Below are 57,671 nucleotides of genomic sequence, written 5' to 3'. Positions count from 1 at the left end.
CTCCGCGCTCGGCCCGTCACCCGGCTGCAGCCGCCCGGACAACCAGCGCCGCGCGGGCGGCAGTTGGGCCGCCGCGAACACCGCACCGGCGGCGGCGACCCCGCCCATCGCGAAGGGCAGCCGCCGTACCGCCGCGTAATGGCGGTATCGGAAATCCGGCCCGTACCGTTCCAGCGCACGCGCCGAACGCACCACGACCTGCGGGTCGATGGTGGGCAGCGGCAGCGCCCAGGCGTCGACCTCCCGGGCGTACCGGGGCGGGCCCGCAGGGGCGGTCGCCCGGCGGCCCAGCAGTCGCGGCTCGTGGCGCCGGCGGTCGCGGGCGGCGGCCAGCATCTGCGGTCCCCGGGAGAACTGGTTGAGCGCGGAGGCGAAGGTGCCGCCTGAGAACGTCGCGTCGGTGCGCACGAACCCGTCCACGGTCAGCGGCACCCCTTCGGGCAGTTGGGCGACGGTGAAGTACGCGCCGAGGTCGTGCGGAATCGAGTCGAAACCGCAGGCGTGCACCAGCCGGGCGCCGGTCTCCCGCGCGCGTGTGTCGTGCCGGACGTAGGTCAGGTCGACGAACTCGGGCTCACCGCTGAGATCGAGATAGTCGGTGCCGGCGTCCGCGCAGGCGGCGACGAGTTCCTCGCCGTACGTCAGATAGGGGCCCACCGTCGTGGCCAGCACGCGCGTGTGCCCGGCGAGCGCGCGCAGCGAGGCCGGATCGGCCACGTCCGCCTCCAGCACCCCGACCTCGGCGGCCTTGCCGACGCCCGCGAGGCGCTCCCGCAGCCGCTCCAGCTTGTCCGTACTGCGGCCGGCGACCGCCCAGCGCAGACCGTCGGGCGCGTGCGCGGCGAGGTACTCGGCGGTGAGCGTGCCGACGAAGCCTGTGGCTCCGAACAGCACGATGTCGTACGGGCGTTCCATCCTGCTCGGCCTGCTCATGACACCCCTCGTTGTGCGTCCCGCGCCGTTGTCGGTGGTCGAGGCTAGCGTGAGGGGGAGTGGAGTCGTGCGGCCGGTCGTTGTCCGGAACGGGTCGGCTTGGCCAAGCGCTTGCTTAATTTGTGCCCGGTGAAACCTTGTGCGGAGTGGAAGGCATTCCTAGCATCGCTGGTGTCACGTCGATTGTCGGTTGTGTCACGGGAGTGGGGGCTGGGCTCGATGTCAGTGGCGGAGACGGCAGGAAGCGGCCCGCTCACCGGAGTGCGGGTGGTCGAGCTTGCGGGCATCGGACCCGGACCGTTCGCCGCCATGCTCCTCGCCGACCTGGGCGCCGACGTGGTCCGGGTGGACCGGCCCGGAGGCACAGGCCTCGCCATCGACCCCGAGTACGACGTGACGAACCGCAACAAACGGTCGGTGATCGTCGACCTCAAGGCACCCGACGGCCCCGCCCGCGTCCTCGACCTGGCCGCCCGCGCCGACATCCTGGTCGAGGGCTACCGCCCCGGCGTCGCCGAGCGCCTCGGTGTCGGACCCGAGACGTGCCACGCCCGCAACCCGAGGCTCGTCTACGGCCGGATGACGGGCTGGGGCCAGGATGGTCCGCTCGCCCGCCGCGCCGGGCACGACATCGCCTACCTCGCCCCGACCGGCACCCTCGGCCTGATCGGCAGCCCGCAGGCACCGCCGCCCGCCCCGGCCAACCTCCTCGGCGACTACGCGGGCGGTTCCCTCTACCTCGTCGTCGGCGTTCTCGCCGCCCTCCACCACGCGCGCGCGACAGGCGTGGGCCAGGTCGTGGACGCCGCGATCGTCGACGGCGCCGCCCACCTCGCCACGATGATCCACGGCATGCTCGCGGCGGGCGGCTGGCAGGACCGGCGCGGCGCCAACCTCCTCGACGGGGGCTGCCCGTACTACGGGACGTACGAGACCGCAGACGGCCGGTACATGGCGGTCGGCGCGCTGGAACCGCAGTTCTACCAGGAGTTCCTGGATCTGCTGGGCATCCCGGAACACTCCGCCGCCCGCAAGGACATCGCTCGCTGGAACGATCTGCGCGAGGCCGTCACCGCCCGCTTCAAAGCCCGTACCAGGGACGAGTGGACGGCCGTCTTCGAGGGCTCCGACGCCTGCGTGGCGCCCGTCCTCTCGCTGCGCGAGGCCCCGCACCACCCGCACCTGGCCGCCCGCGGCACCTTCACCGACCACGGCGGCATCACCCAGCCGGCCCCCGCGCCCCGCTTCTCCGTCACCCACACGTCGATCCACAGCGGCCCCGCCCAGCCCGGCGCCGACACGGCGGACGTGGCGCGCGACTGGGATGTGCCCCGACTCCTGCAGGATGGCGGCTGACCTCGGTCGACGCCCGCTCGCCCAACCCTCCCCGAAAGGCCCACCAGTGAGCACCGAAGCGTATGTGTACGACGCGATCCGCACCCCGCGCGGGCGCGGCAAGGCGAGCGGAGCCCTGCACGGCACCAAGCCCGTCGACCTCGTCGTCGGCCTCATCCACGAGATCAGGAACCGCTTCCCGGACCTTGACCCGGCCGCGATCGACGACATCGTGCTGGGCGTCGTCGGACCGGTCGGCGACCAGGGTTCCGACATCGCACGGGTCGCCGCGGTCGTCGCCGGGCTGCCCGACACCGTGGCCGGCGTCCAGGAGAACCGCTTCTGTGCGTCGGGCCTCGAGGCCGTCAACATGGCCGCCGCCAAGGTGCGTTCGGGCTGGGAGGACCTTGTCCTCGCGGGCGGCGTCGAGTCGATGTCCCGGGTGCCGATGGCCTCGGACGGCGGCGCCTGGTTCAACGACCCGATGACCAACCTCGCCGTCAACTTCGTGCCGCAGGGCATCGGCGCCGACCTCATCGCCACCATCGAGGGCTTCTCACGGCGCGACGTCGACGAGTACGCGGCCCTGTCCCAGGAGCGGGCGGCGACGGCGTGGAAGGCGGGTCGCTTCGAGCGGTCCCTCGTCCCGGTGAAGGACAGGAACGGCCTTGTCGTCCTCGACCACGACGAACACCTGCGTCCCGGCACCACGGCCGACTCCCTCGCCGGGCTGAAGCCGTCGTTCGCCGACATCGGCGACCTGGGCGGCTTCGACGCCGTGGCGCTCCAGACGTACCACTGGGTGGAGAAGATCGACCACGTCCACCACGCGGGCAACTCCTCCGGCATCGTGGACGGTGCCTCGCTGGTCGCCATCGGCTCCAGGGAGGTCGGCGAGCGCTACGGGCTGCGTCCGCGCGCGCGGATCGTCTCCGCGGCCGTGTCCGGCTCCGAGCCCACCATCATGCTCACGGGCCCGGCGCCCGCCACCCGCAAGGCACTCGCCAAGGCGGGGCTGACCATCGACGACATCGACCTCGTCGAGATCAACGAGGCGTTCGCGGCCGTCGTCCTGCGCTTCGCCCAGGACATGGGCCTGTCCCTCGACAAGATCAACGTCAACGGCGGCGCCATCGCGCTCGGCCACCCGCTGGGCGCCACCGGCGCGATGATCCTCGGCACACTGATCGACGAACTGGAGCGTCAGGACAAGCGCTACGGCCTCGCCACGCTGTGCGTGGGCGGCGGCATGGGCATCGCGACGATCGTCGAACGGGTCTGAACTCCCGGCGGAACCGACCCGGCATCCAGAGACTTCTGAGCTTCTCAGCTTCTGCGCTTCTACGGAGATCCCTGTCATGACACAGAGCACCACCATCCGCTGGGAACAGGACCGCACCGGTCTCGTCACCCTTGTCCTCGACGACCCCGACCAGTCCGCGAACACCATGAACCAGGCGTTCCGCGACTCCCTCGCGGTGGTCACCGACCGCCTGGAGGCCGAGAAGGACACGATCCGCGGCGTCATCATCACCTCCGCCAAGAAGACGTTCTTCGCGGGCGGCGACCTGCGCGACCTGATCCGGGTCACCCCCGACACGGCCCAGGAACTGTTCGAGGGCGGCCTCGCCATCAAGCGCGACCTGCGGCGCATCGAGACCCTGGGCAAGCCGGTGGTCGCGGCGATGAACGGCGCGGCCCTGGGCGGCGGTTACGAGCTCGCGCTGGCCTGCCACCACCGGGTCGCGCTCGACACGCCCGGTACGAAGATCGGCTGCCCCGAGGTCACCCTCGGACTGCTGCCCGGAGGCGGCGGGGTCGTCCGTACGGTACGCCTGCTGGGCATCGCCGACGCGCTGCTGAAGGTGCTGCTCCAGGGGACCCAGTACAGCCCGCAGCGGGCCTTGCAAAACGGACTGATCGACGAAGTGGCCGCCACACAGGACGAGTTGATGGCGAAGGCCCGTGCCTTCATCGACGCCAACCCCGAGTCGAGGCAGCCCTGGGACAAGCCCGGCTACCGCATCCCGGGCGGCACCCCGGCCAACCCCAGGTTCGCGGCGAACCTGCCCGCCTTCCCTGCCAACCTGCGCAAGCAGACGAACGGCGCGCCCTATCCGGCCCCGCGCAGCATCCTCGCGGCGGCCGTCGAGGGTGCCCAGGTCGACTTCGAGACCGCACAGGTCATCGAGGCCCGCTACTTCGTGGAACTGGCCGCAGGACAGACCTCGAAGAACATGATCCAGGCGTTCTTCTTCGACCTCCAGGCCGTCAACTCGGGCGCCAACCGCCCCAAGGGCGTCGAGCCGCGCCCGGTGCGCAAGGTGGCGGTCCTCGGCGCCGGGATGATGGGCGCGGGCATCGCGTACTCGTGCGCCCGCGCGGGCATCGACGTCGTCCTCAAGGACGTGTCGGCCGAAGCGGCGGCGCGGGGGAAGAACTACTCCGAGAAGCTGTGCGCGAAGGCCGTCTCCCGGGGGCGCTCCAGCCAGGAGAAGGCGGACGCGCTGCTCGCCCGCATCACGCCGACCGCGGATCCGCAGGACGTGGCGGGCTGCGACGCGGTCATCGAGGCGGTCTTCGAGGACCCGGCCCTCAAGCACAAGGTGTTCCAGGAGATCCAGCACCTCGTCGAACCGGACGCCCTGCTGTGCTCCAACACCTCCACGCTGCCCATCACGGCCCTCGCCGAAGGCGTAGAACGCCAGGCCGACTTTGTCGGACTGCACTTCTTCTCTCCGGTCGACAAGATGCCTCTCGTCGAGATCATCAAGGGCGAGCGGACGGGGCAGGAGGCGCTGGCGCGGGCCTTCGACCTGGTGCGCCAGATCAGGAAGACCCCGATCGTCGTCAACGACTCGCGTGGCTTCTTCACCTCACGGGTCATCGGGCACTTCATCAACGAGGGTGTGGCGATGGTCGGCGAGGGCATCGAGCCCGCGTCGGTCGAACAGGCGGCGGCGCAAGCCGGATACCCGGCGAAGGTGCTGTCCCTCATGGACGAACTGACGCTGACCCTGCCGCGCAAGATCCGCGCGGAGTCCAAGCGGGCGGTGGAGGAGGCGGGCGGTACGTGGCCGACGCATCCCGCGGAGGCGGTGATCGACCGCATGGTGGACGAGTTCGGCCGCACCGGGCGGAGCGGGGGCGGAGGGTTCTACGAGTACGGGCAGGACGGCAAGCGGGCCGGGCTGTGGCCGGGACTGCGGGAGCACTTCACGACTGAGGGCGCGAAGGGCGCGGAGGGTGCGCAGATCCCCTTCAAGGACATGCAGGAACGCATGCTGTTCTCGGAGGCGCTGGACACGGTGAGGCTGTTGGAGGAGGGCGTGCTGACGTCGGTCGCCGACGCCAACATCGGCTCGATCTTCGGGATCGGATTCCCGGGGTGGACGGGGGGTGTCCTGCAGTACATCAACGGTTACGAGGGCGGCCTATCGGGGTTTGTCGCCCGGGCGCGTGAGTTGGCGGAGCGCTACGGGGAGCGGTTCGCTCCGCCGGCGCTGCTGGTGGAGAAGGCGGCGAAGGGGGAGGGGTTCGGGGACGGGTAGGTATCCCCGCCGCCCGCGTCCTGGGGGGCGTCCCCCTCAGACCCCCCACGGCCCTGAACGGGCCTCGTCCTCAAACGCCGGACGGGCTGGAAATGCCGCCCGGCGTTCGGACTGGAAACGGGTGGGTGGGTGGGAAAGAAGGCCCCCGGTTCAGTGCCCCTCGTGCACGGAGTTGGTCGCCGCGATCTCCTTCCAGGACTCCGGCGTCACCGGAACGACCGACGCCCGTGCCGCCGGAGGCGCCGGCTTCGACGCCTGGAACAGCCAGGCGTCGAACAGCGCCCCCAACGACTCGCCGGACACCTGTTCGGCGTACGCCCGGAAGTCGGCGACGGTCGCGTTGCCGTACGCGAACTTCGTGGGCCATCCCTTCAGGATCGCGAAGAAGTCCGCGTCGCCGATCTCGTTGCGCAGCGACTGGAGGGCCAGTGCGCCCCGGTCGTAGACGGCCAGGTCGAACTGGTTCTCGGGTCCCGGGTCGCCCGGCTTCACCGTCCAGAACGGGTCGTCAGCCGGGTGGACGGCGTACACGTAGTCGGCGAGTTCCTGTGCCGTGCCCTCGCCCTCGTGCTCGGACCACAGCCACTGCGCGTACCGGGCGAAACCCTCGTTGATCCAGATGTCCTTCCAACCGGCGACGGACACCTCGTCGCCGTACCACTGGTGGGCCAGCTCATGGACGACGACGGAGACGTTCGTGCCGTTCGCGAACTGCCGGGGGCTGTAGAAGGGGCGCGTCTGTGTCTCCAGCGCGTACCCCGTGTTCGTGTTCGGGACGTACCCGCCGAGCGCGTTGAACGGGTACGGGCCGAAATAGCCGGCCAGCCAGTCGGCGACCTCCCCCGTCCGCTCGATGCTCGCCCGCGCGGCCCCGTAGTTGTCGCCGAGGTCCTTGCTGTAGGCGTTGATCACCGGGATGCCGCTCTCGGTCGTCCCGGTCGTTACGTCGAACCGCCCGACCGCGAGCGTGGCGAGATACGTGGCCTGCGGCTTGTTGGAGCGCCAGTTGAAGCGGGTCCAGCCCAGGCGTGAACTCGTCGACTGGAGCGTGCCGTTGGAGATCGCCTGCGAGCCGTCCGGGACGAGCACCGAGACGTCGTACGTGGCCTTGTCGAGCGGGTGGTCGTTGCTCGGGAACCACCACCAGGCCGCCTCGGGCTCGTTGGCGCCGACGCCGCCGTCCGGGGTGCGATGCCAACTGGTGAAACCGTACGCCTGCTTCGACGAGGGCACTCCGCTGTACCGCACGACGACGGTGACCGCTGAACCCTTGGGCAGCGGAGTGCGCGGAGTGATCTCCAGTTCGTGCTCGCCGGAGGTGGCGAAGGCGGCCCGGACGCCGTTGACGCGGACCTCGCCGACATCCAGCAGAAAGTCCAGATCGAACCGCGACAGATCCTGGGTGGTGGTCGCGAGGAGTGTCGCCGTCCCCTCCAACTCGTCTGTCGCGGGCTGGTACTTGAGCCGCAGGTCGTAGTGCGAGACGTCGTATCCGCCGTTGCCGTACGCCGGGTAGTAAGGGTCGCCGATGCCCGGCGCCCCAGGGACGTAGCTCGCGGCCGATGCAGGGATCGCCAGCAGCAGGGAGGCCGTGAGCGCGCCGGGGGTGATGAATCTGCGGTGCACGAGAGCTCCAAGCGGTAGAGGCAGTCGTAGCCGTGGGGGGGAAGGTGAAGTCTGTCCGGAGCCTATTCATTCGCTGTGCCCCCACGCGTGTCCACAGTCACTCGTGTCACACGATCGCCATTTGGCCGCCACACACCGCCCACCCCACAGGCAGTTCTCGGCCACCGCATAGCCACTTCACCCCCTCCAACCCCTCAGCTGCCCTCTTCTGTACGGGAGTTGACCGATGTACCGTCCGCGCATGCCGATACGCACGCGCCTCACGGCCTGGAGAACGCTCGCCATGGCGGCCACCGCCGCCCTCACGGCCGCCCTGCTCACCCCGGCCGTCGCCCACAGCGCCCCACGGGAGAGCAGACCCGTCTACTCCTACGACAACGCGATCCGCGAGGCCGTCTGGGTGGACACCGGACTCGACGGCGACAGCGACGGGAGGACCGACCGCGTTGCCGTCGACATCGTCCGGCCGCGTGAACCCGCCGCGCAGGGCCGCAAAATACCCGTGATCATGGACGCCAGTCCCTACTACTCCTGCTGCGGACGCGGCAACGAGAGCCAGCGCAAGACGTACGACGCGAGCGGCAACGTTGTCCAGATGCCGTTGTTCTACGACAACTACTTCGTGCCGCGCGGCTACGCCTTCGTCGGCGTCGACCTGGCCGGTACCAACCGCTCCGACGGCTGCGTCGATGTCGGCGGACGCTCCGACATCCAGTCCGCGAAGGCCGTCGTCGACTGGCTCAACGGCCGTGCCAAGGGCTACACGAGCCGCACCGGTACCGACCGGGCCAGGGCGACCTGGACCAACGGCAGGACCGGCATGATCGGCAAGAGCTACGACGGCACGATCGCCAACGGGGTCGCCGCCACCGGCGTCAAGGGCCTGAAGACGATCGTCCCGATCAGCGCCATCTCCTCCTGGTACGACTACTACTTCGCCAAGGGCGCCCCCCTCTACGACTCCGGTCCCGACTGGCTGTCGGACTACGTCGAGAGCCCGGCCGCCCGCGCCAAGTGCGCCGCCGTACAGCAGAAGATCGTCGCCGGAGCCCCGCGCACCGGCGACTGGACGTCCTTCTGGACCGAGCGCGACTACGCGAAGGACGCCCGGAAGGTCAAGGCCAGCGTCTTCGTCATCCACGGACAGCAGGACCTCAACGTCCGCCCCAAGCACTTCGGCCAGTGGTGGGACGCCCTCGCCAAGCGTGGCGTCGAGCGCAAGATCTGGCTCTCCCAGACCGGCCACGTCGACCCCTTCGACTTCCGCCGCGCCACCTGGGTCGACACCCTGCACCGCTGGTTCGACCACGAACTGCTCGGCTATGACAACGGCATCGACGACGAGCCCATGGCTGACGTCGAGCGGCACCCCGACCAGTGGGTCACCTCGACCGTCTGGCCGCCCCGCGCCACGCACACGGTGAGCCTGCGCCCCGGCACCGGCGACCGGCCCGGCGTCGGCACCCTGGGCCTGCGGGGGCAGTCCGGCACGGCGAAGTTCACCGACGACCCGAGCCTGAGCGAGACCGACTGGTCGGCACAGATCGACAGCCCGACGCCCGGCAAGGCCGGCTTCATCACCAAGCCGCTGACCAAGGACCTGCGCGTGTCCGGCTCGTCCACGGTGACCGTGACGGCCACCCCGAGCACCTCGACGGCCCATCTGACCGCCGTCCTGGTCGACCTCGGCCCCGACACCATCCGGGACTACGCCGACGCCGCCGAGGGCATCACGACGCTCACCGACCGCACCTGCTGGGGCCCGAGCACCACCGGCGACAGTTCCTGCTTCCGCTCGACCCAGGCGAAGACGACGCCTGTCGACTACACGATCTTCAGCCGGGGCTGGGCCGATCTGGGCAACCACGCCTCGGCCACGAAGGGCGTCCCGCTCACCCCGGGCAAGCGCTACACGATCACCCTCGACCTGCACGCGAGCGACCACGTGATCCCGGCGGGCCACCGCCTGGCCCTGATCGTCGCGGGCACGGACAGGGACCTCATCGACCCCCCGTCGACCACCCCGACCCTGACGCTCGACCTGTCCCGTACGACGGCCAGGGTGCCGCTCGTCGGCGGTGCGGGCGCGTTCGCGCGGGCCACGGCAGGCACCGTCGCGGCCACCCCGAGCCCGTCCCTCCTCGACGGCGTCCGTGACCCGCGTGCCGCCCGCCGCATCCCGGGAGCCGTATGAAACCGCGCCTGGCCGCGGTGATCGCCGCCGCCCTCGCCGCACCCCTGCTGTCGGCCCCCGCCCACGCGGCCGAGGCCGCACCGGCGCCCCCGCGCACCGGATTCGAGCAGACGAACGGTGCCCGCTGGACCAGCCAGCCCGAGGAACAGGACTTCCTCGCCGCCGTCGACAGGGCGAGCGCCCGCGTGACGCTCACCCGCATCGGCACCACCGAACAGAGCCGCCCCCTGCAACTCGTACGCATCGGCGAGCGCCGTCCCACCACCCGCACTGTGCTGCTCATCTGCAGCCAGCACGGCGACGAGCCGTCCGGCCGCGAGGCCTGTCTCACGACGGTCCGCGACCTGGCGTACGCGAAGGACGCGCGGACGAAGGCGTTCCTGTCGCGCACCACCCTGCTCGTCGTCCCCACGGCCAACCCCGACGGCCGGGCCGCAGACACCCGGGGCAACAGCGACGGCGTGGACATCAACCGCGACCATCTGGCCCTGCGGACGGCGGAAGCGCGGGCGATGGCGGCGGTCCTCCGCGACCGCAAGCCCGACGTGGTCTACGACCTGCACGAGTACGGAGCCACGCCCCTGTACTACGAAAAGGACCTGTTCGACCTCTGGCCGCGCAATCTCAACACCGACGCGGCCGTGCACACCGAGGCACAGACCCTGTCGCAGACGTACGTACGACCGGCCGCCCGGAGCGCCGGGTTCACGACCGGCACGTACGGCATCTGGACCGACCCCGTCACCGGTGACCCGATCCGGCAGGTCGCGGGGGACGGTCAGGAGCGCATCCTGCGGAACATGTCCGGCGTGAAGCACGCGGTCGGGCTCCTGATCGAGAGCCGGGTCGAGCCGCTGACGGAGGGGACCCCGGAGCCGGACAACAACCGACGTCGGGTGAACTCCCAACTCGCCGCCCTGAAGGGCCTGTTCAGCTTCGCAGGCGAGCGTGGCAGGCAGCTCGACGCGGCCACCGGCGCCGCCCGGCTGGCGGGCTACCGGGACACCGGCCCGGTCTACCTCGGCGGCGCGGACAACGACCCCGCCGAACCCTCCGAGGTGATCGAGGACCCGGCGTGCGGCTATCGGCTCACCGGGGACCAGTACACGGACGTGGCCGACGAACTGGCGTTGCACGGAGTGCGAGTACGGCCGGACGACAACGGCAACGGCAACGGCGCCGGGGCCTACGTCCCCCTGCGCCAGTCACTGCGCGCCCTCATACCCCTGCTCCTCGACGAGCGGGCGCCGTACCACCTGACGACGGGGGAGGCGGACACGGACTGCTAGGTGCAGCCCCGCGCCCCAAAGGGGCGCGGGGCTGTGTCGATATGCGGCTCCGCCGCGCGGGCGCGACCAGCCCCCGCCGGGCCCGCAGCAAAAGAACCGCACATCCAGCGGAGCGCTCACCCCTCGGCAAGCCGCGCAGCGTCATGCGCGCACCCCCACGCGACTGTGATCCCCGCGCCCCCGTGTCCGTAGTTGTGCACCAACACCCGCCCGTCGGCGCGGAGTTCACGGTCCAGCCGCACCGCGTCGCGGGTGGGCCGCAGCCCGATCCGGTGGCCGAGCACCCGGGCCCCGGCGATCTCCGGCCGCACCTCCGCACACCGCCGGACGATCTCCTCGGCCACCGCCGGATCGGGCACCAGCGACCACTCGTCCGCCTCCGCTGTGCCGCCCAGGATCAGGCCGCCCGGCTGGGGGAAGAAGTACGTGGTCTTCACGTCGGAGTGCCCGGCCGCCGTGAACCACGTCGTGATCCCCGGATTCTCCACGACGACCAACTGACCCCGCACGGGACGTACCGCCGGATCGGGCACGAGCTCGCGCGCACCGAGCCCCGTGCAGTTGACGACGACGTCCACCGCCTCGGACTCGAACGCTTCGGCGAGATCCTTGACGGACCGTTCCTCCACGACTCCACCCGCCGCGAGGAACCGCTCCCGCAGCCATCCCAGATGCACGGGCATGTCGATCAACGGCAGCCGCGCCTGAAGCCCTGCACCCGTCTCCCGCAGCTCCGGTACGCGCGTCGCCCACGGCCCCAGCTCGTCCAACCGCAGCCCGGCGTGTACACCCTCGACCATGCGTACGCCCGTCTCCCCGGGCCGCTCCGCCAATTCCTGGTAGACGGTCAGCGATGTGAGCGCCCACTCCCCGGCGAAGGCCTCCGGCTCGATCCGGTAGGGCCACCACAGCGCGCCCGCAACCGCCGAGGTGGTCCGCTCGGCGGGCTCCCGCGTCCACACCCGGACCCGCCGGCCGTGCTCGGCCAGCACCAACGCCGTCGTGAGGCCGATGACCCCGCCGCCGACCACGATCACTTCACCACTCTGACGCGTCTCCACCCGGGGACCGTAGCGGAATATGTCATGCCGTGCTCAGATCGGTCCCAGTCTGGGGATACTCACAACATGTCTGCCGAGTACGCCACCTTCGGCCTGGCACCGGCGATGCGTGCCGGTGGAGTCCTCGCCAACGGTGCCTACCAGGTCCACCGGGACTTCCTCGACTTCATCGTTGACGGACGCCCCCTCCTCTACCAGCTGTCCGACCTCGACGCGGTCTCCCCGCTCGCCTCCGACGTACCCCCCGCGATCTTCACCGCCCAGGTCCGCGGCCTGCTCCTGGAGGCCGACGCACCCTTGGAGGGCGGCCGGCACATCATCTACGGCTGTCCCGAGTGCGCCGACCTGGCGTGCGGCGCCGTGACGGCGGCCATCGAGAAGGACGGCGACGACTATGTGTGGCGCGACTTCGCCTGGCAGACGGACACCCACGCCGACCTGGAGCTCAACGGCTACCACGGCATCGGGCCCTTCCGTTTCCCCGGCGCCGAGTACCGGGACGCGCTCGGCTCCCTCCTCGACACCACGGAGGCCGCCGAGGCGGTGGGCTCCGCCGAGTCCGGTGCGGCCCGCCGCCGGGTCCTGCTGATCGGTGCCCGGGTCGCCGTCCTCGCCAAGCTCGCCGCCGCGCTGCGCACCATCGGCATCGGCGCGGACATCACCCGGGACGCCACGGACGTGCCCGCCGACGAACTGCGGGGCTACGGCGCGGTCGCCTTCGGCCGGGCGATCGAGGAGGCGGAGCGTGCCGCCGTGCGCCGCTCCTTCGAGCACGCGGGTGTCGAGGTGGCGTACGTCGACGGTCTCGCCCCGATCGTCCCGCTCCTCGTCGCCCAGATCGAACACGCCCTGGACCGCAGCCCGTTGGAACGGCGCCGCCTCACCCGCCTGGTCGCCGCCGACGGCGAGGCGGGCATAGAGGTCACCTCCACCTGTCGCGTCCACGTCACCGCGTACCGCCTGGACCGCCTGTACCGCACCCACACGCTCGAGGTCTTCGACGGCATCCTCGAACCCGGCCGGCACCGCATCTCCCTGGAAGCGAAGGCGGTGAAGGGAGAGTCGTTCATCGTGGCGCGTACGTCGGGAACCGTGCTGGTGGAGCCGATGGCCCGGTGAAATCCCGGACGCGGGGCACTGTGGGCGGGAGCTAGGATCGGCCTCCTGATGACTGCCACCCTCGTCGCCAAGAACCTCGCCGCCGGCCACGGCGACCGCTCCCTCTTCTCCGGGCTCGACCTCGTCGTCGCGCCCGGAGACGTGATCGGGCTCGTCGGTGCCAACGGCGCGGGCAAGTCCACGCTGCTCAAGATGCTGGCCGGGCTGCTCCCGCCCGAGCAGGGCGAACTGCGCCTGTCCCCGCCGACCGCGAGCGTCGGCCATCTCCCGCAGGAGCCGGAACGTCGCGACGGCGAGACCGTCCGCGAGTTCCTGGCGCGCCGCACCGGCGTGGCCGAGGCCCAGCGGGTGATGGACGAGGCGACGCAGGCGCTGGTGGACGGGGCCCCGGGCGCGGACGACGCGTACTCGGTGAGCCTGGAGCGCTGGCTCGACCTCGGCGGCGCCGACCTGGACGAACGGGCGGAGGAGGTCGCCGGTTCCCTGGCCCTGACCGTGGACCTGGACCAGCCGATGACGTCCCTGTCGGGCGGCCAGGCGGCAAGGGCGGGCCTCGCCTCCCTGCTCCTCTCCCGCTACGACGTCTTCCTCCTCGACGAGCCGACGAACGACCTGGACCTCGACGGCCTGGAGCGCCTGGAGCGCTTCGTCAAGGGCCTGCGCGCCGGCACGCTCGTCGTCAGCCACGACCGCGAGTTCCTCACCCGCACGGTCACGAAGGTCCTCGAGCTCGACCTCGTCCAGCAGCAGATCAAGCTGTACGGCGGAGGCTACGAGGCCTATCTGGAGGAGCGGGACGTCGCCCGCAGGCACGCCCGCGACGACTTCGAGGAGTACGCCGACAAACGGTCCGCGCTCCAGGACCGGGCCCAGATGCAGCGCGGCTGGATGGACAAGGGCGTCAAGAACGCCCGGCGCAAGGCGAACAACGACAACGACAAGATCGGCCGCAAGTTCCGCAGCGAGGCGAGCGAGAAGCAGGCCGCGAAGGCCCGCCAGACCCAGCGCATGATCGAACGCCTGGACGTGGTCGAGGAGCCGCGCAAGGAGTGGGAACTGCGCATGGAGATCGCGGCGGCCCCGCGCTCCGGCTCGGTGGTCGCGACCCTGCGGGACGCGGAGGTACGCCGCGCGGGCTTCACGCTGGGCCCGGTGACCGTACAGATCGACTGGGCGGACCGCATCGCCGTCACGGGTGCGAACGGCGCCGGCAAGTCGACCCTGCTGGGGGCCCTACTGGGCCGTGTCCCTCTGGACGCGGGTCACGCCACGCTCGGCTCGGGTGTGGTGGTCGGGGAGGTGGACCAGGCCCGCAAGCTCTTCCACGGCCCGGAGGCGTTGCTGGACGCGTTCTGCGAGGCGGTCCCCGACATGGAACCGGCGGAGGTCCGCACGCTCCTGGCCAAGTTCGGCCTGAAGGCGGAGCACGTCCTGCGTCCGGCGGCGACCCTGTCCCCGGGTGAACGCACCCGGTCGGCCCTGGCGCTCCTCCAGGGACGGGGCGTGAACCTCCTCGTCCTGGACGAACCGACCAACCACCTCGACCTCCCGGCCATCGAACAGTTGGAACAGGCCCTCGACTCCTACGAGGGCACCCTGCTCCTGGTGACCCACGACCGCAGAATGCTGGACGCGGTTCAGGTAACCCGCCGCTTCGAGGTGGCGGCCGGCAAGGTGACGGAACTCGCGTAGTCGGCATGGCTGCGGCCCGGTGGGGGCTGGTCGCGCAGTTCCTCGCGCCCCTAGGAGGGCGCTCCGCGCCCGTCCAACCCGCCCAGACTGCGGGCATGCGTGCCGCCAGGGGCGGCACGGGTGGGCGCAGGCGGCACCCCGTAAGCGCCGGGCTGCGCGACCCACCCGCCGGTCAGCACCAGCACCGGGTGCCTCGCAGCCAACCGCAAGGCACCCGGCACCGGACAGCTCACCGCCGCTTGGGATCCACCAACCCAGCCTTCCGCAAGGCATCCGCCATCGCACTGTTCCCCGGCGCGGGCGCCCCCTGCCGAGGCGCTCCGCCGGACCGCCCGCCCCCTTGCCCTTGCCCCTGCTGCTGCCGAGGCTGAGGCGGCCGCCCCCCACGCTGCGGGCGCCCCCCACCCCCCTGCTGCCCATCGCCGGAGGCCACCGCCTCGTCGTCCAACCGCAGCGTCAGCGAAATCCGCTTCCGGGGAATGTCGACGTCAAGCACCTTCACCTTGACGATGTCACCGGACTTCACCACGTCATGCGGGTCCTTGATGAACGTCTTGGACATCGCGGACACATGCACCAGCCCGTCCTGGTGTACGCCGACATCCACGAACGCCCCGAACGCCGCCACGTTGGTGACCACACCCTCCAGCACCATCCCGGAGGACAGGTCGCCGATCTTCTCGACCCCGTCCTTGAACGTGGCCGTCTTGAAAGCGGGCCGCGGGTCGCGCCCGGGCTTCTCCAGCTCGCGCAGAATGTCCGTCACCGTCGGCAGACCGAACTTCTCGTCGACGAAGTCATCGGGCCGCAGCGACCGCAGCACCGCCGTGTTCCCGACCAGCGACGCCACCCCGCTGCCTGCCGACTTCACCATCCGCCGCACCACCGGATACGCCTCCGGGTGCACACTGGACGCGTCCAGCGGATCGTCCCCGCCCCGGATCCGCAGGAACCCCGCGCACTGCTCGTACGCCTTCGGCCCGAGTCGCGCGACACCCTTCAGCTGGGACCGGGACGTGAACGGACCGTTCGCGTCACGGTGCGCCACGATGTTCTCCGCGAGCCCGGAGGAGATGCCGGAAACCCGCGAGAGCAGCGGCGTGGACGCCGTGTTGACGTCGACACCGACACCGTTCACACAGTCTTCGACGACCGCGTCCAGCGATCGCGACAGTTTCACCTCGGACAGGTCGTGCTGGTACTGCCCGACCCCGATCGACTTCGGGTCGATCTTCACCAGCTCGGCGAGCGGGTCCTGCAGCCGCCGTGCGATCGACACCGCCCCGCGCAGCGACACATCCATGCCCGGCAGCTCCTGCGAGGCGAACGCCGACGCCGAGTACACGGACGCGCCCGCCTCGGACACCATCACCTTGGTGAGGTTCAACTCCGGGTGTTTGGCGATGAGTTCACCGGCGAGCTTGTCCGTCTCGCGGGACGCCGTACCATTGCCGATCGCGATCAGGTCGACCGAGTGCTCCTTGGCGAGCCGGGCCAGTTTGGCCAGTGCCTCGTCCCACTTGTTCGCGGGTACGTGCGGATAGATCACGTCCGTGGCGACGGCCTTGCCCGTCGAGTCCACGACGGCCACTTTCACGCCCGTACGGAACCCGGGGTCGAGCCCCAGCGTCGATCGCGTGCCGGCCGGGGCGGCGAGCAGCAGGTCGCGCAGGTTCGCCGCGAACACGTTCACCGCCTCGTCCTCCGCGACCGTCCGCAGCCGAAGGCGGACGTCGATGCCGAGGTGGACCAGGATCCGGGTTCGCCAGGCCCAACGCACGGTGTCCTTCAGCCACTTGTCGCCGGGACGGCCGCGCTCGGCGATCCCGAAACGGTGGGCGATGATCCCCTCGTACGACGAAGGGCCCTCCGTCGGCTCCTCCGGCTCCAGGACCAGGTCGAGGACGTCCTCCTTCTCGCCGCGCAGCATCGCGAGGATGCGGTGCGAGGGCAGGGCGGTGAAGGGCTCGGCGAAGTCGAAGTAGTCGGCGAACTTCGCGCCCGCCTCCTCCTTGCCGTCCTTCACCTTGGCGGCCAGCCGGCCGCGCACCCACATGCGCTCGCGCGCCTCGCCGATCAGGTCGGCGTCCTCCGAGAAGCGCTCGGTGAGGATCGAGCGGGCGCCGTCCAGCGCGGCCTGCGGATCGGCGACGCCCTTGTCGGCGTCGACGAAGGCCGCCGCCGCGGCGAGCGGGTCGACGGACGGGTCGCCGAGCAGCCCCTCGGCCAGCGGTTCCAGGCCCGCCTCGCGCGCGATCTGGGCCTTCGTCCGCCGCTTCGGCTTGAACGGCAGGTAGATGTCCTCCAGGCGTGCCTTCGTCTCGGCCCCGCGGATCTGCGCCTCGACCTCGGGCGTCAGCTTGCCCTGTTCGCGCACCGATTCGAGGATCGCGGCCCGCCGCTCCTCCAGCTCCCGCAGATAGCGCAGCCGCTCCTCCAACGTGCGCAGTTGCGCATCGTCGAGCATCTCGGTCGCTTCCTTGCGGTAGCGGGCGATGAAGGGCACTGTCGAGCCCCCGTCGAGCAACTCGACGGCGGCCCTCACCTGCCGCTCCCGTACGCCGAGCTCCTCGGCGATCCTGCCTTCGATGGACCCTACTTCGATGGACCCGGGTGTCGTCACGATCCCGTACCGCCTTCTCCACTGAGGTTGCGCGGCAATTGTGGCAGGTGGCACCGACAATCGGGGATCAGGGCGCCGCGCGGCACACAAGGGACCGCGAGGGACCGCGAGGGACCGCGACAGATCGGTCACCGGGCCGCTGCACACCGGGTGTGGCAGGAAAGGTGGGAAACTCGTCATTGCGGCCATCGCCCGCGCCCGCCAAGAATCGGGGCATGGTGCAGCGAACCGTCCTCGTCGTCCTCTTCGACGGCGTCCAGAGCCTCGACGTCACGGGCCCCGTCGAGGTGCTCGCGGGGGCCTCCACCAGGCACCCGGGGAGCTACCGCATCCGTACGGCCTCGCTGACCGGCGAGCCGGTACGCACCTCCAGCGGCCTCACCCTCGTACCGGACGGGACGCTCATCGACGCACCCGCACCGCACACCCTCCTGGTCCCGGGCGGCCCCGGCTCCCGTGCGGCCGATCCGCGTCTGGTCGACTGGCTGCGCGTGCACGGGCCGCGCCCCGAACGGCTGGTGTCCGTCTGCACGGGAGCGATCCTGCTCGCCGCCGCCGGTCTCCTGGACGGCCTGCGCGCGACCACCCACTGGGCGTACTGCGACAGGCTCGCCCGCGATCACCCGGCCGTCGAGGTCGACCCCGAGCCCATCCACATCCGCGACGGCCGGGTGATGACCTCGGCCGGTGTCACCGCCGGGATCGACCTCGCCCTCGCGCTCGTGGAGGAGGACCTCGGCCGCGACACCGCGCTCGCCGTCGCCCGCCATCTGGTCGTCTTCCTGCGCCGGCCGGGCAACCAGGCCCAGTTCAGCGCCCAGCTCGCCGTACAGACCGCCCGGCGTGAGCCGCTGCGCGAGGTCCAGCACTGGATCTCCGAACACCCGGACGACGATCTGAGCGTCGAGTCCCTCGCTGCCCGCGCCCGTCTCTCACCCCGCCACTTCGCCCGCGCCTTCCGTACCGAGACCGGCATGACCCCCGGCCGGTACGTCGACCGGGTCCGCCTCGAACACGCCCGCCGCCTCCTGGAGGACACCTCCGACGGCATCGAGGGAATCTCTCGCGCCAGCGGCTACGGCACCCCGGAGGCCATGCGCCGCGCCTTCGTCAGAAGCCTCGGCACGGCCCCGGCCGAGTACCGCCGCCGGTTCGACCCCGCACCCACCGCCCGCTGAAAGGCACGCCATGCAGATCGCCCTGCTGCTCTTCGACCGCTTCACCGCCCTGGACGCCGTCGGCCCGTACGAGATCCTCAGCCGGCTCCCCGGTGCGGAGACCGTCTTCGTCGCCGAGGAGACCGGGCCCGTCCGCAACGACAGCGGCACCCTCGCGCTCACCGCCGACCGCACCCTGGCCGACGTACCGAAGCCCGACATCGTGGTGGTCCCCGGTGGCCCGGGCCAGTCCGCGCAGATGGACAACGAGGCCCTGCTCGGCTGGCTGCGCACCGCCGACGCCACCAGCACCTGGACCACCTCCGTGTGCACCGGCTCGCTGCTCCTGGCCGCCGCCGGACTGCTCACCGGCCGCCGCGCGACCTCGCACTGGCTGGCCCTCGCGGAACTCCCGAAGTACGGCGCCGAACCCACGGGGGAGCGGGTCGTGACCGACGGCAAGTACGTCACCTCGGCCGGAGTCTCCTCCGGCATCGACATGGCCCTCACCCTGACCGGCCGGATCGCCGGCGACGAGTACGCACAGGCCGTACAGCTCGCGACGGAGTACGACCCGCAGCCGCCCTACGACGCAGGCGCCCCGCACAAGGCACCCGCGCACGTGGTCGAACGGCTCCGCTCCCGCAGCCGGTTCATCGTGGCGTAGGCGACGCCGGGCCGGTCCAGGAGAAGCCGGGGGGACGGCGCTCCAGGAACGCGGCGACGCCCTCCGCGGCCTCGCCGCTCTCCCGCGCCTGGTCGGCCCAGTACGTGTCCCGGTCGGTGTGGCCGTTCGCGAACTCCTTCGCCGCCGCTTGGGTGAGCCGCGAGCGCGAGGTGAGGACGCGAGTGAACTCCGCGACCCGCTTGTCGAGTTCACCCACGGGCAGCACCTCGTCGAGGAACCCCGTGCGCAGCGCGCGCTCCGCGTCGATCAACTCGCCCGAGAACAGCAGGTACTTGGCCGTCGCCGGACCCACCAGGGCCGTCAACCGCCGCGTGGACGACGCCGCGTACACCAGGCCCAGCTTCGCCGGAGTCACCCCGAACAGTGCCCCCTCCTCGGCGAACCGCAGATCGCAGGCCGCCGCGAGTTGCGCCCCGCCGCCCACACAGTGCCCGCGAATCGCCGCGAGCACCGGCTTCGGAAAGGCCGCGAGGGCGTCCTCCGCCTGCACGGCCAGCCGTTGCGCCTCCTCCGGCGAGCCCTGGAGTGTCGAGATGTCGGCGCCCGCGCAGAACGTCCCGCCCGCGCCGGTGAGCACCAGGACGTGGACGTCCGGATCGGCGGCCAGGGTGGACAGCAGCGGTGGCAGTGCCCGCCACATGCCGGCCGTCATGGCGTTGCGCTTGGCCGGGTGGCGGATGACGACGGTGGCGATCCCGTCGGCGGCACTGTGGGTCAGCTGCGGCTCCATGCGCCGGATCGTATCCGCCGGTGCCGGACGCCTGACGAGGGGCGGTGTCAAACCCGTACAACCCGAATAGTTCACGAATTCGGCACGATATGACCAGGTCCAGTCGTAGGTGGGCTCGCGTCGCGCGTCATCCGTCAGAAGCGCTCGATACGTGCTGACTTCTGTTCAGTTCTCCGGTGGGGGCCCGCCGATACCAACACTCGTCGTGTGGTGACAATCGAGCGCGAGGGCGGCGACCGAACGATGGAGAACCATGGGCGAGAGTCCGACTCACGCCCAGCGGACGACGCAGTGCCCGACGATGGACCCTTGGGGCGCAGACCCCCGGATCCACTTCCCTACGAAGGAGTCTGGAGGTTCACCGCGCCCGCCGTAGACGCCTCCGTCCCGCAGGCGCGGCACGCCGTCCGGGACCTGCTGTACCGGCAGGGCGTGCCCGCCTCGCCCGATCTGGTGCACGGACTGCTGCTGATCGTCTCGGAACTGGCGACGAACGCCGTCCGCCATGCGGCGCTCCTGTCGCCGACGCTCGCCGTGGAGGTGGCTGTCGGCGCCGAGTGGGTGCGGGTGTCCGTGGAGGACAACCACCCCTACCGCCCCACCGCCCTGGAGGCGGACCACGGCCGGACCGGAGGGCGTGGTCTGCTCCTGGTCCGCGAGATCGCCAGGGAGGCGGGCGGGGTGTGCGACATCGAGCACACGGCAAGCGGCGGCAAGGTCGTCTGGGCGGCCCTGCCGCTCAGGCCCGCACAGGTGCTTCCGTAGCCGCCGTCACCAGCCGGCCGACGGGCCCGTCAGCTCCCGGACCGCCGGGCGCGCCGCGTCCAGCACGGTCATGAACCAGGCCGAGAACGGATCCTTCGCATGCCGCTCCGCCAGCTCGGCCGGGGTCACGTAGGCCGTGTCCCCGACCTCCTCCGGGTCCGGTGCGAGCGGCGACTGCGCCATTCCGACGAACAGGTGGTTGTACTCCTGCTCCACCAGGCCCGACTCCGGGTCGGGGTGGTTGTAGCGGACCGTGCCCGCTTCGGCGAGCAGCGACGGGGAGATCCCCAGCTCTTCGTACGTCCGCCGGGCCGCCGCCGCGAAGGGCGCCTCACCGGGGTAGGGGTGGCCGCAGCAGGTGTTGGACCAGACGCCGGGGGAGTGGTACTTGCCCAGCGCGCGCTGCTGCAGGAGCAGTCGGCCCTGCTCGTCGAAGAGGAAGACGGAGAACGCCCGGTGCAGTAGGCCCGGTGGCTGATGGGCGGAGAGCTTCTCGGCGGTGCCGATCGTCGTGCCGTTCTCGTCCACCAGCTCGAGCAAGATCGCTTCTGCGGTGCCGTTCGACGAACTGTTGTGCGTCGCGGTGGCAGGTGTGATCGGCATACCCATCCTTCGCCTCGGTCTACGAGCCCCAAGTCTGCCGTACGAATCCGGCACTCCCGGCACTTCGCGGCGCACCCCGCATGTCCGGCGCGAAAGCGTTCCGACAGTGACCGGATAGTCCATCGTGCCCTGTTCTCCGGCCGGGGAACCGCCCTTGAGGGGGGCTTCAAGAAGGGGACGCGGGCGCGCGCCGACGGCTGCGTTCCGTCCGCGACGCGCGCCGAACGGGCTCAGAGACAGAGCTTCGACTCGTGCTCCGCGTGCCCGCTCGGCTCCAGCTGGAAGGTGCAGTGCTCCACGTCGAAGTGGTCGCCCAGACAGCCCTGGAGCTCGTGCAGCATCTTCTCGTGCCCGATCCCGCTCAGCACCTCCGAGCTGACGACCACGTGCGCCGACAGCACCGGCATCCCGGAGGTGATCGTCCAGGCGTGCAGATCGTGTACATCTTCCACGCCGGGCAGCGCCACTATGTGGGCCCGCACCTCCGCCATGTCGACATCCCGGGGAGCCGCCTCCAGCAGCACGTTCAGGGTCTCGCGCAGCAGCTTCCAGGTGCGCGGGACGATCATCAGGCCGATGACGACCGAGGCGATGGGGTCGGCCCGCTGCCAGCCCGTCGCCATGATGACCACCGCCGAGATCAGTACCGCCAGCGAGCCCAGCGCGTCCGCGGCGACCTCCAGGAAGGCGCCGCGCACGTTCAGGCTCTCCTTCTGGCCGCGCATCAGCATCGTCAGCGAGATCATGTTCGCGACCAGGCCGATCAGACCGAAGACGACGGTCACCCCGCCCTCGGTCTCCGCGGGCGTGACGAACCGCTGGATCGCCTCGTACAGGACGTATCCGCCGACGCCGAGGAGCAGCAGACAGTTGGCGAGCGCGGCGAGGATCTCGGCGCGGGCGTACCCGAAGGTGCGGTTGCCGCTCGGCGGGCGGTTCGCGAAGTGGATCGCGAGCAGAGCCATGCCGAGACCCAGCCCGTCCGTCGCCATGTGCGCCGCGTCCGCGATGAGCGCGAGCGAGTCGGCGGCGATCCCGCCGACGATCTCGACGACCATGACGGTGAGCGTGATGGCCAGCGCGAAACGCAGCCGCCCGCGGTACGCCGCTGCCGCCGTACCCGTGGTCGGCGCGCCGTGCGCATGTCCGTGATCGTGCCCAGCCCCCATGGAAGCCGCCTCCTGGTGTTCGTGCCGAGTCCCGTCCCGGGATCAGTGAACTACGGGTGGGGGGTATGTGGCAACGCGGCATTGAACACCGTTGTCATGTGCCCTGACCTGCGGAAACGAAACGCAGGTCAGCGGGTACGGAGATCACCACGACTCGGCGGGTGAGGATGCGGCCGGGGAGGCCGTGGCGGTCCTCGACCCGGGTCACGGTTTGTACCCGGCGCGCCGGGTCGCCCATGATGATCGGACGGATGGGCCTGCCGGTCGGGCCGGAATCGGCCCGTGAACAGCCGGTGAACACAGGTGCGGCCCCATCCGATAGCCTCTGCCGACATGCTGCCCGGCCACCGTGGGTCAGGGTTTCCCCCACCAACATGTACAGGACCGGCGTGCGCGCGTCGGTGTCCAGGGAGTGAGTTCGGTTGCCGACCGCCATCCTCACGGGTCAGCCGGTTCCCGGATCGTCGATCGAGGGCGATCTGCGGGCCCTCGGCTTCGACGTGCGGAGCGCCACCGATGTCGCCGACACCGAGACCCTCCTCGCCGAGTCGTCCTGCGACGAACGGGTCGCCGTCGTGGACGCCCGTTTCGTCGGCCACCTCCACGCGCTCCGCCTCGGCCTCACCGACCCGCGTTTCCCGCTCGCCGCGGTACCGGGCGCCGTGACGGCACAGCCCGGCGCCGGCCGCAACGCCCTGACCCGCGTACTGGCCCGGGAGATCTCCGCGAGCGGCGACGCCCCGAAGACTCCCCGCACGGTGGCCGCCGTCCTCGCGGTGGACAGCCTCGCCGACCGCATCGCCCTCGCCCTGGACGCGGACGGCGTCGACGTCCACCGCCCCGAACTGGGCAGCCTGACCGCCGCAGTCCCCGCCGACCCCCAGGCCCTGGGCGAGGCACGGCAGGCCCTCGCCGCAGTCGACGACGAGGCCGTACGCCTGAAGTCGGCGGTGAAGTCCCGGGACGGCTTCTTCACCACCTTCTGCGTCAGCCCGTACTCCCGCTATCTGGCCCGCTGGTGCGCCCGCCGCGGCCTCACCCCGAACCAGGTCACCACCGCCTCGCTGCTCACCGCGCTGATCGCGGCCGGCTGCGCGGCCACCGGAACCCGCGGCGGCTTCGTCACGGCAGGTGTGCTCCTCCTGGTCTCCTTCGTCCTGGACTGCACGGACGGCCAGCTCGCCCGCTACTCCCTCCAGTACTCGACGCTCGGCGCCTGGCTGGACGCCACCTTCGACCGCGCCAAGGAGTACGCCTACTACGCGGGCCTCGCTCTCGGGGCAGCGCGCGGGGGGGACGACGTCTGGGCCCTCGCCCTCGGCGCGATGGTCCTGCAGACCTGCCGACACGTCGTCGACTTCGCCTTCAACGAGGCCAATCACGACTCAACGGCGAACACCAGCCCGACCGCCGCCCTGTCCGACCGCCTCGACGGCGTCGGCTGGACGGTCTGGATCCGGCGGATGATCGTCCTGCCGATCGGCGAGCGCTGGGCGCTGATCGCCGTCCTCACGGCCCTCACCACCCCCCGGACCACCTTCACCGTGCTGCTCATCGGTTGTGGCTTCGCGGCGACCTACACCACGGCGGGGCGCGTCCTGCGCTCACTCACCCGAAAGGCCCAGCGGACCGAACGGGCGACGCGAGCACTGGCGGACCTCGCGGACAGCGGGCCGCTCGCGGAGCTCGTCGGGCGGATTCCCCTGCGTATGCCGGTCGGCTCGCGGTTCCTCAGGGCGCTGGAAGGCACCGCGGTCCTACTCGTCGCAGTGTGGGCGTGTTCGTACGGCAGCCCGGTACCCGTCGTCTTCGCCGTGCTGTACGTCCTCTCCTCCGGCGGCGCCGTCGCCGCACCCCTCTCGGGCCGCCTCGACTGGCTCGTCCCGCCGCTCTTCCGGGCCGCCGAATACGGCACAGTCCTCCTCCTCGCGGGCAAAGCAGAGGCAAACGGAGCACTTCCCGCGGCTTTCGGCCTCGTGGCCGCCGTCGCCTACCATCACTACGACACGGTGTACCGCATCCGTGGCAACGCCGGAGCGCCCCCGCGCTGGCTGGTACGGGCGAGCGGAGGGCACGAGGGCCGGACACTGGTGGTCGTCGTACTGGCCGCGCTGCTCAGTGCCTCGCAGTTCGCGGTCGCGCTCACGGTCCTCGCCGTGGTCGTGGCCCTGCTGGTGCTCGCCGAGAGCATCCGCTACTGGGTGGCCGCCCACCAGGGCGGCGCGCCCGCCGTACACGACGAAGGAGTACCCGCATGATCGGCCTCGTGCTGGCGGCCGGCGCCGGAAGGCGTCTGCGCCCCTACACCGACAGCCTGCCCAAGGCTCTCGTGCCGGTCGGCCCCGCGGGCGACGAGGACGGCCCCACCGTTCTCGACCTCACCCTCGCCAACTTCGCCGAGATCGGTCTCACCGAGGCCGCGATCATCGTCGGCTACCGCAAGGAAGCCGTGTACGAGCGGCAGACGGCCCTGGAGAAGAAGTACGGGCTGAAGCTCACCCTCATCGACAACGACCGCGCCGAGGAGTGGAACAACGCCTACTCCCTCTGGTGCGGCCGGGACGCCCTCACCGACGGGGTGATCCTCGCCAACGGCGACACCGTGCACCCCGTCTCCGTCGAGCGGACGCTGCTCGCCGCGCGCGGCGACGGGAAGCGGATCATCCTGGCCCTCGACACGGTGAAGGATCTCGCCGACGAGGAGATGAAGGTGGTCGTGGACCCGGAGAAGGGCGTACAGAGGATCACCAAGCTGATGGACCCGGCCGAGGCCACCGGCGAGTACATCGGCGTCACCCTCATCGAGGGCGCAGCCGCCGCCGAACTGGCCGACGCCCTGAAGACCGTGTGGGAGACCGACCCCCAGCAGTTCTACGAGCACGGTTACCAGGAACTGGTCGACCGAGGCTTCCGGATCGACGTGGCACCCATAGGCGAGGTGCCCTGGGTCGAGATAGACAACCACGACGATCTCGCCCGAGGACGGGAGATCGCGTGCCGGTACTGACGAGGCTGATCCCCTCGCCGGTCGTCGTCGACATCCGCCGGGGGGCCCTGAACGATCTGGCGGACGTGCTGTTCGACCAGCGGATCTCGCACTCCGGGAAGATCGCCGTCGCGATCAGCGCCGGCTCCGGCGCCAGGCTGCGCGCACGGCTCGCCCCGGCGCTGCCCGGCGCGAGCTGGTACGAGGTCGCCGGCGGCACCATCGACGACGCGATCAAGCTGGGCGACGCCATCAAGTCCGGTCACTACGACGCCGTCGTCGGCCTCGGCGGCGGCCGGATCATCGACTGCGCCAAGTTCGCCGCCGCGCGCGTCGGGCTGCCTCTGGTCGCCGTCGCCACCAACCTCGCGCACGACGGACTGTGCTCCCCGGTCGCCACCCTCGACAACGACGCGGGACGCGGCTCGTACGGCGTACCGAACCCGATCGCCGTCGTCATCGACCTCGACGTGATCCGCGAGGCACCGGTACGGTTCGTGCGCTCCGGGATCGGCGACGCCATGTCGAACATCTCCGCGGTCGCCGACTGGGAGCTGGCCGGCCGGGTCAACGGCGAGAAGATCGACGGACTCGCCGCCGCGATGGCCCGCCAGGCCGGAGAAGCCGTACTGCGCCACCCCGGCGGGGTCGGCGACAACGCGTTCCTCCAGGTCCTGGCGGAGGCACTGGTCCTCACCGGTATCGCCATGTCGGTGTCGGGCGACTCCCGCCCGTCGTCCGGCGCCTGTCACGAGATCAACCACGCCTTCGACCTGCTGTACCCCAAGCGCGCCGCGAGTCACGGCGAACAGTGCGGCCTCGGCGCCGCCTTCGCTATGTACCTGCGGGGTGCGCCCGAAGAGGCGGCGTACATGGCCGAGGTACTGCGCCGGCACGGGCTGCCGGTGCTGCCGGAGGAGATCGGCTTCACCACGGACGAGTTCGTACGGGTCGTCGAGTACGCCCCACAGACCAGACCCGGTCGCTACACGATCCTGGAACACCTCGACCTCACGAACGACCAGATCAAGGACACGTACGCGGACTATGTCAAGGCCATCGGTAGCTGAACTACGCCCCGTCGTCCACCCCGAAGGGGTGAAGGACCGGCGCAGCGGCGAGCACTGGGCGGGACGCCTCTACATGCGCGAGGTGTCCCTGCGGGTCGACCGCTACCTGGTGGACACCAGGATCACGCCCAACCAGCTCACGTACCTGATGGTCGTCGCGGGCGGTCTGGCGGGCGCGGCACTCCTGGTGCCGGGCCTCACCGGGGCGGTCCTGGCCGTCGTACTGATGCAGCTGTACCTGCTCCTCGACTGCGTCGACGGGGAACTCGCCCGCTGGCGCAACCAGACGTCGATCACCGGCGTGTACCTCGACCGCGTCGGCCACTACCTGTCCGAGGCGGCGCTGCTGATCGGCTTCGGGCTGCGCGGCGCCGACCTGTGGGACGGCTCCGGGAGCCCCGAGTGGCTGTGGGCGTTCCTCGGCACCCTGGCCGCCCTCGGCGCGATCCTGATCAAGGCGGAGACCGACCTGGTGGACGTGGCGCGGGCCCGCAGCGGCCTGCCCGCCGCCAAGGACGAGCTGTCGGTGCCGCGCTCCGAGGGGCTCGCCATGGCCCGTAAGGCTGCCGCCGCCCTGAAGTTCCACCGGCTGATCGGCGGCATCGAGGCGAGCCTGTTCATCCTCTTCGTGGCGATCCTCGACCTCATCGGCGGCGACCTGTTCTGGACCCGCCTCGGCATCGCGGTACTGGCCGGCATCGCGATCCTGCAGACCCTGCTGCACCTCGTGTCCATCCTCGCGTCGAGCAGGTTGCGGTGAGTACCGGGATGAGGGTCGGCGCGGTCATCATCACCATGGGCAACCGCCCCGACGAACTGCGCGCCCTCGTCGACTCGATCGCCAAACAGGAGGGCGACCCGGTCCAGGTCGTCGTGGTCGGCAACGGCTCGCCCGTCCCGGACCTTCCCGAGGGCGTACGGAGCATCGAGCTGCCCGAGAACCTCGGCATCCCCGGCGGACGCAACGTCGGCATCGAGGCGTTCGGCCCGGCCGGCGGCGACGTCGACATCCTGATGTTCCTGGACGACGACGGCCTCCTCGGCCACCAGGACACCGCCGAGCTGTGCCGCCATGCCTTCACCGCCGACCCCGAACTCGGCATCATCAGCTTCCGCATCGCCGACCCCGACACCGGCCTCACCCAGCGCCGCCACGTGCCCCGCCCGGGCACCACGGACCCGATGCGCAGCTCCCGCGTCACCAGCTTCCTGGGCGGCGCCAACGCCGTCCGCACCAAGGTCTTCGCCCAAGTGGGCATCCTCCCCGAGGAGTTCTTCTACGCCCACGAGGAGACCGACCTGGCCTGGCGGGCCCTCGACGCGGGCTGGATGATCGACTACCGGGCGGACATGCTGCTCTACCACCCCGCGACCGCGCCCTCGCGGCACGCGGTCTACCACCGCATGGTCGCCCGCAACCGGGTCTGGCTGGCCCGCCGCAACCTGCCGGCCCCCCTGGTGCCCGTCTACCTGGGGGACTGGCTGCTCCTCACACTTCTCCGCAGACCCTCCCGCCCGGCGCTCAGAGCCTGGTGGGGCGGGTTCAAGGAGGGCCTGACCACCCCGTGCGGACCACGCCGACCCATCCGGTGGCGTACGGTGTGGCGGCTGACCCGACTGGGCCGCCCCCCAGTGATCTGACAAGCTCTCCCTGAGAGCCCCGCGGGCCGACCGCATCCCGTCCCGGCCCGCGCTCTGCCCCGTTCAGCTGCGCATATTGAAGACGAAAGTTTCCATTTGTGAGTGAGACAAAGCATGACGGCGGTGTCGCGGTGAGCGACCGACCGTCACCCGACGACGGCCTCTCCGCGGCCGAACTCGCCGCGAAGTACGGGCTCGCCGTGAGCGGCGCCCGCCCCCGACTCGTCGAGTACGTCCGCCAGCTCTGGGGACGGCGTCACTTCATCCTCGCCTTCTCGCAGGCGAAACTGACCGCCCAGTACAGCCAGGCCAAGCTCGGCCAGCTGTGGCAGGTGGCCACACCGCTGCTCAACGCGGCCGTGTACTTCTTCATCTTCGGTGTGATCCTCGAAGCCGACCGGGGCATGCCCAGCGACGTGTACATCCCGTTCCTCGTCACGGGCGTCTTCGTGTTCACCTTCACGCAGAGCTCGGTGATGGCGGGCGTACGAGCGATCTCCGGCAACCTCGGCCTGGTGCGCGCCCTGCACTTCCCACGCGCCGCCCTGCCGGTCTCCTTCGCGCTGCAGCAGCTCCAGCAACTGCTCTTCTCGATGATCGTGCTCTTCGTGGTGTCGATCGGCTTCGGCAGCTACCCCACGCTGTCCTGGCTGCTGATCGTCCCGGCGCTGGCACTCCAGTTCCTCTTCAACACCGGACTCGCGCTGATCATGGCCCGGTGGGGCTCGGCGACCCCCGACCTCGCCCAGCTGATGCCGTTCGTGATGCGTACGTGGATGTACGCGTCCGGCGTGATGTTCTCCATCCCGGTCGTGCTCGCCGACAAGCCCCAGTGGCTCGCCGACGTCCTCCAGTGGAACCCGGCCGCCATCTACATGGACCTGATGCGCTTCGCGCTCATCGAGGGCTACGGCTCGGAGAACCTGCCGCCGCACGTCTGGGCGGTCGCGGGCGGGTGGGCCGCGCTGGTCGCCCTCGGTGGATTCGTGTACTTCTGGAAGGCTGAGGAGAGGTACGGCCGTGGCTGACCCGATTCCCGGGGACAAGATCCCCACTGTCATCGCGGACGAACTACACATCGTGTACCGCGTCAACGGAGCCAAGACCGGCAAGGGCAGCGCCACCGCCGCCCTCAGCCGCATCATCAGACGCGGCGAGTCACCCGGCGTGCGCAAGGTCCACGCCGTACGGGGCGTCTCCTTCGTCTCCTACCGCGGTGAGGCCGTCGGTCTGATCGGCTCCAACGGCTCCGGCAAGTCGACCTTGTTGCGCGCCATCGCCGGCCTGCTGCCCGCCGAGAGCGGGCACGTGTACACGGACGGGCAGCCCTCCCTTCTCGGCGTCAACGCCGCCCTGATGAACGACCTCACGGGCGAACGGAACGTCATATTGGGCGGCCTCGCGATGGGTATGTCACGCGAGGAGATCAAGGAGCGCTACCAGCAGATCGTCGACTTCTCCGGCATCAACGAGAAGGGCGACTTCATCACCCTGCCGATGCGCACCTACTCCTCCGGCATGGCGGCGCGACTGCGGTTCTCCATCGCCGCCGCCAAGGACCACGACGTACTGATGATCGACGAGGCCCTGGCGACCGGCGACCGGTCCTTCCAGAAGCGTTCCGAGGACCGCATCCGCGAGCTGCGCAAGCACGCCGGCACGGTGTTCCTCGTCAGTCACAACAACAAGTCGATCCGTGACACCTGTGATCGCGTTCTGTGGCTGGAGCGCGGCGAACTGCGCATGGACGGGCCGACGGACGAGGTCCTCAAGGAGTACGAGAAGTTCACCGGCAGGTAGCCGGGCAGCGCGCCGGTGACGAACCGGGCGAATCGTGGCCCCGCCGGAACTGCTCCGGCGGGGCCACGCGTCTGCAAAGGAAACGTCAACTCCGGCTCGGCCCAGGAATCTTGACGCCAATCGGTGTGTTCTTGTGATGCGCAGGACACCCCGACGGACCATGCCGCGTTGTACAACGTAAGCTGTACCAGTGCTGAATCGCGGCAAGTAGGGCGATAACACGCAACACCCGGCATCGGAACCGCCGTGTGGACGGCTGGGCGGCGTGTCCGAAATAGTGCCCATTGGGTCCGCAGTGTAGAACGGGAGATGTGACGGCGATGGCTACGGAAACTCCCCAGCTCCCCACAGCATGTGCCGTCCCCGTCCCGGGCAGTGAACTGTGACGGCAACCGGTCATACGCGCACCGACGATCCGGAGCGCGGCACGCTCGACAAGGCCGCGGACGAGAACTTCCCCGTGGCACCGTTCTTCCTGCCCAGGGCCTGGCGCACCGACCTCATGGCCGTCTACGGCTTCGCCCGCCTCGTCGACGACATCGGCGACGGCGACCTGGCCCCCGGTGGCGCCGACGCCCGACTGCTGGGCGTCGCCCCGGAAGAGGCCGATGACCGGCTCGTCCTTCTCGACGCCTTCGAGGCCGACCTGCGCAGGGTCTTCGACGCCACCCCGCACCACCCCCTGCTGCGCCGGCTCCAGCCGACCGTGCGCCGCCGCGCCCTCACGCCCGAGCCCTTCCTCGGCCTGATCGCCGCCAACCGCCAGGACCAGCTGGTCAAGCGGTACGAGACCTACGACGACCTCCTCGCCTACTGCGAGCTGTCCGCCAACCCCGTCGGCCGCCTCGTCCTCGCCGTCACCGGCACCGCGACGCCCGAGCGGATCCGTCGCTCCGACGCCGTGTGTACGGCTCTCCAGATCGTCGAACACCTCCAGGACGTCGCCGAGGACCTCGGCCGCGACCGGATCTATCTGCCCGCCCAGGACCTGAAGCGCTTTCACGTCCAGGAGACGGATCTCGCCGCCCCCACCGCGGGTGCATCGGTGCGCGCACTGATCGCATACGAAGCGGAACGCGCGCGTGGCCTGCTGAATGAAGGCACCCCTCTCGTGGGTAGCGTCCACGGCAGGCTGAAGCTGCTGCTCGCGGGTTTCGTGGCGGGAGGGAAGGCGGCGGTCCGAGCGATCGCCGCCGCCGAATACGACGTACTTCCCGGCCCGCCCAAGCCCGGCAGGATCCAGTTGCTGCGCGAGGTGGGCACAACCCTGCGAGGAAAGGGGTGATCCGGAGCGTGGAGTCGGAACCACACGTGTCCGCACCGGTACTCGCCGCCTACAGCTACTGCGAGTCCATCACCGGGCAGCAGGCCCGCAACTTCGCGTACGGCATCAGACTGCTGCCGACGCCGAAGCGGCGTGCGATGTCGGCCCTGTACGCGTTCTCACGGCGCGTCGACGACATCGGTGACGGCACGCTGGCTCCCGAGGTGAAGGCGGCGCGGCTGGAGGACACCAGAGCACTGCTCAACCGGGTGCGCGAGGGCGCGGTCGACGAGGACGACACCGATCCCGTCGCGGTCGCCCTCAGTCACGCGGGGACACACTTCCCGATCCCGCTCGGCGGCCTCGACGAACTCATCGACGGCGTCGTGATGGACGTACGCGGTGAGACGTACGAGACCTGGGACGACCTGAAGGTCTACTGCCGTTGTGTGGCCGGGGCCATCGGGCGGCTGTCGTTGGGCGTGTTCGGTACGGAGCGGGGCGCGCGAGGGGCAGAACGCGCCTCCGAGTACGCCGACACGCTGGGGCTGGCGCTCCAGCTCACCAACATCCTGCGGGACGTCCGCGAGGACGCCGACAGCGGGCGGATCTATCTGCCCGCCGACGACCTCGCCAAGTTCGGCTGCTCGGCCGGGTTCAGCGGTCCGAGGCCGCCGGAGGGCTCCGACTTCGCGGGCCTCGTCCACTTCGAAGTGCGGCGCGCCCGTGCCCTGTTCGCCGAGGGCTACCGGCTGCTGCCCATGCTCGACCGGCGCAGCGGCGCCTGTGTCGCCGCCATGGCCGGCATCTACCGACGGCTCCTCGACCGTATCGAGCGCGAGCCGGAGGCCGTGCTGCGCGGCCGGGTCTCGCTGCCCGGACGCGAGAAGGCGTATGTCGCGGTGCGCGGCCTGTCCGGTCTCGACGCCCGGCATGTGTCCCGGCGGACCGTCAGGAGGCTCACCTGATGGACAATTCGGTCCAAGGTGATGCGCCCGCCGCGAAACGGCGCGCAACCCTCCGGTCGGGGACGGCGTCCCTGACTTCAACGGCCTGCCGTGCGACGGTCATCCGGCACGGCCGGTGCACAAGGGGGAGTGTGCGATGAGCGAGGGTACGCAGCCCGGGGAACGTCCGGGCCACCGCGGTGAGAAGAGTGCCGTGGTGGTCGGCGGCGGGCTGGCAGGCATCACAGCGGCGCTCTCGCTCGCCGACGCCGGCGTCCGCGTCACGCTGCTCGAAGGCCGGCCCCGGCTCGGCGGGCTCGCCTTCTCCTTCCAGCGCGACGGACTCACCGTGGACAACGGCCAGCATGTGTACCTGCGTTGCTGCACCGCCTACCGCTGGTTCCTCGACCGCATCGACGGCGCGGCGCTCGCTCCGGTGCAGGCCCGGCTCGACGTGCCTGTCGTCGACCTGGCGAAGCCCGTCGGGCGGCGCCTGGGGAGACTTCGGCGCGACGCACTGCCCGTACCTCTGCATCTCGGGCGCAGCCTGGCCACGTATCCGCACCTGTCACTTGCCGAACGCGCCAGAGTGGGGCGTGCCGCACTCGCGCTCAAGGCGCTCGACCTCGCCGACCCTGCGCTGGACGCGCAGGACTTCGGCAGCTGGCTGGCCGCGCACGGTCAGTCGGAGCGTGCCGTCGAGGCACTGTGGGACCTGGTGGGGGTCGCCACCCTCAACGCGGTGGCCGGGGACTCGTCCCTGGGGCTCGCCGCGATGGTGTTCAAGACCGGTCTGCTGTCCGACCCGGGCGCGGCCGACATCGGCTGGGCGCGTGTCCCGCTGGGCGAACTGCACGACACTCTGGCCCGCAAGGCGCTCGACTCCGCGGGCGTGCGTACCGAAGTCCGTACACGCGTCACCTCCATCCAACACGACGAGAACGGCCGCTGGAGCGTTCAGGTTCCCGGCGAGACGCTCGACGCGGACGTCGTCGTACTCGCCGTCGCCCAGCGCGAGGCGCACGATCTCCTGCCGCAGGGCGCGCTCGACGCCCCCGAACGGCTGCTGGAGATCGGCACCGCACCGATCCTCAACGTGCATGTGGTGTACGACCGGAAGGTGCTGAGCACACCGTTCGTCGCGGCGCTCGGCAGCCCCGTGCAGTGGGTCTTCGACCGGACCGAGGCGTCCGGACTCGGCGGCGACGGCCAGTACCTGGCGCTGTCGCAGTCGGCCGCGCACGACGAGATCGACGAACCCGTGGCGGCGCTGCGCGAGCGGTATCTGCCGGAGCTGGAGCGGCTGTTGCCCCGCGCGCGGGGCGCCGAAGTACGGGATTTCTTCGTCACCCGGGAGCGGACAGCGACGTTCGCCCCCACCCCCGGCGTCGGGCGGCTGCGGCCCGGCGCCCGTACCCGAACCCCCGGCCTGTACCTGGCCGGTTCGTGGACCGCCACCGGGTGGCCCGCGACCATGGAGAGTGCGGTCCGCAGCGGCGTCAGTGCGGCCGGCGCCGCGCTGGGCGTCCTGGGCCGGCCCCGCCACCACCTCTTCGACGTGGAGGAGGCAGCTTGATGCTCGACCATCAGCACGCGGCAGGTCCCCGCACCCCCAGCACCGGAACAAGAGGAGAGACTGTGCCCACTGTGCCCCCGGCTCCGAAGGCCGCTCGAGGGACCGCGGTGGACGTGACCGCGCTCCTGGAGCGCGGCCGGACCCTGGCCACTCCGGTACTGCGGGCGGCGATCGACCGTCTCGCGGCGCCCATGGACACCGTCTCCGCCTACCACTTCGGCTGGATCGACGCCCAGGGCAGGCCCGCCGCCGGCGACGGCGGCAAGGCCGTACGCCCCGCGCTCGCCGTGCTGTCCGCCGAGGTCACCGGCGCCGACCCCGAGGTCGGCATCCCCGGCGCGGTCGCCGTCGAGCTGGTGCACAACTTCTCGCTGCTGCACGACGACCTGATGGACGGCGACGAACAGCGCCGCCACCGCGACACCGTCTGGAAGGTGCACGGTCCCGCCCAGGCCATCCTGGTCGGTGACGCCCTGTTCGCGCTGGCCAACGAGATCCTCCTGGAACTCGGCACCGTCGAGGCCGGCCGCGCCACCCGCCGCCTCACCACCGCGACCCGCGCCCTCATCGACGGCCAGGCACAGGACATCTCCTACGAGCACCGCGACCGCGTCAGCGTCGAGGAGTGTCTGGAGATGGAGGGCAACAAGACCGGCGCCCTGCTCGCCTGCGCCAGCTCCATCGGCGCGGTCCTCGGCGGCGCGGACGACCACACCGCCGACACCCTGGAGAAGTACGGCTACCACCTCGGCCTGGCCTTCCAGGCCGTCGACGACCTCCTCGGCATCTGGGGCGACCCGGAGGCCACCGGCAAGCAGACCTGGAGCGACCTGCGCCAGCGCAAGAAGTCCCTGCCCGTGGTCGCCGCCCTCGCGGCGAGCGGCCCGGCCGCCGAGCGGCTCGGCGAACTCCTCGCCGCCGACGCGAAGAGCAGCGACTTCGAGAACTTCTCCGAGAAGGAGTTCGCCGCCCGCGCCGCCCTGATCGAACAGGCGGGCGGCCGGGAGTGGACCGCCGGGGAGGCGCGCCGACAGCACACCATCGCCGTCGACGCGCTGAGCGCCATCGACATGCCCGACCGGGTGCGTGCGCAGTTCACGGCGCTCGCTGACTTCGTCGTCGTACGAAAGAGATGATCGCTATCGGTCGAATAAGCCTCGCGTAGTCGCCGGCCGGCGCCGCGTTCAGCGGCGCACCGGCCGACGGCGGACCCAATCAGCAGAGACATGCCACTGCACGAAGGGGAAGCCATGACAGCGACGACCGACGGAAGCACCGGAGCACTGCCGCCCCGCGCTGCCGCGGCCAGCGAAACCGACACCGACACCAACGCCCCAGTGGCAGCAGGGGTTCAGGATGCCGCCGAGCACGCCATGAGGCGTGCCACCGATCATCTGCTGGCGCGACAGGACGCCCAGGGCTGGTGGAAGGGCGACCTCGAGACCAACGTCACGATGGACGCCGAGGACCTGCTGCTCCGTCAATTCCTGGGCATCCGCGACGAACAGACCACCCAGGCAGCCGCGTTGTTCATCCGCGGTGAACAGCGCGACGACGGCACCTGGGCCACCTTCTACGGCGGACCCGCCGAACTCTCCGCCACCATCGAGGCGTACGTCGCCCTGCGGCTGGCCGGGGACGCACCAGAAGCGCCGCATATGGCGAAGGCGTCCGCCTGGATCCGCGACCGGGGAGGCATCGCCGCCGCCCGGGTCTTCACCCGGATCTGGCTGGCCCTGTTCGGCTGGTGGAAGTGGGACGACCTCCCCGAACTCCCGCCGGAACTCATCTACTTCCCGAAGTGGATGCCGCTCAACATCTACGACTTCGGCTGCTGGGCCCGGCAGACCATCGTGCCGCTCACCATCGTCAGCGCGAAACGCCCGGTCCGCCCGGCGCCCTTCCCGCTCGACGAGCTGCACACCGACCCCGACCTGCCTAACCCGGGCAAGTCCTTCGCGCCGCTGGCCAGTTGGGACGGCGCCTTCCAGCGTCTCGACAGGGTTCTGCACGGCTATCGCAAGGTTGCGGTGCGCCGACTGCGCAAGGCGGCCATGAACGCCGCCGCCCGCTGGATCATCGAGCGCCAGGAGAACGACGGCTGCTGGGGAGGCATCCAGCCGCCCGCCGTCTACTCGGTGATCGCTCTGCACCTGCTCGGCTACGACCTCGAACACCCCGTCATGCGGGCAGGGCTGGACTCCCTGGACCGCTTCACGGTGTGGCGCGAGGACGGGGCCCGGATGATCGAGGCCTGCCAGTCGCCGGTGTGGGACACCTGTCTCGCCGTCATCGCACTCGCCGACGCGGGCCTGCCCGCCGACCATCCCCAACTGGTCAAGGCCGCCGACTGGATGCTGGGTGAGCAGGTGGTCCGGCCAGGCGACTGGTCCGTACGCCGGCCCGAACTGCCGCCGGGCGGCTGGGCGTTCGAGTTCCACAACGACAACTACCCCGACATCGACGACACCGCCGAGGTCGTCCTCGCGCTGCGCCGCGTCCGGCACCACGACCCGGAGCGGGTCGAGAAGGCCATCGGGCGCGGGGTCCGCTGGAACCTCGGGATGCAGTCGAAGAACGGCGCCTGGGGCGCCTTCGACGTCGACAACACCAGCACGCTCCCCAACAAGCTGCCGTTCTGCGACTTCGGCGAGGTCATCGACCCGCCGTCCGCCGACGTCACCGCGCACGTCGTGGAGATGCTCGCCGTCGAGGGCATGTCCCACGATCCGCGCACCCGGCGCGGCATCGAGTGGCTGCTCGCCGAACAGGAGCCGGGCGGCGCCTGGTTCGGCCGCTGGGGCGTCAACTACGTCTACGGCACCGGCTCGGTGGTGCCCGCGCTGACCGCCGCCGGCCTGTCCGCCGCGCACCCGGCGATCCGGCGCGCGGTGGGCTGGCTGGAGAAGGTCCAGAACGACGACGGCGGCTGGGGCGAGGACCTGCGCTCCTACGACGACAGCGCGGGCTGGAGCGGCCGGGGCGCCTCGACCCCCTCCCAGACGGCCTGGGCGCTGCTCGCCCTGCTGGCCGCCGGGGAACACGACTCGAAGACCGTCGAACGCGGTGTCGAGTGGCTCGCGGCGACCCAGCTGCCGGACGGCTCCTGGGACGAGCCGCACTTCACCGGCACCGGCTTCCCCTGGGACTTCTCGATCAACTACCACCTCTACCGTCAGGTCTTCCCGCTCACCGCGCTCGGCCGGTATGTCCACGGGGAACCCTTCGCCAAGGTCGAGGTGGGCTGATGGACAGGCAGCCCGAGTCGGCCCCGCTGCTGATCGCCTGCGCGCTCGGCATCGAACGGCTCGCCCTGCGCAGGGGCTCACGCGGCGCCGGGCCCGTCACCGTGCTGCGTACGGGAATGGGGCCCGCGGCGGCCGAGGCGGCCGTCACCCGAGCCCTCGCCGACCCGGCGCTGCGCGACGCCGCAGTGCTGGCCACCGGCTTCTGCGCGGGGCTCGCCCCCGGTATGCACCCCGGTGACCTGGTGGTCGCCGAGGAGACCCGGGATCCGCGCGGCGCCACCCGCTGTGTCGGCACCGAACTGCTCGTCAAGGAACTGGTGCGTGCCGTACCCGGGCGCACCGTCCACACCGGCCCTCTCACCGGATCCGATCACGTCGTCCGCGGTCACGAGCGGTCGGATCTGCTCGCGACCGGCGCAATCGCGGTCGACATGGAGTCGGCGGCCACGCTGCACAGCGCCGGGCGCACGGGCGTGCGCCCGGTTGCGGCCGTACGGGTGGTCGTGGACGCTCCAGAACATGAACTCGTCCGGATCGGCACGCTTCGCGGTGGAATATCGGCTTTCCGCGTTCTTCGTTCGGTCCTTCCCGCATTTGTCGAATGGCACCGTTCCTTGCTGCTCCCCAGGAGGTGAGCCCGATGGCCATGCCGCTCCGCCAGACCATCAAGGTCGCTACGTATTTGGCCGAACAGAAACTCCGCAAGCGGGACAAATTCCCGCTGATCGTCGAGCTCGAACCTCTCTACGCCTGCAACCTCAAGTGCGAGGGCTGCGGCAAGATCCAGCACCCGGCCGGTGTGCTCAAGCAGCGCATGCCGGTCGCCCAGGCCGTCGGGGCGGTGCTGGAGTCCGGGGCGCCCATGGTGTCCATCGCGGGCGGCGAACCCCTGATGCACCCTCACATCGACGAGATCGTGCGGCAGTTGGTGGCGAAGAAGAAGTACGTCTTCCTCTGCACCAACGCCGTGCTGCTGCGCAAGAAGATGGACAAGTTCACGCCCTCGCCGTACTTCGCGTTCGCCGTGCACATCGACGGGCTGCGTGAGCGGCACGACGAGTCCGTCGCGAAGGAGGGAGTGTTCGACGAGGCCGTGGCCGCCATCAAGGAGGCCAAGAAGCGGGGTTTCCGGGTCACCACCAACTCGACCTTCTTCAACACCGACACCCCGCAGACCATCATCGAGGTGCTCAACTTCCTCAACGACGACCTCCAGGTCGACGAGATGATGATCTCGCCCGCCTACGCCTACGAGAAGGCCCCGGACCAGGAGCACTTCCTCGGCGTCACGCAGACCCGCGAGCTGTTCAAAAAGGCCTTTGCGGGCGGCAACCGGCGGCGCTGGCGGCTCAACCACTCCCCGCTCTTCCTGGACTTCCTGGAGGGCAAGGTCGACTTCCCGTGCACGGCGTGGGCGATCCCGAACTACTCGCTGTTCGGCTGGCAGAAGCCCTGCTACCTGATGGCCGACGGGTACGTGACGACGTACAAGGACCTCATCGAGAAGACCGACTGGGACGCCTACGGTCGCGGCAAGGACGACCGGTGCGCCAACTGCATGGCGCACTGCGGCTACGAGCCGACGGCCGTCATGGCCACCATGGGTTCCCTGAAGGAGTCCCTGCGCGCCATGCGCGAGACCGTCGCCGGAAACCGGGAGTGAGGTCGTGACCGCTGTCTCCTTGGGCGTTCCCGAGGTACCGGTCCGTCCGATCGCCGATCGCCGGGTCTCCCGGCGCATCGAGGTCGGGCCGGTGGCGGTCGGGGGCGGGGCCCCGGTGTCGGTGCAGTCGATGACGACGACGCGTACGTCGGACATCGGCGCCACACTCCAGCAGATCGCCGAACTCACCGCGTCCGGCTGCCAGATCGTCCGCGTCGCCTGCCCCACGCAGGACGACGCGGACGCGCTGGCGACGATCGCGCGCAAGTCGCAGATCCCGGTGATCGCCGACATCCACTTCCAGCCGAAGTACGTGTTCGCCGCGATCGAGGCGGGCTGCGCGGCCGTCCGCGTCAATCCCGGCAACATCAAGCAGTTCGACGACAAGGTGAAGGAGATCGCGCGCGCCGCCAAGGAGCACGGCACGCCGATCCGGATCGGGGTCAACGCCGGTTCGCTGGACCGGCGGTTGCTCCAGAAGTACGGCAAGGCGACACCCGAGGCGCTCGTCGAGTCGGCGCTGTGGGAGGCGTCGCTCTTCGAGGAGCACGGCTTCCGGGACATCAAGATCTCGGTCAAGCACAACGACCCGGTCATCATGGTCAACGCCTACCGGCTGCTCGCCGAACGGTGCGACTACCCGCTGCACCTGGGCGTCACCGAGGCCGGTCCCACCTTCCAGGGGACCATCAAGTCCGCTGTCGCCTTCGGGGCGTTGCTGAGCGAGGGCATCGGCGACACGATCCGCGTCTCACTGTCCGCGCCGCCGGTCGAGGAGGTCAAGGTCGGCATCCAGATCCTGGAATCGCTGAACCTGCGGCAACGGCGGCTGGAGATCGTGTCCTGCCCGTCCTGCGGACGTGCCCAGGTCGACGTCTACAAGCTCGCCGACCAGGTCACGGCCGGGTTGGAGGGCATGGAAGTGCCGCTGCGCGTCGCGGTCATGGGGTGTGTGGTCAACGGCCCCGGCGAGGCGCGGGAGGCGGATCTCGGGGTCGCCTCCGGCAACGGGAAGGGGCAGATCTTCGTGAAGGGCGAGGTCATCAAGACCGTGCCCGAGTCGAAGATCGTGGAGACCCTGATCGAGGAGGCGATGAAGATCGCCGAACAGATGGAGCAGGGCGGTGTCGCGTCGGGGGAACCGGCGGTCACCGTGAGCTGAACAGCACGGGCGGACGAGTATGGAAGAAGAGGGGGCCCGAGCGTGACGATTCTGGAGAACATCCGGGGACCACGCGACCTGAAGGCGCTGTCCGAGGCGGAACTCGGTGAACTGTCCGACGAGATACGCGAGTTCCTGGTGCATGCGGTCGCCAGGACCGGCGGCCATCTCGGGCCCAATCTGGGGGTGGTGGAACTCTCCATCGCGCTCCACCGGGTCTTCGAGTCACCGGTCGACCGCATTCTCTGGGACACCGGCCATCAGAGCTACGTACACAAACTTCTGACGGGACGTCAGGACTTCTCCAAGCTGCGCGGCAAGGGTGGCCTGTCCGGCTATCCCTCGCGCGAGGAGTCCGAGCACGACGTCATCGAGAACAGCCACGCCTCCACGGCGCTCGGCTGGGCCGACGGGCTCGCCAAGGCCCGCCAGGTGCAGGGCGAGAAGGGGCATGTCGTCGCGGTCATCGGCGACGGCGCGCTCACCGGCGGGATGGCCTGGGAGGCGCTCAACAACATCGCGGCGGCCAAGGACCGGCCCCTGATCATCGTCGTCAACGACAACGAACGCTCCTACTCGCCGACCATCGGAGGACTCGCCAACCACCTCGCGACCCTGCGTACGACGGACAGCTACGAGCAGGTGCTGGCCTGGGGCAAGGACGTACTGCTGCGCACCCCCCTCATCGGCAACACCCTTTACGAGTCGCTGCACGGCGCGAAGAAGGGGTTCAAGGACGCGTTCAATCCGCAGGGCATGTTCGAGGACCTGGGGCTGAAGTACGTCGGTCCGATCGACGGGCACGACATCGGGGCGGTGGAGTCGGCGCTGCGGCGCGCAAAGCGGTTCCACGGGCCCGTGCTCGTCCACTGCCTGACGGAGAAGGGGCGCGGCTACGAGCCCGCGCGCTCGCACGAGGAGGACCACTTCCACACCGTCGGTGTGATGGACCCGCTCACCTGCGAGCCGCTCGCGCCCTCCAACGGGCCTTCCTGGACCTCGGTGTTCGGCGACGAGATCGTCAGGATCGGGGAGGAGCGGGACGACATCGTCGCGATCACGGCGGCCATGCTGCATCCCGTGGGCCTCGGCAGGTTCGCCGAACGGTTCCCCGACCGGGTGTGGGACGTCGGGATCGCCGAGCAGCACGCGACCGTGTCGGCGGCGGGGCTCGCGACGGGCGGTCTGCATCCCGTCGTCGCCGTGTACGCCACCTTCCTCAACCGGGCCTTCGACCAACTGCTGATGGACGTCGCACTGCACCGGTGCGGGGTGACGTTCGTGCTGGACCGCGCCGGCGTCACGGGAGTCGACGGAGCGTCACACAACGGTATGTGGGACCTGTCCATCCTCCAGGTCGTGCCGGGCCTGAGAATCGCCGCACCACGCGACGCCGACCAACTCCGCGCCCAGCTGCGGGAGGCGGTGGCCGTCGACGACGCGCCCACGCTGATCCGGTTCCCCAAGGAGTCGGTGGGGCCGGCGATCGAGGCGGTCGGCCATGTGGGCGGGATGCATGTGCTGCACCGGTCCCAGGAGGCTGCCGACGTGCTGCTGGTGGCCGTCGGGGTGATGGCTCCGGTGTGTCTGCAGACCGCCGAACTGCTGGCGGCGCGCGGCATCAACTGCACGGTCGTGGACCCCCGTTGGGTCAAGCCCATCGATCCCGCACTGCCGGGACTGGCCGCCGAGCACCGCATGGTGGCCGTCGTCGAGGACAACAGCCGCGCGTCCGGGGTCGGCGCCGCGGTAGCGCTGGCACTCGGCGACGCCGAAGTCGACGTACCCGTACGGCGGTTCGGGATTCCAGAGCAGTTCCTCGCGCATGCCAAGCGCGGCGAGGTGCTCGCCGACATAGGCCTCACACCCGTCGAGATCGCCGGCCGGATCAGTGCCGGGCTGGCCGCCAAGAAAGAGCTGTCCCAGGGGAAGTCCAAGGAGAAACAGGAATGACAACCGCTGAACCCGGGTCCCCGTCGGGGGAGTTCGACCTCGGCGCGCTGCTGGCCGAGCGCGGCGCCGAACGCTACGAGCTGCACAGCAAGCATCTCAACCACCAACTCCCGCGCATGCTGCACACCATCGGCTTCGACAAGGTCTACGAGCGGGCCGAGGGCGCGTACTTCTGGGACGCGGACGGCGACGACTACCTCGACATGCTCGCCGGGTTCGGGGTGATGGGCCTCGGCCGCCATCACCCCGTCGTCCGCAAGGCACTGCACGACGTCCTCGACGCCCGGCTCGCGGACCTCACCCGCTTCGACTGCCAGCCGCTGCCCGGGCTGCTCGCGGAGCGGCTCCTCACCCACAGTCCGCACCTGGACCGGGTGTTCTTCGGCAACAGCGGCACGGAGGCGGTGGAGACCGCGCTGAAGTTCGCCCGGTACGCCACCGGGAAACCGCGCGTCCTGTACTGCGCGCACGCCTTCCACGGCCTGACCACCGGCTCCCTCTCCGTCAACGGCGAGGACGGCTTCCGGGACGGCTTCGCCCCGCTGCTGCCCGACACCGCCGTACCGCTAGGTGATCTCGACGCGCTGGCACGTGAGTTGAAGAAGGGCGACGTGGCCGCCCTGATCGTCGAGCCGATCCAGGGCAAGGGCGTGCACGAAGCTCCCTCCGGGTATCTGCGCGCCGCCCAGGAGTTGCTGCACAGGCACAAGGCGCTGCTCATCGCGGACGAGGTGCAGACCGGCCTCGGGCGGACCGGCGACTTCTACGCCTACCAGCACGAGGACGGGGTCGAGCCCGACCTGGTGTGCGTGGCGAAGGCGCTGTCGGGCGGATACGTGCCGGTGGGCGCCACGATCGGCAAGGAGTGGATCTTCAAGAAGGTCTACTCGTCGATCGACCGTGTCCTCGTGCACTCCGCGAGCTTCGGGGGCAACGCCCAGGCCATGGCGGCGGGACTTGCCGTGCTGTCGGTCATGGAGAACGAACAGATCGTCGCCAATGCCCGGGCGACAGGGGAGTTGTTGAGGTCCCGGCTGGCCGCACTGGTCGACAAGTACGAGCTGCTGGCCGACGTACGCGGCCGAGGTCTGATGATCGGCATCGAGTTCGGGAAGCCCAGGTCGCTGAAGCTGCGCGGCCGTTGGACGATGCTCCAGGCTGCGCGCAAGGGGCTGTTCGCGCAGATGGTCGTCGTGCCGCTGCTGCAACGGCACCGGATCCTGACGCAGGTCTCCGGTGACCACCTGGAGGTGATCAAGCTGATTCCGCCGCTGGTGGTGGGGGAGCGGGAGGTGGACCGGTTCGTGGACGCCTTCACCGCCGTGATGGACGACGCGCACAGCGGGAGCGGGCTGATGTGGGACTTCGGGAAGACGCTGGTCAAGCAGGCGGTGGCCAACAGGTAGGAGCAGCGGCAGGAGGGAAAGGAAGTGCCCCCTCCCCCTTTTGCCTCCGAGGCAAGGGATTTGCCTTGGAGGTAAGGGTGCGGCTGAATGGAGGGCATGAGCCTTCCCGAAGAAGGCAGGCCGGTCGAGGACCTGCCCGCCGTCGCACCGCAGCTCCGGGCGCTGCGCCGCCAGGCCTCCCTCACCCTGGAGGCCGCGGCCCGGGCCGCCGGGCTGTCGCCCGCCCACCTGTCCCGGCTGGAGACCGGGCAGCGCCAGCCTTCCCTGCCGATGTTGCTCGGGCTCGCCCGTATTTACGGTACGACGGTCTCCGAACTGCTCGGTGAGACCGTCGCCGACCGGGACGCGATCGTACGCGCCGCCGACATGGAGCCGACGGCTGCGGGCGGCTGGTCCTACTGGCAGGCCGGTGCGTCCGGACGCGGGATGCAGTCCCTGCGCGTCCATGTGCCGCACGGGGCGCAGGGCGACATCGTGCGCGTCCACCCCGGCGAGGAGTGGCTGTACGTCCTCAAGGGGCGGCTGCGGCTGCGCCTCGGGGACACCGCACACGTCCTCGCACCCGGCGACAGCGCGCACTTCGACTCGCTGACCCCGCACCGCCTCGCCGCCGACGGCCGCGACGGCACCGACCTGCTCTTCGTCCACACCCTGCTGCAGAGCCCCACCGCCGGCCTCTGCCTCGGCCCGACCACTGGAGTGACGCCATGACCAACATGGAGGACAAGTTCCCACGGGCCCTGTGGGTCCGGCTGATCATCTACATCGCGGTCGGGCACCTCTTCGCCGCGTTCATCTACCTGCTGTTCGAGGTGGGCGCGAAGCAGTAGCGGTCACGGACGAGCGGGTTCGGCCTCAGTCGAGGAAGCGCTCCCGCAGTCGCTCCCGCATCTCGGGGGTGACGCTCAGCCCCTGCTCCAGATAGCTGTCGACGCTGCCCCAGGTCTCCTCGACCGTCTCCATGGCCGCCGTCAGATATTCGGGGCGGGTGCCGAAGAGCGGGTTGAGCAGCTCCAGGACCTCGGGGCTGTACGCCTGGGCCGCGGTGCCGTTGCGGCGAACCTTGTAGCGGCGGTGCTGCGCGTTCGACTCCATGTAGTCGGCCACGATGGCGTCCCGCTCCACCCCGACGGCGAGCAGCGTCACCGCGATGGACAGGCCCGCGCGGTCCTTGCCGGCCGCGCAGTGCATCAGGGCCGGGACACTGTCCTCGGCCAGCGCGTGGAGCATCCGGGAGTGCTCGGCCGTACGGTCCCTGACGATCTCGCGGTAGGAGTTGATCATCCGCTGCTCGCCCTTGCCGTCGGCCAGGAGACTGCGCAGTTCGTCGAGATCGCCGTCCCGGACCATCTTCCAGAACTCCGCCCCGTGCGCCGGGTCGGACAGCGGGATGTTCAGGTTGCGCACGCCCGGCAGCTCGACGTCCGGCCCCTCCAGCTTGATGTCCGCCGAGTTGCGGAAGTCGAAGATCGTGTGCAGCCCCAGGGAGCCGAGAAACGCCGCGTCCTCGTCGGTCGCGTGGGCGAGATGCCCACTGCGGAACAACCGGCCGGGCGCCACACGCCGGCCGTCAACGGTCGGCAGTCCGCCCACGTCACGGAAGTTGCGTACGCCGCCCAGCTCGGGCTCGGTCGACGGGACCTGCTGCGTCACGAGGGCTCCCCTCCCACACCGCCCCGTGGACGCTGCTCGTCGACGGGCGCGCTTCGACGATACGACATGGGTGAACAGGCCAATGAGTTTTCCACAGGCGTTGCCGTCGGGCGCCGTGGCGCTGATGATGTTGATGCTTGAGCGTGCCTGTTCGGATCTGTGGGGACATGATGCTGGAAATTGCCGGAACCGGTCGTACGTGGCTTCTCTCGGGGCCCACGAGCAGTTACGCCGTCCATCTCACCGAGGACGACGAACTGCTGCATCTGCACTGGGGCCCGCGGATCGCCCTCGCCGACGCGGAGGCGCTCGCCGTCCGGCCCTTGCCGGACTACTGGCCCTTCGAGTCTCCGCTCGACGGTCGCGAGGAGTACCCGGTCGAGGGCGGCCCCCGCTTCGTACGGCCCGCGCTGTCCGTGCGGACCGACGAGCGCCGGGGCACCGAGTGGCGCTTCGAGGCGTACGAGAGCGAGCGCGGCGACGAGGGGGACGAACTGCGGCTGCGGTTCCGTGACGCCGGGCTGGCGATCACGCTCCACTACCGGATGCGCCACGACGTGGTCGAGCGCTGGGCGACCCTCACCCATGACGCGTCCGACCCGACCGGCCCGCTGGAGCTGCTCCGCGCGGACTCCGCCACCTGGACGCTCCCCGAGCGCGACGGCTGGCGTCTCTCCCAACTGCACGGACGCTGGGCCGCCGAGTCCCAGCTCGTGAGGACGGACCTCACCTACGGTGAGAAGGTCATCGGCAGCCGGCGAGGTCACACCGGGCACCAGCACCTGCCCTGGATGGCGCTCGACACCGACGCGACCGAGGAGCACGGCGAGGTGTACGCGTGCGCGCTCGGGTGGTCGGGGTCGTGGCGGATCGCCGTCGCCCAGTTGCCGGACGCGCGCGTGCAGATCACCGGCGGCGCCGGATACGACGACTCGGGCCTGCTGTGCCTGGCGGCGGGCGAGTCCTTCACCACGCCCGTCTTCGCGGGACTGTGGACCGACTTGGGGCACGGCGGGGCGAGCCGGGCGTGGCACGCGTACCAGCGCGCGTTCGTCGTGCCGGACGCGGACCGGGATCGGCCCGTGCTCTACAACTCCTGGGAGGCCACGGAGTTCGACATCTCCGAGGAGCAGCAGGGGACGCTGGCCCGGCGGGCCGCCGCGATCGGCGTCGAGCTGTTCGTCGTGGACGACGGCTGGTTCGGGGCCCGCACCAGCGACCGGGCCGGCCTCGGCGACTGGACGCCCAACCCGGACCGCTTCCCGGCGGGCGTCAAACCGCTCGCTGACTACGTGCACGCCCTGGGGATGCAGTTCGGCATCTGGGTCGAGCCCGAGATGGTCAACCCGGACAGTGACCTCTACCGCGCGCACCCCGACTGGGTGCAGTTCCAGTCGGGACGAAAGCGGACGGAATTCCGCAATCAGCTCGTACTGAACCTCGCCCGCGAGGATGTCCGGCAGTACCTCTGGGAGCAGCTCGACGGGCTGCTCTCCAGTGCTCCCATCGACTACGTGAAGTGGGACTTCAACCGCTGCTTCACCGACGCCGGCTGGCCCGGTGAGGACTACCCGCAGCGTCTGTGGGTCGACCATGTGCACGGGCTGTACACCCTGCTGGACCGCCTGCGGGCGGCGCACCCCGATGTCGCCTTCGAGTCCTGCTCGGGCGGCGGCGGCCGGATCGACCTCGGTGTCCTCGCCCGTACGGACCAGGTGTGGACCTCCGACAACACCGACCCGCTGGACCGACTCGCTATCCAGGAGGGCTTCAGTCAGATCCATCCGGCGCGGGTCATGGCGGCGTGGGTCACGGACAGCCCGAACACCCAGCTCAACGGCCGGGTCAGCTCGTTGCGGTTCCGTTTCGTGAGCGCGATGGCCGGGGTGCTCGGCGTCGGCGGGGACCTCACCCGGTGGGCGGAGGAGGAGCTGACCGAGGCCGGGGAGTGGGTGGAGCTCTACAAGGAGATCCGGCCCGTCGTGCAGCGCGGCGACCTCTACCGGCTGCGGCGCCCGGCCGGTGGACTGAGCGCGGTGCAGTACGTGCTGGCGGGCGAGAGCGTCGTCCTCGCCTGGCTCCAGGCGCAGCACCACGGCGAGCCGGTTCCGGCGCTGCGGCTGCGCGGACTCGACCCTGCAGCTGAGTACGAATGCCGCGAAACGGGCGAAGTTCATCGAGGTGCCGTGTTGTTGCACAGCGGCTTGCGAACCGGACTGAAGGGTGACCTCGATGCGGCAGTTTTCCGACTTCGTCGCATCTGATGCTTCTGCTCCTTATGGGGTATTTGTTCCAACTCGCTTGGGAATAAGGGTTGCTGTGAATCGGGCTAGTGAGCAGCGTCATATTCGTGACCGTGTGTCGCCGTCATGTTCACGTAATTTCGGCGTGTTTTAAGGGAGTTCGCGGGACGGAAAGATCCAGAATTCACGGACGGTGACCGGGAATTCTGGGGAGGATCACAGGAAACCCGTACACAGGGAACCCGAGGCTTGTTTCCGTGCGTCTTGGTCGCTTACGTTCGCCCCCAATCCGGACGGACGCCCAATCCTGCCGCCGCCCGGATCCCGCCTCGAACACCCGAGAACGGCAGGAGCGGGGGACCCACAGGTAGAACGCCTGCTCCGGTCTCCGGAACAGGCTTGGGGTTAAGTCACGTTCAGGCGTGGCCGGACATCTCCAGTCCGCACCCGACAGCTCACCTCGCAGGCGCCGGAGAAGGAATTCGCCATGCCCGCGAAGGGTAAGCACCGCCGTCCGAAGTCCCAGCGATTCACCCGCTCGATAGCCGTCGCCGGAACCGGTGGAGCGGCTCTCGCTCTGCCGTTGCTGGGAGCCACCGGTGCCCACGCGGCCACGGCGGAGTCCACGGTTCAGTCCGTGTCGTCGCTTTCGGAAATGGCCAAGTCCGTAACGGCCAAGTCGGTAACGGCCGAAGCCGTTTCCGCGAAGACGGAAAGGGCCGCGAGGAAGGCGGGCGTCAGGACCTATTCGGTCCAGGCAGGCGACTACCTCTCGAAGATCGCGCAGGAGCAGAGCGTCAGCGGCGGCTGGAAGAAGCTCTACTCGGACAACCACACCGCCATCGGCGCCGACCCGAGCCTGATCCACCCCGGTCTGAAGCTGACGATCGGCAAGAAGGCCGCGTCGACCGCGTCCACCTCCTCGCCTTCCTCGTCCTCTTCGTCCTCTTCGTCCTCTTCGAATTCCACGCAGACGGCGACATCGTCCCAGCCGGTCACCGAGAGCGCGACGGCCCAGACCTCGACAACGACCGAGGCCGCCGACACCGGCAGTTCCGGCGGCTTCACCCTCCCGGTGGCCGGCGCCACGATCGGCACCGGGTACCACGTGGCGGGCAGCATGTGGTCCAGCGGCTACCACACGGGCGTCGACTTCGTCGTCCCGACCGGCACCTCCCTCAAGGCTGTCGGCGCCGGCACGGTCGTTTCCGCGGGTTGGGGCGGTGCGTACGGCAACCAGGTCGTCATCCAGCTCGCCGACGGCTACTACGCCCAGTACGGCCACCTCTCCCAGCTCTCCGTCTCGGCCGGCCAGACCGTGACCGAGGGTCAGCAGATCGGCCTCTCCGGTGCCACCGGCAACGTGACCGGACCGCACCTGCACTTCGAGATCCGCACCACCCCGGACTACGGCTCCGACGTGGACCCGGTCGCGTACCTCCGCTCGAAGGGCGTCGCCGTCGGCTGAGGCGCACGCTCAGCCAGGACATCCGCCGAAGGCCGGACCCCGATTCCCGGGTCCGGCCTTCGGCGCGTTCACGTGTGCGTGTGCGGGTGTGATAGTGAACTCCCTAACTGTGCAAGCGCTTTCTCCCTCAAGGAGCCGCCTCGTGACGACCACTCGCAGAACCTTCGGAGTCCTGGCGGCGGGCGCGGCGCTCACCGCGCTCGCCCCGGCCACGAGCGCCGGTGCCGCCACGTGCGGACGCCTCATCGCTCGCGACGACTTCCGGCACGGGCTCGGCCAGTGGGCCCTCGAACTCCAGGACGGCGGCAACGTCACGGCGGCCCGAGGCGTCCTGGAGGTCGATGTACCGAGCGGCGCGACCATCTGGTTCAAGCGCAGGCTGCAGGGCCCGTATGTCATCGAGTACACGGCGACACCGGTCTCGGCGGGCGGGGTGAACGACCGGGTCTCCGACCTGAACAACTTCTGGAACGCCGTCGACGTACGCTCCCCGGACGACCTCTTCGCCACCCGGCGCAGCGGCGCCCTCGCGGAGTACGACTACCTCAGGACGTACTACGTCGGCTACGGCGCCAACACCAACACCACGACCCGGCTGCGCCGTTACGTCGGCGAGGCCGGTGTGCGCCCCTTGATCTACGACTACGCGGAACCGCTGCTCGTCCCGAACGAGCCGTATCGGGTGCGGATCGTCTCGGCCGGTTCGACGGTCCGCTGGTGGAACAACGGGCGGCTCGTCTTCGACTACAGCGACCCGGACCCGTACACGGCTGGGCACTTCGCCTTCCGTACGACGTGGAGCCACTTCCGGATCACCGACTTCAGCGTCCGTGAGCTGCGTCTTCCTGTTATTCCGGGTTGACCAATACTTGACGAGTGGCTTATCTCACCGCGAGTCAACCCCTTCCTACGGTCGCGTAGCTCACATCGGAAGGTGAATCATGCTCTGTTGTGGCAGACGATTCGAAGAATGACAGCAGAGCGGTGATCGGGTCGTACGTGGCGGTGGGGGACAGCTTCACCGAAGGCGTCGGCGACCCCGGCCCCGACGGGGCGTTCGTCGGCTGGGCCGACCGGTTCGCGGTACTGCTCGCGGACCGGCGACCCGAGGGCGACTTCGACTACACGAACCTCGCGGTACGCGGGAGGCTGCTCGACCAGATCGTGGCCGAGCAGCTTCCACGCGCCAGGGAGCAGGCGCCGGACCTGGTCTCCTTCTGCGCGGGCGGCAATGACATAATCCGGCCCGGCAGCGACCCGGACGAGGTCGCCGAACGCTTCGAACGAGCGGTGATCGGCCTTACCTCGGCGGTCGGCACGGTGATGGTGACGACCGGGTTCGACACCCGCAACGTCCCCGTCCTGAAGCACATGCGCGGCAAGATCGCCACGTACAACGGACATCTGCGGGCCATCGCCGACCGGTACGGCTGCCCCGTCCTCGACCTGTGGTCTCTGAAGACCATCCAGGACCGCCGGGCCTGGGACGGCGACCGGCTGCACCTCTCCGCGGAGGGCCACACGCGCGTGGCGCTGCGCGCGGGCCAGGTCCTCGGCCTGGAAATCCCGGCCGACCCGGACCAGCCCTGGCCCGTGTTGCCGCCCCGAGGCGCCTTGGAGATCCGCCGCGACGACGTCCACTGGGCCCGCGAATACCTGGTCCCGTGGATCGGGCGGCGGCTGAGGGGAGAGTCGTCGGGGGACGAGGTGACGGCAAAAGGGCATCTGTCGCCGGACGAGATCAAGAGCCGGATCGAGTGGGTTGCGTGAAGTGACCGGTGTAGGGCTCGGGGTGTGGGTGGCGGATGCGGGGGTGCAGTGTTCGGCGGTTTTCCATGCCGGTCCAGGCCATCTCAGCCCGTCCGGCGTTTGAGGTCGAGGCCGTTCAGGCCGAAGCGGGGGTCTGGGGGCGGCAACCCCCAGGTCCGGCGCCCGCACCGACTCACCTGCCTGATGTCAACGCCGCCTGCTCAAGCCCCAGTTCGCCGGCCAGCGCAGCGTCGACCCACTGCTCGGCCCGTGTCCGCGACACCCCGTCGTACGCCGTCAGCTGGACGGCCAGCCCATCCAGCAGCGCCGTGAGCCGCAGGGCCGTGCCCGGGGGGTCTGGGCACTCGAACTCGCCCGCGGCCACCCCCTCCGCGATGACCTCGGTGATCGCCGCCTTCCAGCGCCGGTCCAGGTCGCCGGCGACCTCCCGCAGCGCCGGGTCGCGCAGGGACACCGCCCACCCCTCGATCCACAGCCGCCAGCCCTTGGCCTGACCGGTAGGCGCATACCAGCGCACGGCGGACCGAAGCCTGCGAAGTGCCGGGGATCGGCGCCCGAGAAGCTTGCCCAGGTGGGTGAGATCGGCCTCCGCCGCGTACCGGAACGCGGCGGCGACCAGCTTCTCCTTGGTCGAGAAGTGGTACAGCACCAGCGCGTTGCTCACCCCGAGGACGGCGGCCACGTCGGCGATCCTGACCGCTGCCACGCCCCGCGCCTCGATCTGCTCGATGGCGGCCCGCAACAAGTCCTCGCGCCGCTCGGCCACGCTCAACCGCACCCTTGCCACCCGGCCACACTAATCCGTCGCCGGACACGATGTCGGGGCAGCCCCGTCAATCTGGCCGCTACCGGACACCGTCACCGGTACCACCCGAACCGCTCCGCGATCACCGGCAGCCGGTCCCCGACGATCGCGTGCGCCGCCGCCCGCGGCGTCGTCCCGTCGGCCTCCGCGCGCGAGAGAACCTGGTCGATCAGGGCGCGCATCGAGCGCCGGGTGTACGCGAAAGCCTCTTCCGCGTCGGCGCCGATGTCCCCGAACAGCGTCCACCACCACCAGGCGTTCGTCCCGGAGTTGACGACCACGTCCGGCAGTACGACGATGCCGCGCTCGGCGAGCAGCTCCTCGGCCTCCGGCAGTACAGGCATGTTGGCGGCCTCGACGATCCAACGCGCGGTGATCACCTGCTGGTTCCCGGGGTCGACGGTGTACGAGACCGCCGCCGGCACCAGTACCTCCGCCTTCGCGGACAGCCAGGCCTCGCCCGGCAGTTCGCGGTCGTCGGGGCGCAGCACCGCGCGGTCCACGGTGCCGTACGTGTCCCGGGCCGCGAGCAGCGCCTCGACGTCGAGGCCCGCCGGGTTGGCGATCGTGCCCTTGATGTCGGCGACGGCCACCACCGTGAGTCCCGCGCGCGTGAGGAAGCGTGCAGTGGCCCCGCCCATCGTGCCGAGCCCCTGTACGGCGACCCGGGTCCCCGCGTACGGCACCTGGGCCCGGTCGAGTGCCACGAGCACGGATTCCGCGACCCCGCAGCCGCCGACCAGCTCGTCGAGCCCGATGCCGTCCACCTCGACCGTGAAAGCGTCCGCGAGCCGCTCCCGGGCCGCGAGCTCGTCGTCCAGCAGCGGATAGACGGCCTGGATCGACGACACGAGCCCGGCCTCGGTCGCAGCCCGGTCGACGAGGTCCTGGGTGAGGCCCAGGTCCTCGCCCGTGGTCCAGACGCTCTCGACGTACGGCCGCATCGCGCGCAGGTAGCGCACCAGCACGCCGTACGCCGCCGGGTCCCGGGGGTCGCAGTCGACGCCGCCCTTGGCGCCGCCCAGGGGGATGTAGCGGCCCTCGGGGTTGTAGTGCAGGGCCTCTTTCATGGTCATGCCCCGAGCCAGTCCGGCGACCTCGTCCAGGGTGCAGCCCTCGCGCATCCGCAGCCCGCCGCTGGACACGCCCCGCACCAGCCTGTCCACGACGAGGAAGCCCTGGCGGCCGGTGAGGTGGTCGGTCCAGGTGAGGGAGAGCAGTGGAGTGCCGTGGGGGGTTGCCATGCGGGCAATATACTGACTCACGGTTCAGTTACGTGCGGCCGCGATCCGGCCGCCCCGCGCTCGCCCGCCGTATGTACCGCACGTGCTCATATCATGGCTTTCCGTCGCATTTGGGCGCCGTTTCGCCCTGCGGAACTTTGGTCTTTCCTTGGAAAACCCCGGCCGACACCCACACGGCACCGGAGTGTCGAAGGGGGCGACCATAATGGAATGTCTGACCGACTTTTCCTGGAGGTACCGTGACCGGATTCCCCTCTCCGAACTCCAGGCTGCGCGCACTGCGGCCCGAGGCCTTCGGTGCGGACGCGAGTGGGGAGCGCCTGGCGCGGATCCGCAGATCGCCGCACTTCGCGGACGGTGTCTTCCAGAATCCACCGGGTACCCCCCGGCCCGACGGCGCCATGCTCGAGTTCGCCAAGTCTTCCCTGCGCAAGGAGGACCGGGTCCGCCGCGCCCCGGCCGGCACGGTGCCGGTGCACGCCACGACGCTCGCCGACCTCGCCAAGCCCCCGGTCAGCGGTCTCCGGCTGACCTGGATGGGCCACTCCAGCGTGCTCACCGAGATCGACGGACAGCGCGTGCTCTTCGACCCGGTCTGGGGCGAGCGCTGTTCGCCGTTCGCCTTCGCCGGTCCCAAGCGGCTGCATCCGGTGCCCCTGCCGCTGGCTGCGCTCGGCCCGGTCGACGTCGTCGTCATCTCGCACGACCACTACGACCACCTCGACATGCCCACGATCAAGGCGCTGGCCGGCACGGACACGTTGTTCGCCGTGCCGCTCGGGGTCGGCGCCCACCTGGAGCGCTGGGGCGTCTCGGCCGACCGCCTGCGCGAGCTGGACTGGCACGAGGCGACGAAGGTCGGCGGCCTCACCCTGACCGCCACCCCGGCCCGCCACTTCTGTGGCCGCGGCCTGCGCAACACCCAGCACACCCTGTGGGCCTCCTGGGTCGTCGCCGGTGAGGAGCACCGTGTTTACCACAGCGGCGACACCGGGTACTTCGAGGGCTTCCGGGACATCGGCGCCGACCACGGCCCGTTCGACGCCACGATGATCCAGATCGGGGCCTACAGCGAGTTCTGGCCCGACATCCACATGACCCCGGAGGAAGGCATGCGTGCCCACCTCGACCTCCAGGGCGGCGCGGCCGACGGTCTGATGCTGCCGATCCACTGGGGCACCTTCAATCTGGCGGCGCACGCCTGGTCGGATCCCGGCGAGGGCACGATCGAGGCTGCCCGCAAGGCGGGCGCGCGGATCGGGCTGCCGCACCCGGGTGAGCCTTTCGAACCCACCGCCGAGACCGTTCCCTCGGAGCCCTGGTGGCGGGGGGTGGCCGTGCTCCCTGAGGGTGGGTGGCCGACGGTCGGCGCCGACGGGGCTGCTGCTGCCTCTCGTACGGCAGATGTCACTCGTACGGCTGATGTGGACGATGCGCTGGCCGACACGGCCGGTGACATTCAGGGGGGTACTGCCGACGGCAGCGGAGAGCCGAAGACGGTTTCCGCGGGCTGACGGCGACGGGCGAAAACGGACGACGAACGGACAACCGTACGAACGGCGAGGGCCGGGGAGCAGCTGACTCCCCGGCCCTCGCCGTCTGTTCGTGAACGGTTCCGACCAGCTCTGATCGATTCGATGGAGCAGGGGAACGTACGTCCGAAGGGCTTATCGGTCTGCCGTGCGAGGTCTCATAGCAGAGCGGGACGCTGTGTGGGGGAGTTTGTCAACTGCCCACCGCACCTGATGCGTTGCCGACTACTGTGAGTTGCCGCCGGACGACACAGGGCCGTTTTCTTCGGCTCCCGACCGGCACCGCGATGGCGCACGCCCGAGTCGCGCAGACGCGCGATCCCCAGGTCCCGACGCACCAGTACGAGGACGAAGATGTCTCACCTCCGAGCACCGGCACCCCGCGCAGACCGCCGTGAGGGCGGGCGGCACGGTCGGCCGGTCGCCCGTACCGTCCCCTCACTGCCCGAGACCCACATACGGCCCCAGCTCATGCGGCTCGCCGTGCTGCCGCCGCTCGCGGTCGCCCTCAGCGCCTGCGCCGCCGTCCTGTTCCTTGTCCGCTCCGGCGGGGTGCGGCCCACCCTCACCCTGTTCGCCGTGCTCGCCGGGGCGGTCGGCGTCGCCCTCGGTGGCATCGTGATCGCGCTGGTGGCCGCCGACCGCACCGCCAGATCCGTGGGCGAGCGCCTCGGCGCCCTGCGCCAGACCAGCGCCCGCAGCGAAGCGGACCTGCGCGCCCTCGTCGAGGCGCTGCGACACGGCGACGCACTGCCGGCCCGCAGGCCGCGCGGTGAACCGGCTGCCGACGCCGACGACTTCGAGCTCCTCGGCGCCGACCTCGCCCGCGCCCACGACGGTGCCGTCACCGCGGTCGTCCAGGCGTCGCAGCTCTCCAGCCAGGCGGGCAGCGAACAGAAGGTCGAGGTCTTCGTCAACCTCGCCCGGCGCCTTCAGTCGCTCGTGCACCGCGAGATCTCCATCCTCGACGAGCTGGAACACGAGATCGAGGACCCCGACCTGCTCAAGGGCCTCTTCCACGTCGACCACCTCGCCACCCGCATCCGCCGGCACGCCGAGAACCTCGCCGTCCTCGGCGGCGCCGTCTCCCGCCGCCAGTGGAGCAACCCGGTCTCCATGACGGAGGTGCTCCGCTCGGCCATCGCGGAGGTCGAGCAGTACTCGCGGGTCAAGCTCGTGCCCCCGATCGACGGCACCCTGCGCGGACACGCGGTCGCCGACGTCATCCACCTGCTCGCCGAACTCGTCGAGAACGCCACGTTGTTCTCCGCCCCGCACACCCAGGTACTGCTGCGTGCCAACCTCGTGACCTCGGGACTCGCCGTCGAGGTCGAGGACCGCGGCCTCGGCATGCCCGTCGGTGAACAGCACAAGATGAACGCGCTGCTCACCGACCCCGACCAGGTCAATGTCGCCAGCCTGCTCCAGGACGGCCGCATCGGACTCTTCGTGGTCTCCCAGCTCGCCCGTCGGCACGGCATCCACGTCCGCCTCCAGACCAACATCTACGGCGGCGTGCAGGCCGTACTAGTCGTGCCGCAGGGGCTGCTGGGCATGGACACGGGACCGGGCGCCCCCGGGGTCGTACCGCAGCCGCGGCCCCATACGCCGGCTCAGCCCCAGGCCCAGGCCCGGATTCAGGAGACCGGGGGCATGCGAAGGGTGGCCGAGCCGCCCCGGCAGCGTCCGTCGGCCGCCGGTCACGAGGGACGGCCCTCGATGCCCGGCACCCAGCCCGGCGGCTCGACGAGACGGCGGCCGGAAGCGCCCCCGCCCGCCGCACCGGTACCGAACGGCCGGGGCCCGGCACCGCTGCCCGTACGCGGCGCGCGCCCGGAGCGCCCCAACCCCGCCGAGGCGATGCCCGGCATCCGCTCCGACGACCGGCGGACCGTCGCGGACAACGCGTCCGTGCCGCCCGCCCCCCGCAGCAGCGCCGTGCGCGGCACCATGGGCAAGCCCCAGCTGCCCCGCCGCCGCGCCCAGGAACACATCGCGCCCCAACTGCGCGGCGGCCCGGCGGCTCCCCGCCCGGAGAGCGAACACGTCGAGCACGACCCCGGCCTCATGGCCGCCTTCCAGCGCGGCATCGGACTCGCCGAGGCGCGCCAACTGGAGGCGGACTACACGGACCCGGCCCTGGCGGCGATGGAAAGGGAGTACGAGGCGCAGTACGGGGAGCGGGCGCGCACCGAGGTGCCCGCCGGACAACCGGCGCCCTCGGAACCCACATACGCGGAACCCACCTACACGGCCGCGTCGGAGGCCGTGCCGCTGGAGCCGGTGTCCGTGGAGCGGGTCTCCACGCGGCCGACCGGACCCGGCCCGTCCCCGTCGGCCCCGGACGCGGGCCGCACCGATGCCGCCGCATCCCCCCTGGAGTCCATGGACGTACCGCCCTCGGACGCGTCCCCGATATCCGAGGCGCACCGACGGCGCGCGCCCGGACACGACCTGGACCTCACTGCCCGGCACGACGGGAGCGCACCGGCCGGATGACCCTCCCCCACAGCACCACCCCCCGCAGCACCAGCCCTGCCCCCACCCCCAGCGCTCCCGCAGACCTTCGTACCCCAAGGAGTCGATCCACCATGGCGAGCGATGTGCCGACCGGCCATGTATCCGATCTCGACTGGCTGATGAGCGGCCTCGTCCAGCGCGTACCGCACACCACGAGCGCGGTACTCCTGTCCTGCGACGGACTCGTCAAGTCCGTCCACGGACTCGACCCGGACAGCGCCGACCACATGGCCGCCCTGGCCTCCGGTCTCTACTCCCTCGGACGCAGCGCGGGCGTCCGGTTCGGGGACGGCGGTGAGGTCCGGCAGGTCGTCGTCGAACTCGACTCGACCCTGCTGTTCGTCACCACCGCGGGCTCCGGCACCTGTCTCGCCGTGCTGGCGGGCCGGGAGGCCGATGCCGCGGTGCTCGGTTACGAGATGGCGATGCTGGTCAAGAGCGTCCGCCCCTACCTGATGACCGCGCCCCGGCAGTCCGCCGTCGAACCGACGGCGATGAGGCCTTGAGCGTGACGGCGGCCGGCGACGGGCCCTGGCTCGACGACGCGGCCGGACGGCTCGTGCGCCCCTACACCGTCAGCAACGGACGGACCCGGCCGTCCACCGCCCTCGACCTCATGTCCCAGGTGATGACCACCGGAGCCACCCCTCTCGGCTACCTCGGCCCCGAACACGCACAGGCGCTCGACCTGTGCCGGGTGCCCGTCTCGGTCGCCGAGATGGCCGCCCAACTGAAGTTGCCGGCAGCGGTCACCAAGGTGTTGCTGTCCGACCTCGTCGACTGCGGGGCACTCACCACGAAACCGCCCGAGTTCTACCACAACCCCACTGACCGGTCTCTTCTGGAGGCAGTGCTCGATGGACTACGACGACAGCTCTGACCCCTTTCCCACCGCCTTGAAGATCCTGGTGGCGGGAGGGTTCGGAGTCGGCAAGACGACCCTGGTCGGCGCGGTGAGCGAGATCGCGCCGCTCAGCACGGAGGAACTGCTCACCACGGTGAGTGCCTCGACCGACAGTCTCGAAGGCATCGAGAACAAGGTCGAGACCACCGTGGCGATGGACTTCGGCCGCATCACCCTGGACCCGCAACACGTCCTCTATCTGTTCGGAACGCCCGGACAGGAGCGGTTCTGGTTCATGTGGGACGAACTCTCCGAGGGCGCGCTCGGCGCGGTGATCCTCG

Annotated in this window: 49 protein-coding genes and 1 riboswitch (2 of these 50 cut by a window edge); of the genes, 39 read left to right on the top strand and 10 right to left on the bottom strand. The window is 70.4% G+C overall.

From position 1 onward, the window contains the following. Window positions 1-933 carry the 5' portion of a saccharopine dehydrogenase family protein gene (locus tag OG734_RS06295; protein WP_330286465.1) on the bottom strand. Its footprint begins 255 nt before the window's first position, so only the first 933 of its 1,188 coding nucleotides appear in the window; its start codon is at window positions 931-933; its stop codon lies beyond the left edge, outside the window. A 219-nt stretch (window positions 934-1,152) separates the two neighbouring features. On the opposite strand from OG734_RS06295, the gene OG734_RS06290 reads away from it, so the two are divergent. From OG734_RS06290 to OG734_RS06280, 3 genes are all read left to right on the top strand, one after another. Further along, on the top strand, window positions 1,153-2,289 hold the full coding sequence (locus OG734_RS06290) for a CaiB/BaiF CoA transferase family protein (RefSeq protein WP_330286464.1): 1,137 nt from the start codon (window positions 1,153-1,155) through the stop codon (window positions 2,287-2,289). Window positions 2,290-2,335: 46 nt separating this feature from the next. Beyond that, window positions 2,336-3,550: an acetyl-CoA C-acetyltransferase gene (locus OG734_RS06285; RefSeq protein WP_330286463.1), complete on the top strand. Its 1,215-nt coding sequence runs from the start codon at window positions 2,336-2,338 to the stop codon at window positions 3,548-3,550. 76 nt (window positions 3,551-3,626) lie between these two features. Further along, window positions 3,627-5,819: a 3-hydroxyacyl-CoA dehydrogenase NAD-binding domain-containing protein gene (locus OG734_RS06280; RefSeq protein ID WP_330286462.1), complete on the top strand. Its 2,193-nt coding sequence runs from the start codon at window positions 3,627-3,629 to the stop codon at window positions 5,817-5,819. 150 nt (window positions 5,820-5,969) lie between these two features. Here OG734_RS06280 and OG734_RS06275 read toward each other — a convergent pair whose 3' ends face one another. Beyond that, entirely contained in the window at window positions 5,970-7,445 is a 1,476-nt protein-coding gene (locus OG734_RS06275; protein WP_330286461.1) for a M1 family metallopeptidase, read from the bottom strand. 241 nt (window positions 7,446-7,686) lie between these two features. Between OG734_RS06275 and OG734_RS06270 the strand changes: the two genes are divergently transcribed. Both OG734_RS06270 and OG734_RS06265 read left to right on the top strand, forming a co-directional pair. After that, entirely contained in the window at window positions 7,687-9,639 is a 1,953-nt protein-coding gene (locus OG734_RS06270; protein ID WP_330286460.1) for a Xaa-Pro dipeptidyl-peptidase, read from the top strand. Beyond that, the gene (locus OG734_RS06265; RefSeq protein ID WP_330286459.1) at window positions 9,636-10,928 is read left to right on the top strand and encodes a M14 family metallopeptidase; all 1,293 of its coding nucleotides are present in this window, start codon (window positions 9,636-9,638) and stop codon (window positions 10,926-10,928) included. The genes OG734_RS06270 and OG734_RS06265 overlap by 4 nt, the downstream gene beginning before the upstream one ends. A 116-nt stretch (window positions 10,929-11,044) precedes the next feature. On the opposite strand, the gene OG734_RS06260 is transcribed toward OG734_RS06265, so the two are convergent. Continuing rightward, the gene (locus OG734_RS06260; protein ID WP_330293582.1) at window positions 11,045-11,965 is read right to left on the bottom strand and encodes an FAD-dependent oxidoreductase; all 921 of its coding nucleotides are present in this window, start codon (window positions 11,963-11,965) and stop codon (window positions 11,045-11,047) included. Between the two features lie 90 nt (window positions 11,966-12,055). On the opposite strand from OG734_RS06260, the gene OG734_RS06255 reads away from it, so the two are divergent. Continuing rightward, window positions 12,056-13,108, top strand: coding sequence for an oxidoreductase (locus tag OG734_RS06255; protein ID WP_330286458.1), 1,053 nt, complete (start codon window positions 12,056-12,058; stop codon window positions 13,106-13,108). Window positions 13,109-13,156: 48 nt separating this feature from the next. Beyond that, a complete protein-coding gene (locus tag OG734_RS06250) occupies window positions 13,157-14,800 on the top strand; it encodes an ABC-F family ATP-binding cassette domain-containing protein (RefSeq protein ID WP_330286457.1) in 1,644 nt (547 codons plus the stop codon). A gap of 229 nt (window positions 14,801-15,029) precedes the next feature. Here OG734_RS06250 and OG734_RS06245 read toward each other — a convergent pair whose 3' ends face one another. Continuing rightward, window positions 15,030-17,423, bottom strand: coding sequence for a Tex family protein (locus tag OG734_RS06245; RefSeq protein ID WP_330286456.1), 2,394 nt, complete (start codon window positions 17,421-17,423; stop codon window positions 15,030-15,032). A gap of 215 nt (window positions 17,424-17,638) precedes the next feature. Here OG734_RS06245 and OG734_RS06240 point away from each other — a divergent pair, with 215 nt between their 5' ends. After that, complete coding sequence (locus OG734_RS06240; protein ID WP_330286455.1) at window positions 17,639-18,601, top strand: GlxA family transcriptional regulator; 963 nt, start codon at window positions 17,639-17,641, stop codon at window positions 18,599-18,601. Window positions 18,602-18,611: 10 nt separating this feature from the next. After that, entirely contained in the window at window positions 18,612-19,247 is a 636-nt protein-coding gene (locus OG734_RS06235) for a DJ-1/PfpI family protein (protein WP_330286454.1), read from the top strand. On the opposite strand, the gene OG734_RS06230 is transcribed toward OG734_RS06235, so the two are convergent. Continuing rightward, on the bottom strand, window positions 19,234-19,998 hold the full coding sequence (locus OG734_RS06230; protein ID WP_330286453.1) for an enoyl-CoA hydratase/isomerase family protein: 765 nt from the start codon (window positions 19,996-19,998) through the stop codon (window positions 19,234-19,236). The genes OG734_RS06235 and OG734_RS06230 overlap by 14 nt on opposite strands. A 243-nt stretch (window positions 19,999-20,241) precedes the next feature. Here OG734_RS06230 and OG734_RS06225 point away from each other — a divergent pair, with 243 nt between their 5' ends. After that, entirely contained in the window at window positions 20,242-20,763 is a 522-nt protein-coding gene (locus OG734_RS06225; RefSeq protein ID WP_330293581.1) for an ATP-binding protein, read from the top strand. Window positions 20,764-20,769: 6 nt separating this feature from the next. Here OG734_RS06225 and idi read toward each other — a convergent pair whose 3' ends face one another. Next, window positions 20,770-21,366, bottom strand: a complete 597-nt coding sequence (gene idi / locus OG734_RS06220) for an isopentenyl-diphosphate Delta-isomerase (RefSeq protein WP_330286452.1) — start codon at window positions 21,364-21,366, stop codon at window positions 20,770-20,772. A 230-nt stretch (window positions 21,367-21,596) separates the two neighbouring features. Beyond that, the gene (locus tag OG734_RS06215) at window positions 21,597-22,535 is read right to left on the bottom strand and encodes a cation diffusion facilitator family transporter (protein ID WP_330286451.1); all 939 of its coding nucleotides are present in this window, start codon (window positions 22,533-22,535) and stop codon (window positions 21,597-21,599) included. 422 nt (window positions 22,536-22,957) lie between these two features. Between OG734_RS06215 and OG734_RS06210 the strand changes: the two genes are divergently transcribed. The 20 genes from OG734_RS06210 (at window position 22,958) to OG734_RS06120 (ending at window position 44,081) form a co-directional block, all read left to right on the top strand. Next, window positions 22,958-24,793 (top strand): DUF5941 domain-containing protein, encoded by a 1,836-nt coding sequence (locus tag OG734_RS06210; RefSeq protein ID WP_330286450.1) that lies wholly within the window; start codon window positions 22,958-22,960, stop codon window positions 24,791-24,793. Further along, entirely contained in the window at window positions 24,790-25,542 is a 753-nt protein-coding gene (locus OG734_RS06205; protein WP_330286449.1) for a phosphocholine cytidylyltransferase family protein, read from the top strand. The genes OG734_RS06210 and OG734_RS06205 overlap by 4 nt, the downstream gene beginning before the upstream one ends. Next, the gene (locus OG734_RS06200) at window positions 25,530-26,591 is read left to right on the top strand and encodes an iron-containing alcohol dehydrogenase family protein (protein ID WP_330286448.1); all 1,062 of its coding nucleotides are present in this window, start codon (window positions 25,530-25,532) and stop codon (window positions 26,589-26,591) included. The genes OG734_RS06205 and OG734_RS06200 overlap by 13 nt, the downstream gene beginning before the upstream one ends. Beyond that, complete coding sequence (locus tag OG734_RS06195) at window positions 26,569-27,351, top strand: CDP-alcohol phosphatidyltransferase family protein (RefSeq protein WP_330286447.1); 783 nt, start codon at window positions 26,569-26,571, stop codon at window positions 27,349-27,351. Before OG734_RS06200 ends, OG734_RS06195 begins: the two co-directional genes overlap by 23 nt. Before the next feature lie 8 nt (window positions 27,352-27,359). Continuing rightward, a complete protein-coding gene (locus OG734_RS06190; RefSeq protein WP_443065067.1) occupies window positions 27,360-28,232 on the top strand; it encodes a glycosyltransferase family 2 protein in 873 nt (290 codons plus the stop codon). 98 nt (window positions 28,233-28,330) lie between these two features. After that, entirely contained in the window at window positions 28,331-29,260 is a 930-nt protein-coding gene (locus tag OG734_RS06185; protein ID WP_330286445.1) for an ABC transporter permease, read from the top strand. Beyond that, window positions 29,253-30,032 (top strand): ABC transporter ATP-binding protein, encoded by a 780-nt coding sequence (locus OG734_RS06180; protein WP_330286444.1) that lies wholly within the window; start codon window positions 29,253-29,255, stop codon window positions 30,030-30,032. Before OG734_RS06185 ends, OG734_RS06180 begins: the two co-directional genes overlap by 8 nt. 382 nt (window positions 30,033-30,414) lie before the next feature. Continuing rightward, on the top strand, window positions 30,415-31,317 hold the full coding sequence (gene hpnC, locus OG734_RS06175) for a squalene synthase HpnC (protein WP_330286443.1): 903 nt from the start codon (window positions 30,415-30,417) through the stop codon (window positions 31,315-31,317). Further along, window positions 31,314-32,264, top strand: a complete 951-nt coding sequence (gene hpnD / locus OG734_RS06170) for a presqualene diphosphate synthase HpnD (protein WP_330286442.1) — start codon at window positions 31,314-31,316, stop codon at window positions 32,262-32,264. Before hpnC ends, hpnD begins: the two co-directional genes overlap by 4 nt. Beyond that, on the top strand, window positions 32,264-32,404 hold the full coding sequence (locus tag OG734_RS47890) for a DUF6380 family protein (protein ID WP_443064832.1): 141 nt from the start codon (window positions 32,264-32,266) through the stop codon (window positions 32,402-32,404). Before hpnD ends, OG734_RS47890 begins: the two co-directional genes overlap by 1 nt. Continuing rightward, complete coding sequence (gene hpnE / locus OG734_RS06165) at window positions 32,401-33,819, top strand: hydroxysqualene dehydroxylase HpnE (protein WP_330286441.1); 1,419 nt, start codon at window positions 32,401-32,403, stop codon at window positions 33,817-33,819. Before OG734_RS47890 ends, hpnE begins: the two co-directional genes overlap by 4 nt. Before the next feature lie 62 nt (window positions 33,820-33,881). Beyond that, window positions 33,882-34,955: a polyprenyl synthetase family protein gene (locus OG734_RS06160; protein ID WP_330286440.1), complete on the top strand. Its 1,074-nt coding sequence runs from the start codon at window positions 33,882-33,884 to the stop codon at window positions 34,953-34,955. Window positions 34,956-35,069: 114 nt separating this feature from the next. Next, window positions 35,070-37,067 (top strand): squalene--hopene cyclase, encoded by a 1,998-nt coding sequence (gene shc, locus OG734_RS06155; protein WP_330286439.1) that lies wholly within the window; start codon window positions 35,070-35,072, stop codon window positions 37,065-37,067. Beyond that, window positions 37,067-37,702: a phosphorylase family protein gene (locus OG734_RS06150; protein ID WP_330286438.1), complete on the top strand. Its 636-nt coding sequence runs from the start codon at window positions 37,067-37,069 to the stop codon at window positions 37,700-37,702. The genes shc and OG734_RS06150 overlap by 1 nt, the downstream gene beginning before the upstream one ends. Window positions 37,703-37,707: 5 nt before the next feature. Continuing rightward, window positions 37,708-38,730 carry an adenosyl-hopene transferase HpnH gene (hpnH, locus tag OG734_RS06145; protein WP_330286437.1) on the top strand — a complete coding sequence of 341 codons (1,023 nt, stop codon included), beginning with the start codon at window positions 37,708-37,710 and terminating at the stop codon, window positions 38,728-38,730. A gap of 4 nt (window positions 38,731-38,734) precedes the next feature. Beyond that, on the top strand, window positions 38,735-39,892 hold the full coding sequence (ispG, locus tag OG734_RS06140; protein ID WP_330286436.1) for a flavodoxin-dependent (E)-4-hydroxy-3-methylbut-2-enyl-diphosphate synthase: 1,158 nt from the start codon (window positions 38,735-38,737) through the stop codon (window positions 39,890-39,892). 42 nt (window positions 39,893-39,934) lie between these two features. Beyond that, window positions 39,935-41,845, top strand: a complete 1,911-nt coding sequence (gene dxs, locus OG734_RS06135; RefSeq protein WP_330286435.1) for a 1-deoxy-D-xylulose-5-phosphate synthase — start codon at window positions 39,935-39,937, stop codon at window positions 41,843-41,845. After that, a complete protein-coding gene (locus OG734_RS06130; RefSeq protein ID WP_330286434.1) occupies window positions 41,842-43,251 on the top strand; it encodes an aspartate aminotransferase family protein in 1,410 nt (469 codons plus the stop codon). The genes dxs and OG734_RS06130 overlap by 4 nt, the downstream gene beginning before the upstream one ends. A gap of 96 nt (window positions 43,252-43,347) precedes the next feature. Continuing rightward, window positions 43,348-43,962 carry a helix-turn-helix domain-containing protein gene (locus OG734_RS06125; RefSeq protein WP_330286433.1) on the top strand — a complete coding sequence of 205 codons (615 nt, stop codon included), beginning with the start codon at window positions 43,348-43,350 and terminating at the stop codon, window positions 43,960-43,962. Further along, window positions 43,959-44,081 (top strand): DUF6126 family protein, encoded by a 123-nt coding sequence (locus OG734_RS06120; RefSeq protein ID WP_330286432.1) that lies wholly within the window; start codon window positions 43,959-43,961, stop codon window positions 44,079-44,081. The genes OG734_RS06125 and OG734_RS06120 overlap by 4 nt, the downstream gene beginning before the upstream one ends. A gap of 25 nt (window positions 44,082-44,106) precedes the next feature. Here OG734_RS06120 and OG734_RS06115 read toward each other — a convergent pair whose 3' ends face one another. After that, window positions 44,107-44,904, bottom strand: coding sequence for a tyrosine-protein phosphatase (locus OG734_RS06115; protein ID WP_330286431.1), 798 nt, complete (start codon window positions 44,902-44,904; stop codon window positions 44,107-44,109). Between the two features lie 170 nt (window positions 44,905-45,074). Here OG734_RS06115 and OG734_RS06110 point away from each other — a divergent pair, with 170 nt between their 5' ends. The 4 genes from OG734_RS06110 (at window position 45,075) to OG734_RS06095 (ending at window position 50,385) form a co-directional block, all read left to right on the top strand. Then, entirely contained in the window at window positions 45,075-47,168 is a 2,094-nt protein-coding gene (locus OG734_RS06110; RefSeq protein ID WP_330293580.1) for an alpha-galactosidase, read from the top strand. A 294-nt stretch (window positions 47,169-47,462) separates the two neighbouring features. Continuing rightward, a riboswitch (cyclic di-AMP (ydaO/yuaA leader) is annotated at window positions 47,463-47,631 on the top strand. A 3-nt stretch (window positions 47,632-47,634) separates the two neighbouring features. Continuing rightward, on the top strand, window positions 47,635-48,615 hold the full coding sequence (locus tag OG734_RS06105; RefSeq protein ID WP_330286430.1) for a M23 family metallopeptidase: 981 nt from the start codon (window positions 47,635-47,637) through the stop codon (window positions 48,613-48,615). Window positions 48,616-48,757: 142 nt separating this feature from the next. Continuing rightward, window positions 48,758-49,477, top strand: coding sequence for a DUF6250 domain-containing protein (locus OG734_RS06100; protein ID WP_330286429.1), 720 nt, complete (start codon window positions 48,758-48,760; stop codon window positions 49,475-49,477). Window positions 49,478-49,599: 122 nt separating this feature from the next. Next, complete coding sequence (locus OG734_RS06095) at window positions 49,600-50,385, top strand: SGNH/GDSL hydrolase family protein (RefSeq protein WP_330293579.1); 786 nt, start codon at window positions 49,600-49,602, stop codon at window positions 50,383-50,385. Window positions 50,386-50,557: 172 nt separating this feature from the next. Here the strand turns inward: OG734_RS06095 and OG734_RS06090 are convergent, their stop codons facing one another. Both OG734_RS06090 and OG734_RS06085 read right to left on the bottom strand, forming a co-directional pair. Further along, entirely contained in the window at window positions 50,558-51,172 is a 615-nt protein-coding gene (locus OG734_RS06090) for a TetR/AcrR family transcriptional regulator (RefSeq protein WP_330286428.1), read from the bottom strand. 71 nt (window positions 51,173-51,243) lie between these two features. Continuing rightward, complete coding sequence (locus OG734_RS06085; RefSeq protein WP_330286427.1) at window positions 51,244-52,434, bottom strand: glutamate dehydrogenase; 1,191 nt, start codon at window positions 52,432-52,434, stop codon at window positions 51,244-51,246. 239 nt (window positions 52,435-52,673) lie between these two features. Between OG734_RS06085 and OG734_RS06080 the strand changes: the two genes are divergently transcribed. From OG734_RS06080 to OG734_RS06060, 5 genes are all read left to right on the top strand, one after another. Beyond that, a complete protein-coding gene (locus OG734_RS06080; RefSeq protein ID WP_330286426.1) occupies window positions 52,674-53,948 on the top strand; it encodes an MBL fold metallo-hydrolase in 1,275 nt (424 codons plus the stop codon). Window positions 53,949-54,320: 372 nt separating this feature from the next. Next, complete coding sequence (locus OG734_RS06075; protein ID WP_330286425.1) at window positions 54,321-56,465, top strand: ATP-binding protein; 2,145 nt, start codon at window positions 54,321-54,323, stop codon at window positions 56,463-56,465. A gap of 92 nt (window positions 56,466-56,557) precedes the next feature. Then, window positions 56,558-56,992 carry a roadblock/LC7 domain-containing protein gene (locus tag OG734_RS06070; protein ID WP_189145958.1) on the top strand — a complete coding sequence of 145 codons (435 nt, stop codon included), beginning with the start codon at window positions 56,558-56,560 and terminating at the stop codon, window positions 56,990-56,992. A 2-nt stretch (window positions 56,993-56,994) separates the two neighbouring features. Continuing rightward, complete coding sequence (locus OG734_RS06065; RefSeq protein WP_330293578.1) at window positions 56,995-57,366, top strand: DUF742 domain-containing protein; 372 nt, start codon at window positions 56,995-56,997, stop codon at window positions 57,364-57,366. Then, window positions 57,344-57,671 carry the 5' portion of a GTP-binding protein gene (locus OG734_RS06060; protein ID WP_319201443.1) on the top strand. It continues 281 nt past the right edge of the window, so only the first 328 of its 609 coding nucleotides appear in the window; the start codon lies at window positions 57,344-57,346; its stop codon lies off the right edge, out of view. The genes OG734_RS06065 and OG734_RS06060 overlap by 23 nt, the downstream gene beginning before the upstream one ends.

Source organism: Streptomyces sp. NBC_00576 (genome assembly GCF_036345175.1).
Classification (GTDB): domain Bacteria; phylum Actinomycetota; class Actinomycetes; order Streptomycetales; family Streptomycetaceae; genus Streptomyces.
This window is presented reverse-complemented; position numbering and strand designations above follow the sequence as displayed.

Excerpts from the sequence above, each read along its gene's own strand:
- OG734_RS06290 (WP_330286464.1), top strand. The coding sequence starts at position 1,153 with ATGTCAGTGGCGGAGACGGCAGGAAGCGGCCCGCTCACCGGAGTGCGG.
- OG734_RS06280 (WP_330286462.1), top strand. The coding sequence starts at position 3,627 with ATGACACAGAGCACCACCATCCGCTGGGAACAGGACCGCACCGGTCTC.
- OG734_RS06270 (WP_330286460.1), top strand. The coding sequence starts at position 7,687 with ATGCCGATACGCACGCGCCTCACGGCCTGGAGAACGCTCGCCATGGCG.
- OG734_RS06265 (WP_330286459.1), top strand. The coding sequence starts at position 9,636 with ATGAAACCGCGCCTGGCCGCGGTGATCGCCGCCGCCCTCGCCGCACCC.
- OG734_RS06255 (WP_330286458.1), top strand. The coding sequence starts at position 12,056 with ATGTCTGCCGAGTACGCCACCTTCGGCCTGGCACCGGCGATGCGTGCC.
- OG734_RS06250 (WP_330286457.1), top strand. The coding sequence starts at position 13,157 with ATGACTGCCACCCTCGTCGCCAAGAACCTCGCCGCCGGCCACGGCGAC.
- OG734_RS06240 (WP_330286455.1), top strand. The coding sequence starts at position 17,639 with ATGGTGCAGCGAACCGTCCTCGTCGTCCTCTTCGACGGCGTCCAGAGC.
- OG734_RS06235 (WP_330286454.1), top strand. The coding sequence starts at position 18,612 with ATGCAGATCGCCCTGCTGCTCTTCGACCGCTTCACCGCCCTGGACGCC.
- OG734_RS06230 (WP_330286453.1), bottom strand. The coding sequence starts at position 19,998 with ATGGAGCCGCAGCTGACCCACAGTGCCGCCGACGGGATCGCCACCGTC.
- OG734_RS06225 (WP_330293581.1), top strand. The coding sequence starts at position 20,242 with ATGGAGAACCATGGGCGAGAGTCCGACTCACGCCCAGCGGACGACGCA.
- idi (WP_330286452.1), bottom strand. The coding sequence starts at position 21,366 with ATGCCGATCACACCTGCCACCGCGACGCACAACAGTTCGTCGAACGGC.
- OG734_RS06215 (WP_330286451.1), bottom strand. The coding sequence starts at position 22,535 with ATGGGGGCTGGGCACGATCACGGACATGCGCACGGCGCGCCGACCACG.
- OG734_RS06205 (WP_330286449.1), top strand. The coding sequence starts at position 24,790 with ATGATCGGCCTCGTGCTGGCGGCCGGCGCCGGAAGGCGTCTGCGCCCC.
- OG734_RS06195 (WP_330286447.1), top strand. The coding sequence starts at position 26,569 with ATGTCAAGGCCATCGGTAGCTGAACTACGCCCCGTCGTCCACCCCGAA.
- OG734_RS06190 (WP_443065067.1), top strand. The coding sequence starts at position 27,360 with ATGAGGGTCGGCGCGGTCATCATCACCATGGGCAACCGCCCCGACGAA.
- OG734_RS47890 (WP_443064832.1), top strand. The coding sequence starts at position 32,264 with ATGGACAATTCGGTCCAAGGTGATGCGCCCGCCGCGAAACGGCGCGCA.
- hpnE (WP_330286441.1), top strand. The coding sequence starts at position 32,401 with ATGAGCGAGGGTACGCAGCCCGGGGAACGTCCGGGCCACCGCGGTGAG.
- shc (WP_330286439.1), top strand. The coding sequence starts at position 35,070 with ATGACAGCGACGACCGACGGAAGCACCGGAGCACTGCCGCCCCGCGCT.
- OG734_RS06150 (WP_330286438.1), top strand. The coding sequence starts at position 37,067 with ATGGACAGGCAGCCCGAGTCGGCCCCGCTGCTGATCGCCTGCGCGCTC.
- hpnH (WP_330286437.1), top strand. The coding sequence starts at position 37,708 with ATGGCCATGCCGCTCCGCCAGACCATCAAGGTCGCTACGTATTTGGCC.
- OG734_RS06130 (WP_330286434.1), top strand. The coding sequence starts at position 41,842 with ATGACAACCGCTGAACCCGGGTCCCCGTCGGGGGAGTTCGACCTCGGC.
- OG734_RS06125 (WP_330286433.1), top strand. The coding sequence starts at position 43,348 with ATGAGCCTTCCCGAAGAAGGCAGGCCGGTCGAGGACCTGCCCGCCGTC.
- OG734_RS06120 (WP_330286432.1), top strand. The coding sequence starts at position 43,959 with ATGACCAACATGGAGGACAAGTTCCCACGGGCCCTGTGGGTCCGGCTG.
- OG734_RS06110 (WP_330293580.1), top strand. The coding sequence starts at position 45,075 with ATGCTGGAAATTGCCGGAACCGGTCGTACGTGGCTTCTCTCGGGGCCC.
- OG734_RS06105 (WP_330286430.1), top strand. The coding sequence starts at position 47,635 with ATGCCCGCGAAGGGTAAGCACCGCCGTCCGAAGTCCCAGCGATTCACC.
- OG734_RS06085 (WP_330286427.1), bottom strand. The coding sequence starts at position 52,434 with ATGGCAACCCCCCACGGCACTCCACTGCTCTCCCTCACCTGGACCGAC.
- OG734_RS06075 (WP_330286425.1), top strand. The coding sequence starts at position 54,321 with ATGTCTCACCTCCGAGCACCGGCACCCCGCGCAGACCGCCGTGAGGGC.
- OG734_RS06070 (WP_189145958.1), top strand. The coding sequence starts at position 56,558 with ATGGCGAGCGATGTGCCGACCGGCCATGTATCCGATCTCGACTGGCTG.